Below are 55699 nucleotides of genomic sequence, written 5' to 3'. Positions count from 1 at the left end.
CCGGGGTCGACACCGTCGTGCACATGAACGTGATCGCGACACCCACCTTCGTCGGGGGCCGCACCCCGCAGAAGGAGATCAACGTCATCGGCACGATGCAGCTGCTCGCGGCGTGCCAGAAGTCGACCACCGTGCGCCGGCTCGTCGTGAAGTCCTCCGCAGCGGTCTACGGGTCGACCCCGCGTGACCCGGCGATGTTCACCGAGGACATGGGTGCCAAGCGATCGCCCTCGGGCGGGTTCGGCAAGGACTCCATCGAGGTCGAGGGGTACGTGCGCGGGTTCGCCCGCCGCCGACCGGACACCGAGATCCTCACGCTGCGCTTCGCCAACATCGTCGGGCCGCGCATTCGCACGTCGATCACCGACTACTTCAACCTGCCTGTCGTCCCCGTGCCGCTGGGGTACGACGCCCGCATGCAGTTCGTCCACGAGGACGACGCCATCGACGCACTCGTGCGCGCAACGACGGGCGAGGCCTCCGGCATCGTCAACATCGCGGGCGACGGCGTGCTGACGGTGCTCCAGGCCGCTGCGATCGTCGGACGCCCGGTGGTGCCGATGCCGCTACAGGCTGCCGGCGTCGTCGGCGGTTTCGCCAAACGGCTCGGCCTGGCCGACTTCTCGCCGGACCAGATGTCCTTCCTCGCGTTCGGTCGCGGCATGGACACCCGGCGGATGCGCTCCGTCCTCGGCTTCGCCCCGCGGTACACCTCCCGTGAGGCGTTCGAGGACTTCGCCCGCACCGTCGGCCCCGCGGTGCCCGCCGCCGCGATCGTCGGGGATGCCGTGAGCGGGGTCGCAGGGACGGCGAGCCAGGTCGTTCTCGGCCTTCTCGGCGCAGGAAGGGGACGATGATGGCAGCGCGACAGGGAGCCCTCGCCGCAGGCGCGGCCCGGGCCTCGGGGGAGCGGGCAAGGCGCCGCTCCACCCCGCTGATCGGAGCCGAGCCCGTCGTGGCCGCCGGCGACACCGCGGATGCCGTCGCGTCGGCGACGACGAAGCCAGCCGCCAAGCAGGCGACCCCGAAGAAGGCGACCCCGAAGAAGCCAGCGGCGCCGAAGAAGCCAGCGGCGCCGAAGAAGCCAGCCGCGAAGAAGGTGGCGCGTACCCCGAGTGACCTATTGGTCGATTCGGGGACGGCTGGGCAGAAGGTGGCGCGTACCCCGAGCGACCTATTGGTCGATTCGGGGACCGGCGAGCAGGCCGCTCGCCGCCCGCACCGCCCGGCACCCAAGGTGCGCTCGGCTCCCTCCCGCCGGGCCTCACGCCAGGCCGGCGAGCGGCGCACCACGTCCGCGCCCGTCCCGGTGGCAGAGGCGCCCCGGGCACCCAGGGTTCGCCTGGACCCTCGCGAGAAGGCTCGCCGCGACGCCGCGAGGCCGCACCTGCGCATCGCCGAGCCGCCGCTGGACCCGACGGTGATCGAGGCGCCGGAGCGCACCGGTCTGCCGCTGCCCGACATCGGGGACGCCTTGTCCGCCGCCATCGGCCTGCTGCGCTTCGGGGCGCAGGCCGCAGGCATCTCACCCGAGGACATCGAGCGTCGCGTGGCGCAGGTGCTGGCCTACATCCGCCGCCGGATCGACGGCGCCTACGACGTCGACGACTTCGGCTACGACGCCGATTTCACCGAGAATGTGTTCTACCCGATGCTGCGCCCGATCTACCGGCACTGGTTCCGCGTCGAGGTGCGCGGCATCGAGAACATCCCGGCCACCGGTGGCGCGCTCGTCGTGTCCAACCACTCCGGGACCATCGCCATCGACTCCCTCATGGTGCAGCTCGCCATCCACGACGAGCACCCGCAGCACCGGGCCATGCGCGCCCTCGGGGCCGACCTCGTCTTCCAGACACCGTTCCTCGGCACGGTCGCGCGCCGGTCGGGCTCCACGTTGGCCACCAACTCCGACGCCGACCGTCTCTTCGCCCAGGGCGAGCTCGTCGGGGTCTTCCCCGAGGGCTTCAAGGGGGTCGGCAAGCCGTTCAGCGAGCGCTACAAGCTCCAGCGGTTCGGCCGTGGCGGCTTCGTGGCCGCCGCGCTGGCCGCGCAGGTGCCGATCATCCCGTGCTCGGTCGTGGGCGCCGAGGAGATCGCGCCGATCATCGGCAACATGAGCACGGTCGCCCGCCTGTTCGGGCTGCCCTACGCGCCCATCACGCCGACGTTCCCCCTGTTCGGCCCGCTCGGGCTGATCCCGTTGCCGAGCAAGTGGATCATCGAGTTCGGCGCCCCCATCCCCACCGACAGCCAGGGCCCCGGCGCCGCCGACGACCCGATGCTCGTCTTCGACCTCACCGACCAGGTGCGCGAGACGATCCAGCAGACGCTCTACACCCTGCTCATGCAGCGGCGGTCGGTCTTCTTCTGATGGATGCCGTGCAGCCGCTTCCCGTGCGGGTCACCTTGATCGGCCGGCCGGGGTGCCACCTGTGCGACACCGCCCGCGAGACCATCGAGCGCGTGAGTGCCGAGCTCGGGGTCGGGTGGCAGGAGTGCTCCATCGACGACGACGCGCAGCTGCGTGAGGAGTGGGCCGAGCAGATTCCGGTCACGCTGGTCGACGGCCGCCAGCACGACTACTGGCGGGTTGACGAGACCCGGCTGCGAGCGGCCCTGGCTGCGCCGCCCGCGGTGCGCTGACGGCATCCGGACTGCTGTCGAAGCTTTTAGCACACGCGGGAGTGAGCAGGGTCACGGGGCCCTCGGACGACTTTGTGCAGGCGTTCACAAGACCGTACGCTGACGGTCTCACCCGCTGGCCGGGCCGCTGAACGCGTGCGCCCGCCCGCTCCGATCCGGCCGCGCGGGCCCGCGAAAGGAGTCGGTGAGCGACGGTGTCCGACGCAGCGACCACCCGCCGGGGCATCCCGGAGGCCTCGGTGGCCCGGCTCCCGGGCTACCTGCGGGCACTCACCGCCCTCGCCGGTCACGGCGTGATCTCGGTGAGCTCCGAGGAGCTCGCGAACGCCGCCGGGGTGAGTTCGACGATGCTGCGCAAGGACCTGTCGCACCTCGGTTCCTACGGGGTGCGCGGGGTCGGTTACGACGTCGAGCGCCTGGCCGCCGAGATCACCGCCGCACTGGGCCTGACCCGCGAGTGGCCGGTTGCGATCGTCGGCATGGGCAACCTCGGTCGGGCGCTCGCCGCCTACCGCGGGTTCGAGGAGCGCGGGTTCGAGGTCGTCGCACTGCTCGACGGTGACCCTCGGCTGCTGGGCGAGGACGTCGCCGGGCGGCCGGTGCGCCCCATGTCCGACCTGCCGGGTCTCGTCGCGGAAGAGGGCCTCGCGATCGGCGTCATCGCCACCCCGTCGTCAGGGGCCCAGGACGCGTGTGACCGCCTCGTCGCGGCGGGGGTCCGCTCGGTGCTGAACTTCGCCCCTGCCGTGCTCGCCGTTCCCGACGGGGTGGTCGTGCGCAACGTCGACCTGTCCACGGAACTTCAGATCCTCGCCTTCCACGGTCAGCGGGTCGCCGCGGCCGCGGCCGCCACGACCTCCGAGGTGGTGGCCTGATGAGCCTGGTCGTCCTCGGGCTGTCGCACCACGGTGCACCCCTGTCACTCCTGGAGTCGGTCGCCCTGGACCCCGACGCCCGCACCGCCCTCGAGCAGGCGGTGCTGCGCTCGGAGCACGTCACCGAAGCCGTCGTCGTGTCCACGTGCAACCGCACCGAGGTCTACGCCGAGTGCCTGACCTTCCACGGCGCCCTGACCGACATCACGGCGGCGCTGGCCGACACCTGCTCGGTCGACCGGGCGGACCTGCAGCCGCACCTGTTCGTGCACTACGAGGACCGCGGCATCGCCCACGTGTTCAACGTCGCCTCAGGCCTGGACTCGATGGCCGTCGGCGAGGCCCAGATCCTCGGCCAGGTGCGCCGCTCCCTGGCTCGCGCCCAGCGCCACGGCCACGTCGGCCCCGCCCTGAACACCGTGCTCCAGCAGGCCCTGCGGGTCGCGAAGCGCGTGCACACCGAGACCGGCATCGACCTCGTGAGCGGCTCGCTCGTGCAGGCCGGACTGGCCCGCGCGCAGGCCGCCCTCGGACCGATCGGCGACCTGTCCGTGCTCGTCGTCGGCGCCGGCGGCATGGGCGCCCTCGCCGCGACCACCGTGGCCCGTGCCGGGGCGCGCACCGTCGTCGTCGCGAACCGCAACCACGACCGGGCGCGCACGGTGGCCGATCGGGTGGGCGGCACCTCGCGCCACCTCGCCGACCTCGGCGCCGCCCTCGTCGAGGCCGACGTCGTCATCTCCTCCACCGGCGCTCCGGGGCGGGTCATCACCGCCGCCGACGTCGCTCGTGCGCGCGCGTCGCGCGGTGGACGCCCGCAGGTCTACGTCGACCTCGCGCTGCCCCACGACATCGACCTCGCCGTTGCCGACCTGCCCGGCGCCACCCGTGTCGGCCTCGCCGAGCTCGGCGAGGACCTCTCGAGTGCCGGGTCAGCGCCCCAGGTCGCGCAGGCCGGCGATCTCGTGACTGCCGAGGTCGCGGCCTACCTCATGGCTCGCTCCGCCGAGGCCGTCGCGCCGACCGTGACCGCGCTGCGCAGCCACGCCGGCGCACTCGTCGAGGAGGAGCTGCGCCGCCTCGAGCGACGCACGCCCGGCCTGAGCGACGCCGAGCGGGGCGAGGTCCGCCGGGCCGTCGAGCGCGTCGTCGACAAGCTGCTCCACACCCCGACGGTGCGCGTGAAGGAACTCGCCCAGGACGGCCAGGGCGGCAGCTACGCGCGGGCGCTCAACGAGCTGTTCGACCTCGACCCCCGCGACGTCTCCCTGGTGTCCGCACCCCCGACCCTGCCCGAGGAGGACTGAGCATGCTCCGCCTCGGAACCCGCCGATCCGCCCTCGCGACGACGCAGTCGTCGTGGGTGGCCGACCAGCTGCGTGCGCTCGGCCACGAGGTCGAGCTCGTCGAGGTCAGCACCGAGGGCGACCGCGACCAGACCACCCCGCTGGCCCAGCTCGGCGGCACCGGTGTCTTCGTCTCCGCCCTGCGGGCCGCCCTCGTCGACGGGCGCGTCGACCTGGCTGTGCACTCGCTGAAGGACCTGCCGACCACGCCTGACCCCGACACCGTGGTCGCCGCGATCCCCGTGCGCGAGGACCCCCGCGACGCCCTCGTCGCCCGGGACGGACTCACGCTCGGCGAGCTGCCTGCGCGGTCGAGGGTCGGCACGGGCTCCCCGCGCCGTCGTGCCCAGCTCGAGGCCCTGGGCCTCGGCCTCGTCGTCACCGGGCTGCGCGGCAACGTCGACACCCGGATGCGGCAGGTCACCGAGGGACACCTCGACGCCGTCGTGCTCGCGGCCGCAGGCCTGCGCCGACTCGGACGCCTCGACGCCGTCAGCGAGCTGCTCGACCCGATCCAGATGCTCCCGGCCCCCGGCCAGGGGGCGCTCGCGGTGGAGGTCCGCGCGGACGACGCGCACACGGCATCCCTCGTCGCCGTGCTCGACGACCACGACACCCGCGCGTGCACCACGGCCGAGCGGGCGCTGCTCGCCGAGCTCGAGGCCGGGTGCTCCGCCCCCGTCGGCGCACTCGCCGAGGTCGTCGAAGGCGTCGACGGCCCTGAGCTCTCCCTGCGAGCCGTCGTCACCTCGCACGACGGGACGGCTGACCTGCGCCGCTCGCTCGTCGGGGACCCCGCCACCCCCGCAGACCTCGGCAGGCGCCTCGCGCACCTGCTCCTCGAGGACGGCGCAGCCCAGCTGATGTCCGACAGCCCCACGACCGACCACTCCCCAACGACCGACCACCCCGCCACGGAGCGTGCCTTGTGAGCCCCACGCGTTCGACCTCCCCCTCCACCCCCCGCACGCCGGCCCAGGTGGCCTTCGTCGGCGCCGGGCCCGGCGACACCGGGCTGCTCACCGTGCGCGCCAGCGAGCTGCTCGCCGCTGCGGATGCCGTCGTCATCGACCAGGTGGCGCGGCACGACGTCGTCGAGCGGTGGTGCGCACCCGGCACCCTCGTCGTGGATGCCGGCCACGGCGACCACGGTGAGAACCTCACCCACGCGTCGCGCGCCAAGCTCGTCGTGCGGGCGGCGAAGGCGCACCCGGGCGGTCTCGTCGTGCGCCTCATGGACGGTGACCCCGCAGTCTTCAACGGGCTCGCCGAGGAGGCCACCGCCTGCGTGAAGGCAGGGGTGTCCTTCGAGGTGGTTCCGGGCGTCAGCTCGGTCACGGCCGTTCCCTCGTACGCCGGGGTGCCGCTGACGTCGGCCAGCTCCACCGGGGTGCACGTCCTCGTCGCCGGGGCTCGCGGCGTCGACCTCACGGGCGCGCTCGACCCCAAGGTCACCGTCGTCGTCATCGGGGCACCGGACAAGGCCGCCCAGACCTTCGACGCCCTCATCGCCGCCGGTCGTGACGGGGCAACTCCCGTCGCCGTCACCGAGCGCGGCACGAGCACCGACCAGCGAACCGTGACGACGACGCTGTCCTCTGCCGGCGCGACGATGGCCGACGGCCGCTTCCCCGTGCTGGCCGTCGTGGGGTCCACTGTCACCATGCGCGGGACGTTGTCGTGGTTCGAGAGCAAGCCGCTGTTCGGGTGGGAGGTGCTGGTGCCCCGCACGAAGGAGCAGTCGGCCTCGACGTTGGCCCGCCTCCAGCGCCACGGGGCGCAGGCCAAGGTCGTGCCGACGATCTCGGTGGAGCCCCCGCGCACGCCGCAGCAGCTGGAGCGCGCCGTCAAGGGCATGGTCACCGGGCGCTACGAGTGGGTGGGCTTCACGTCCGTCAACGCCGTGCGGGCGATCCGTGAGAAGTTCGACGAGTTCGGGCTCGACGCGCGTTCGTTCGCGGGTCTGCGCGTCGCCGCGGTCGGGGGCGTCACCGCGCAGGCCCTGCGCGACTGGGGGATCACCCCCGACCTCGTGCCGACCGGTGAGCAGTCGGCGCTCGGCCTGCTCGAGGTCTGGCCCGCCTTCGACCCCGACCTCGACCCGATCGCCCGGGTGTTCCTGCCGCGTGCCGACATCGCGACCGAGACGCTCGTCGCCGGACTCCAGGACATCGGCTGGGAGGTCGACGACGTGACGGCCTATCGCACCGTGCGCGCGGCCCCGCCGCCCGCGTCGGTTCGCGACGCCATCAAGAACGGCTCCTTCGACGCCGTGCTGTTCACGTCGAGCTCGACCGTGCGCAACCTCGTCGGCATCGCGGGCAAGCCGCACCCGACCACGGTCGTCGCGTGCATCGGCCCGGCCACGGCCAAGACCGCGGAGGAGCTCGGCCTGCGGGTCGACGTGCTCCCCCCGGTCGCCAACGCCGAGGCGCTCGTCGACGCACTGGCCGACCACGGCCGCTCGTTGGCCCTGGCGGCCCAGGAGGCCGGCGAGGTCGTCCTGCGCCCGAGCCAGCGTCGTCCGGGTTCGCGCCGCCGCGCCACGTGATGGCTTTCCCACAGAGCCGGCCCCGCCGGCTGCGGCGCACCCCCGCGATCCGGCGTCTGGTGGCGCAGACGAGGCTGCACCCGGCCGACCTGGTGCTCCCCGTCTTCGTGCGCGAGGGCATCGAGGAGCCGGTGCCGATCTCGGCCATGCCCGGCGTCGTGCAGCACACGCTCGACTCCCTCGTCGAGGAGGCCCACCGCTGCGTGCAGGCCGGGCTCGGCGGGATCATGGTGTTCGGGGTCCCGATCACCAAGGACGCGCAAGGGTCCGGCGCGGACGACCCCGACGGCATCCTCAACGTCGCCCTCGCCCGGTTGGTCGAGGCGGTCGGTGACGACCTCGTCGTCATGGCGGACCTGTGCCTGGACGAGTTCACCGACCACGGCCACTGCGGCGTGCTCGGGGACGACGGGTCGGTCGACAACGACGCCACCCTCGAGCGGTACGCCGCGATGGCGCTGGCGCAGGCGGCGACCGGGGCCCACGTCCTCGGGCTCTCGGGGATGATGGACGGCCAGGTGGCGCACGTGCGCGCGGCGCTGGATGCCGCGGGGCACACCGACACCGTGCTCCTGGCCTACGCCGCGAAGTACACCTCCGGGCTCTACGGGCCGTTCCGCGAGGCCGTGCAGTCCTCGCTCGTCGGTGACCGGGGGCCTACCAGCAGGACCCGGCCAACGCGACCGAGGCCGTGCGTGAGCTCGAGCTGGACATCGCCGAAGGCGCCGACATCGTCATGGTCAAGCCGGCCGGCCCGCACCTCGACATCATCGCCGCAGCCGCCGCGCTGTCGCCGGTTCCCGTTGCCGCCTACCAGATCTCGGGGGAGTACTCCCAGATCGAGGCCGCTGCGGAACGGGGTTGGATCGATCGCGACCGCGTCATGCTGGAATCGCTCACGGGTATCCGACGGGCCGGCGCCCAGATCGTGCTCACCTACTACGCCCTCGAGGCTGCTGCCCGCCTGTGACGCAGGCGCCGTGGTCGCGCGCCGTGCGTCGACCGATCGGCGGATTGGGCGAACCCGGGTTCGTGCACCATCATGGTGGTGTGATAGGCGCATTTCGTGCGCCGGCGGGATGCAGATGCGGAGCGAAACGAGCATGACCGGGCGTAAGAAGGTGCTGCTCGGCGGCGTGGCGGGGCTCGCGGTGGTGCTCGGGGGTGCAGGCACGGCGTATGCCGCCCACTTCCAGGACCGCGCCCTCCCGGGCAGCACGGTGGCGGGCCAGTCCGTGGCCGGGCTCTCGCGCGATGAGGTGGCGGCCGCGGTGCGTGAGCGCGCCGACGACGTCGAGGTGACGCTGGAGGCCGGCGAGGCGACCCGCACGGCATCCCTGGCCGACCTGGGCTACGCGGTCGACGTCGACGCGACGGTCGACGCCGTCTTCGCCAACCGCACCTGGTCGACGTACGCCACGTCCCTGATGTCCAGCCGCGAGGTCGACGCCGTCGTGACCACCGACCCCGCTGCGACCGACGTGGTCATCGCCGACCTCGTCAAGGACTCCGGTGGCATCGGCGTCGACGCCACGGTGACGCTCGCCAAGGACAAGAAGTCGTTCGTCGTCGTCCCGGCCGTCGCCGGCAAGACCGTCGTCGAGAGCACCTTCCAGGATGCCGTGGGAGCGGCGGCGCGTGACCTCACCTCGGCGAGCACCGTCGTCGAGTTCACCGAGGCCGTGCCCGACGTGACCACCGATGAGGCGCAGGCCGTGGCGGACAAGGCCAATGCGCTGGCCAAGACCCCCGTGGCGGTCTCCGACGGTGAGGACACGCACAAGGCGTCCGTGGCGCGCAAGGTCTCGTGGATCAGCATCCCGGTCACCGACGGGGCGCTGGGTGAGCCGACGATCAGGGCCGACAAGGTCAAGGCGTGGGCGGCCAAGCTGGCCAAGGAGGCCAAGGTCGAGCCACGCGCGGGTCTGCGCAACGTGACCCAGTCCGGTGACGTCAAGACCGTGGTGACCAAGGCTCGCGACGGCAAGGAGGTCTCCAACGCCGATGCGCTCGCCACGGCTGCGGTGGCCGCCCTGTCCGGGGGCAAGGCCTACGAGGGCACCTTCGACTACAAGACCACCAAGGCCACGTGGAAGGAGCGGACCATCGCGGACGGCGCCGAGCGCCTCGCGTACCCCGCGGCCCCGGGCGAGAAGTGGATCGACGTCAACCTCAGCCGGCACACCATGACGGCCTACATCGGGGCGAAGGCCGTCTACGGCCCGATCGCCATGGTCGATGGGCAGGCCGAGAAGCCGACCGTGCGCGGCACGTTCAAGGTCTACTACAAGCGCGAGCTGATGACGATGCGCGGCAACAACGCGGATGGCACGCGCTACGAGACGCCCAACGTGCCGTGGAGCTCGTTCTTCCACGAGGGCTTCGCCCTGCACGGAGCGCCCTGGCGGTCATCGTTCGGCTACTCCGCGTCACACGGCTGCGTCAACCTGCCGGTCGGGGTCGCGAAGTGGGTCTACGACTTCGCCCCCATCGGCACCCCGGTCGTCTCCCACTGACCCCGGCAGGGCCGGTCAGAGGAACTGGGCCGGGTCGAACTCGTCGATGGCGATGACCCGCACGCGCGGGAGCCGCTCGTTGAAGGCCATGACGTCGTACTCGAGGTCGAAGGTCTCCAGCCCGAGCTCGACGAGCTGGTTGAACGCGTGGTTGCGGAACTCCACGAATCCGACGAGGCCCACGCGGCGCCCGTCGAGCAGCTCGCCGACCTCCTCGACGAAGTCACCGTCGTTGCTGACGAGGACGACGTCGGCCTCGCGCGTGCGCAGCTCGGTCAGCGTGCGCTGGATGGCGATGTCGACGACCTTCTGCCCCGGTGCGCCTGACAGCGGGATGGGGCGGTAGCCGATGGCGAGCAGGGCCTGCACGAACGTCATGGGCAGCTCGGAGTTGGCCGCGAGGAAGAACAGGCCCTGAGCAGGCTGGTCCCACTGATCGCGCGCGAACTGCAGCAGCCGCTCCCACCGGGGACGCTCCTCCGGGCGCGGTCGGCGGCCGAGGATCGAGGTGCCCAGCGTGGCGTCGATGTTCTCGCCGTCGACGAGCAGGTAGGTGGTGCGCGCTGCGTCAGCCATGGGCTCACCCTAGACGCAGCATCACGGGCGACTCATGGCGAACGGCCCACCTCGTCCGAGGTAGGCCGTTCGCCATGAGTCGGGTGTGGCTCAGGCCTGCTTGCCGAGCTCCACGTCGATGACGAGCGTGATCTTCTCGGAGACGAGCACGCCACCCTTCTCGAGGGCCGCGTTCCAGGTCAGGCCCCAGTCGGTGCGGTTGAGCTCGCCCTTGGCCTCGAAGCCGGCCTTGTCGTTGCCCCACGGGTCGGTCGCGACACCGTTGAACTCGACGTCGAGGGTCACGGGCTTGGTGACGCCCTTGATCGTCAGGTCCCCGACGAGGGTGGAACCATCGAACGAGGTGCTGACGAAGGTCATCTCCGGGTAGGTCTCGGAGTCGAAGAAGTCGGCGCTGCGCAGGTGGGCGTCGCGGTCGGCGGTGCCCGTGTCGACGGATGCCGTCTTGATGGTCACGTTCGCGACGCTGTCAGCGAGCTGCTCGGCCACCTCGACGGTGCCGGCGAACTCGGTGAACTTGCCGCGGACCTTGGCCACCATGAGGTGGCGGGCGATGAAACCCACCTCGGCGTGGGTGGGGTCGATGCTCCAGGTGCCGGGGGTGAGGCCGTCCAGGGTGGTGCGCGCGTTGCTCATGAAGTCTCCTTTGTCGTGGCCTAGCACTCGCTAGTTGTCTCTTCAACCAAACCGGCCGCGGCATCCATTCCCGTGTCTCGCCATGTGAGACACTGTGATGGACGTGCATCTCAGGTCGTTCTCAGGAGGGACGTCTGTGCAGATGGCCACATGGATCGGAGCACCCACGGATATCTGCAGTCCCGTGCCACGATGGGCGAGTTCGGTGAACCGGGGAGGCGCGATGAGTGGGTCAGTGATGGCAGGAGTGACGTCAGCCGACGACACGGGTGGTGTTGACGGCGAGCCTGGGGTCCGGTGGCTCAGCCACGAGGAGCAGATCGCCTGGCGCGCCTACCTGCGCGCCTCTCGTGAGCTCACGGTGGCGTTCGAGCGTGACCTCCAGGACGTCGGGATCAGCCTGCCCGAGTACGAGCTGATGTCGATGCTCTCCGAGGCACCCGACGCGCAGATGCGGATGTCGACGCTGGCGTCCCTCATCGTGCAGTCCCGCAGCCGCGTGACCCACACGGCCGCCCGGCTCGAGCGTCGCGGCTGGGTGCGCCGAACGCCGGCCCCCGACGACGGCCGTGGGGTGCTGCTGCGCCTCACCGAGGGCGGGCGGGTCGCGCTCGACTCCTTCGCCGTCGTCCACATCGCGAGCGTCCGGCGCCATCTCATCGACGTGCTGACTGCCGAGCAGTTAGCCACCCTGGGTGCCACGATGCAGATCGTGCGCGACGCCTACGCCGCCGACCCGACCATGCGCGGCGCCGTCACCATCGCCTGACCCGTCGGTCCGAGACCTCGCCCGACCCTGGCCGAGGCCGGGCAACCAGGGGTGTCGGACAATGGTGGGGTGAGCCCTGACCCGACACCCCACGCCAGCCGCACCGCGACCAGCGCGTCCACCGCGAGCGACGCCCCGGCATCCGCCGCCCTCCTCGAGCGCGCCCGCGCCGTCACCCCCGGCGGGGTCAACTCCCCGGTGCGCGCCTTCCGCGCGGTCGGTGGCACCCCCCGGTTCATGGCGAGCGGGCGCGGCCCGTACCTCACCGACGTCGACGGCCGCGAGTACGTGGACCTCGTGTGCAGCTGGGGGCCGATGATCCTCGGTCACGCGCACCCCGCCGTGCTGGATGCCGTCCGCTCGGCCGCCGCTCGCGGGTTCAGCTTCGGCACCCCCTCGGAGAACGAGGTGCTGCTCGCCGAGGAGATCGTCGCCCGCGTCGACCCCGTGCAGCAGGTGCGCCTGGTCTCCAGCGGCACCGAGGCGACCATGAGCGCCATCCGCCTCGCCCGCGGCTTCACGGGCCGCAGCCTGGTCGTGAAGTTCGCCGGGCACTACCACGGCCACGTCGACTCGCTGCTGGTCAGCGCCGGCTCGGGGCTGGCCACGTTCGCGCTGCCGGACTCGGCCGGGGTGCCCGCCGAGATGGCCGCCGAGACCCTCGTCCTGCCCTACAACGACGTCGACGCGCTCGAGGCCGTCTTCGCCGCCCGGGGCAGCGAGATCGCTTGCCTCGTCACCGAGGCCGCGGCCGGCAACATGGGCGTCGTCCCCCCGGACCCGGGGTTCACGCAGGCCCTGCGCCGGGTGACGGCCGAGCACGGCGCGCTGTTGGTGTCGGACGAGGTGATGACCGGGTTCCGCGTCAGTCGCGCCGGCTGGTGGGGTCACGAAGGGCTCGACCTGGCGCCCGACCTCATGACGTTCGGCAAGGTCATGGGTGGGGGCTTTCCCGCTGCAGCGTTCGGCGGCCGGGCCGACGTCATGGCCCTGCTCGCCCCCGACGGGCCGGTCTACCAGGCGGGCACCCTCTCCGGGAACCCCGTCGCCACGGCGGCCGGGCTGGCCACGCTGCGCGCCTGCGACGACGCGCTCTACGCCCGCCTGCGTGAGGTGTCGAGCGCGATCGCCGCCGCGGCATCCGATGCCCTGAGCGCGGCCGGGGTGCCCCACCGCGTCCAGTGGGCGGGCTCGATGTTCTCCGTCTTCTTCCGCGAGGGGGCGGTGCGCACCTACGACGACGCGCGCCAGCAGGACGCCGCGGCCTTCGGCCGCTTCTTCCACGCCATGCTGGATGCCGGGGTGTACCTGCCGCCGAGCGCCTTCGAGTCGTGGTTCGTCTCCGGGGCGCACGACGACGCAGCCGTCGAGCGGGTGCTGGCAGCGCTGCCGGGGGCCGCTGCGGCCGCGGCCGACACCGGGCGCGGCTGACCCTCGTCGAACCCGGCCGGCGGCGCGGCCGACCCGCGTCGCCGGTCGGGTGCAAGGGCACCCAGCCGGGTTTGCGACAATCGGCGGTATGTCGACCTTTCCCCGTGCACCTGGCGGCCCCGGCGGGGCCGGGCCCACCGGTGACGAGCCGCAGCGCACGGTCGTCCACCTCCTGCGGCACGGTGAGGTCCACAACCCCGGCCGGGTGCTCTACGGGCGGTTGCCCGGCTACCACCTGTCCGAGCTGGGGCGGCACATGGCCGAGCTGGCGGCCGAGCACCTCGGCGACCACGACATCACCCACGTCGTGTCCAGCCCGCTCGAGCGGGCGCGGGAGACCGCGGCCCCGATCGCGCAGGGCCACGAGCTGGAGATCACCATCGACGACCGGGTCATCGAGGCGGACAACGCCTTCGAGGGCCTGCCGGTCGCCGGGGGAGCGGGTCTGCTCAAGCACCCGCGCCTGTACCCGAAGTTCCTCAACCCGTTACGGCCCTCATGGGGTGAGCCGTACGTCGAGATCGTCGAGCGGATGCGCCTGGCGATCATCGACGCCCGGGCTGCGGCCCGCGGGCACGAAGCGGTCATCGTCAGCCACCAGGCGCCGATCTGGATGATCCGCCTCGCCACCGAGGGCCGCCCGCTGTGGCACAACCCGGCCAGGCGCGAGTGCTCCCTGGCGTCGCTCACCTCGCTGACGTTCCTCGGCGACGAGCTGCTGTCGCTCTCCTACAGCGAGCCGGCCGCATCGCTGCTCGCTCAGGCCCAGCCCGGGGCGGGCGCATGAGCGGCAGACCCCTCGCCCGGTGGGCCGGGTGGGTGGCTGCGGCCACCCTGCTGCTCGGCACGGCCGCGTGCACGAGCGACCCGAACTCGGTGGCCGAACAGGCCAAGGCCGGCGACCAGAAGGGCTACGTCTCCGGTGACGGTGCCGTCGAGACGATCCCCGCGGCAGACCGGGCCGAACCGGTCCAGCTCTCCGGCCGGCTGCTCGACGGCGCCGACTGGTCGAGCGACTCCGCCCGCGGCGAGGTGCTCGTCCTCAACGTCTGGGGTTCGTGGTGCGCGCCCTGCGTCGCCGAGGCCCCGGAGCTCCAGCAGGTGTGGTCCGAGTTCGACGCCGCCGACGCGCCGGTGCAGTTCATGGGCATCAACTTCCGTGAGGATCCCGCGCGAGGGGCGGCGTTCGAGAAGAAGGCCGGCATCACCTACCCGAGCCTGACCGACGAGTCCGGGGTGTTGATCCTCGAGCTCCAGGGCAAGGCCCCCACGGTGCCGACCACCCTCGTGCTCGACCGCGACGGACGCATCGCCTCGCGCGTCAACGGCCCCGTGTCGGCCAGCACGTTGCGGGCACTGGTCGAGGATGCCGTTGCCGAGTCGAGCCCGACCGCCTCACCATCGTGACCGGCGAGAGCGTGACGTCGGGCGCGCTGCCGCTGGCGATGGCCGTGGCCGTGCTGGCCGGGTTGGTGTCGTTCGCCAGCCCGTGCGTGCTGCCCCTCGTGCCGGGCTTCCTCGGCTACGTCACCGGCCTGACCGGTGAACCGCTCGCGCAGCGCTCACGCAGCCGCCTGGTCACCGGGGCGCTGCTCTTCGTGCTCGGCTTCACCCTCGTCTTCGTGCTCGGCGCGATCTTCGTGACCTCGGCGGGCCGGGCGCTCATCGAGCACCGGGTGCTCCTCATGCGCCTCGGCGGAGTCGTCGTCATCGTCATGGGGCTGGTCTTCCTCGGGGTGGGCGGTCAGCGCGAGGCCAAGATCGCGTGGCGGCCCAAGGCAGGGCTGGCCGGGGCGCCGTTGCTCGGGGCCGTCTTCGCCCTCGGCTGGGCTCCGTGCACGGGCCCGACCCTGGCCGCGGTGCTCGTCATGGCCAGCGCGACCGCCGACCCGCAGGTGGCGCGCAGCGTCACCCTCGCCACGGCATACGGGCTGGGCCTCGGGCTGCCGTTCATCCTCATCGCTGCCGGACTGGACCGCGCCGGGCGCGCCTCGGGGTGGCTGCGGCGGCGCCAGCGCACCATTCAGGTCGTCGGGGGCGTGATGCTCGTGCTCGTCGGGCTGCTCATGGTCACCGGGTTGTGGGGCGACCTCAACACGTGGATCCAGAGCGAGCTCGTGATCGGTTTCGAGGTGGCGGTGTGAGCACCGAGACGAAAGCCAGGACCAGCGCCACCAGTGGCGGCTCGGGGACCGGCGCCGGCATCGCCCAGCCGCGGCTCGGCCCGATCGGCTGGCTGCGCTGGATGTGGCGCCAGCTGACGAGCATGCGCACCGCGCTGTTCCTGCTCCTCCTGCTCGCCATCGGCGCGATCCCGGGGTCGACCTTCCCGCAACGCTCGATCGACCCCGCCCGCACCGCCCAGTACATCACCGACCACCCCGGCATCGGCCCGGTGCTCGACCGGCTCGGGTTCTTCGAGGTCTACTCCTCGCCGTGGTTCGCGGCCATCTACATCCTGCTGTTCATCTCCCTCATCGGCTGTGTCCTGCCGCGCACGAAGATCCTCTGGCACCAGGTGCGTTCGGCCCCGCCGAAGGCTCCTCGCCGCCTCAGCCGCCTCGCCGCCCACGACGAAGTCGAGGTCGACGGCGACCCCGAGGAGGTCCGTGAGGCGCTGCGGGCAGCGCTGCGCCGCCGCCGCTACCGGGTGCACGCCCACGACGACCAGACCCTCTCGGCGGAGAAGGGGTACCTGCGCGAGGCGGGCAACCTGCTCTTCCACATCGCTCTCATCGGTGTGCTCATCGGGGTCGCCTGGGGTCACCTGTTGGGCTGGAAGGGTGACGTGATCCTGCCCGTCGGCAAGACCTTCGCCAACACGTTGTCCCGCTACGACACCTTCAGCCCGGGGCCCTGGGTCGACGTCAACGCCCTCGAGCCGTTCACCCTTCGCCTCGATGCGATGCGGGTGGAGTTCGAGACCGACGCCCAGGGCAGGGGCCAGTTCGGGGCGCCGCGCGACTTCGAGGCGACGACGACGTTCACCGATGCCCAGGGCACGAGCGAGCAGCGGTCGATCCGGGTGAACCACCCCCTGGAGACCGGCAACGGCACGGTGTTCCTCCTCGGCAACGGCTACGCCCCGAAGATCACCGTGCGCGACGGCGAGGGCACGATCATCTACAGCGACGCCACGCCGTTCCTGCCGCAGGACAACTTCTACACCTCCGTCGGTGCCGTCAAGGTGCCCGGGGCGACGCCGAAGCAGCTCGGCTTCGCCGGGTTCTTCCTGCCGACCGGGATCATCGACGACCAGGGCCCGCGCTCGCTCTTCCCCGACGCCCTCGACCCCCAGCTGGCGCTCACGGCCTTCGAGGGCGAGCTCTTCCCGAGCGGGCGGCCGCAGTCGGTCTACTCCCTCGACACCGAGGCCATGGAGGCCATCCCGGCGGCCGACGGCACCGACCAGCTGCGCATCCTGCTGCGGCCGGGGCAGACCTTCGAGCTGCCGGAGGGGCGTGGGTCGATCACCTTCGACGGGGTCGAGCGCTTCGCCGGCCTGTCGATCCGCACCGATCCCGGCAAGAGCCTCACCCTCGTCGCCGCGCTCGCCAGCCTGGCCGGGCTCGTGGCCTCCCTGGTCATCCGCCGTCGAAGGGTGTTCGTGCGGGTTGGGCCGGGGGAGGGGCACAGTCGTACGCTGGTTTCCGTCGGAGGCCTCGCCAAGGACGACGACGACGGGATGCCCGCCGAGATCGAGCATCTCCTGACCGCACTCGAAGGACGCCGATGACCGACCAGGACCTCGCCCAGCTGTCGAACACGGCCATCTACTCCGCGATGGTGGTGCTCACCCTCGCGATGCTGGCCTACGCCGTATACCTCGCGCGCCTCGCCCCCACGCGTGGTGAGCAGGCCGGCACGGATGCCGTCGAGAGCCGTGACGGGGCACGCGAGCTCGTCGGGGCCGACGGTCGCGCCGTCGCCACGGGGTCGGCCGCCGAGGTGTCGGATGCCGTGGCGCGCGATGGTGCGCCGACCGCGGGAGGTGGGCGGACGGCATCCGGCACGACGTCGGACCGTGGGCGCGAGAGCGAGCCGCTGGCGGCCCGCAAGGCGGCCGGAATCGGGTGGATGCTGACCCTGCTCGCCACCGCGCTCGTCGTCGCGGGTGTGGTGCTGCGCGCGCTCGAGGTGCACCGGTGGCCGCTCGGCAACATGTACGAGTTCGCGATCGTCGGGGCGGTGTTCGTGCTGGTGTCGTACTGCGCGTGGGCGCTGCGGCGGGACCTGCGCTGGCTCGGCCTGTTCGTCGTCACCCCCGTGCTGCTCAACCTCGGGCTGGCCATCACCGTCTGGTACACCGACGCGTCCGAGCTCATGCCGTCGCTGCGCTCGGTGTGGCTGGCCATCCACGTCGCGGTCGCGACCCTGTCGGTGGCGGTGTTCACCATCGGGTTCTCGCTCGGCATCCTCTACCTCGTGCAGGACAGGCTGCAGTCCGACCCGAGGGGCACGCGCAGCTTCATGGACCGCCTGCCCGACGCGCGCGCGCTGGAGCGGCTGACCTACGCGGTGCACATCGTGGCCTTCCCGCTGTGGACGTTCACCGTCATCGCCGGAGCGATCTGGGCCCGTCAGGCGTGGGGCTCCTACTGGAACTGGGACCCCAAGGAGGTCTGGAGCTTCGTCATCTGGGTCGTCTACGCCGCGTACCTGCACGCCCGCGCGACGACCGGGTGGAAGCGCCAGAACGCCGTGTGGATCGCGCTGGCCGGGTACGGCGGCATCATCATCAACTTCGCCGTGGTCAACGTGTTCTTCGTCGGCCAGCACTCCTACTCCGGGTTGTGATCTGACGTGCTTCGGTACACCGTCCTGCGCCTGCTCGTCTTCTTCGGCGTGCTGTCCGCGCTCTGGCTGCTCGGGCTGCGCGGCCAGGAGAACATGCTCCTGCTCGTCGCCGGTGCGGCCCTGCTCTCGGCCGTCATCTCGTACTTCGGCCTGCGCCGCTTCCGGGAGGACTACTCGGCGCAGCTCGCCCAGAAGATCGAGCAGCGGATGGAGGCCAAGCAGGCCAAGCAGGCGGCTGCCGGGGCCGGCTCGACCGATGAGGATGCCGAGGACGCCGAGGCCGCGCGCGGGGACGACACCTTCCGCTGAACGGCTGACCCCGCACTTATTGCACTGCAGCCACCTGACCCGGATCCGGGGCAGGTGGCTGCAGTGCAATAAGTCGCTGGTGGGTGGGGATCAGGTGGCGATCGCGACGCCGATGACGACACCGAGGGCGATGAGCACGGCATACGCCACCTCGTAGAGCCCCGTGGCGGCGAGCACCGGGATCAGCTCACGCCCGGTCGTCCCAGCCCGCACGGTCTGCACGGCCTTCCACCCCAGCGGCGCGACGAGCAGACCGAGCAGCGCCCACGGCTCGAACCACGCCATGCCGAGCACCGCGAGAACGGATGCCGTGAGCAGCGCGACGTACAGGGTGCGCGTTCGCGTGTCCCCGAGTCGCACCGCGAGGGTGCGCTTGCCGTGCTCGATGTCGGTCGGGATGTCGCGCAGGTTGTTGGCCACGAGGATCGCCGACGCCAGCGCGCCGACCCCGATGGCGCCGATCACACCGAACCAGGACACGGCATCCGCCTGCGTGTACAGCGTGCCGAGCGTGGCCATCAGACCGAAGAAGACGAAGACGTAGACCTCACCGAGGCCGCGGTAGCCGTAGGGGTTGTCGCCGCCGGTGTAGCGCCAGGCCGCGAGCACCGAGAGGGCACCGAGCGGCAGCATGATCCACGCCTCGCTGAGGCCGACGAGGGCCAGGCCTGCCATGGCCGCGGCGCCGAAGCTCAGCATCGCCGCCGCCTTGACGTTTGCCGGGGCCGCCAGACGCTGGCCCACGAGGCGCACCGGGCCGACCCGGGCCTCGTCGGTGCCGCGGATGCCGTCGGAGTAGTCGTTCGCGTAGTTCACCCCGACCTGCAGCGAGAGGGCGACGAGGAGGGCGAGGATCGCCAGCGCCAGGTCGCCGCGCCCGAGAAGGTGGGCGGCAGCGGTTCCGAGGATGACGGGGGCGATGGCGGCAGGCAGGGTGCGCGGGCGGGCACCAGCCACCCACTGGTTCAGGGATGCCATGAGGGTGTTCAGAGGTCCTTGAGGAAGTCGGGGTCGTCGTCCGGGCCGCGCGGGCGGCGCTGCTGGGGGATGCCGGGAGCGCCCTTGCGAGGCCGGCCGGCGATCAGCCAGGCCACCGGCCCGATGAAGGGAAGAAGCAGGATGACGATCAGCCACGCGATCTTGGGCAGGTTGCGGGCAGCCCCGTCCCGGGTCTGGATCGCGTCCACCACGCAGTAGACCGTGAGCGCGAGGCTGAGGAGGACGGGGAGGTAACGCAGCACCGCTCCATCATCCCATGGTGAACAGGGCCGCCACCGCGCGGCGGTCCGGCTTGCCGGGGCCCCGTGTCGGCAGGTCGGTGACGCGGCGAGCGCGCCGGGGGAGGGCGTGGTCGGGGACGAGATCGCGCAGGTACGCCCGCAGGTCGTCGGCGGTGACGTCGTGCAGGGCACCCGGCTCGAGCACGAACAGCGCGCACACCGCCTCCCCCCACTCGCGGTCGGGGGCGCCGACGACGACGACGTCGCGGATGCCGGGAACGTGCTCCAGGATCGCCTCCTCGACCAGGCGCGGGGCGACCTTGAGCCCTCCGGTGTTGATCAGGTCGTCGAGTCGCCCGTCGACGTGGAGGCGGCCGCGGTCGTCGACGTGCCCGACGTCGTCGGTGCGGAACCACCGGATGCCGTCCTCGTCGGTTCCGAACGTCGCGCGCGTGAGGTCGGGGAGGCCGAGGTAGCCGTGGGCGATCGTCGGGCCGCCGAGCAGGATGCGACCCTCCTCGTCGAGCTCGACCTCGGTGCGGGGCAGGGCCACGCCGTCGTAGACACACCCGCCCGCGGTCTCGCTCATGCCGTAGGTCGCGACGAGGTGCACTCGAGCCCGCTCGGCTCGGGCGCGCAGTCGGGGTGGCATCGCGGCGCCACCGACGAGCACCGCGTCGAACGTGCGCAGTGCGTCGGCGCCACCGGGGTGGTCGAGCAGACGGACCACCTGGGTCGGCACGAGGCTGGTGTACCTGCGGGCGCCGGGTGTGAAGCCTTCGGCGGCCGTGACGAAGGACTGGGGGCGGAAGCCGTCGGTGAGGTCCATCGCGAGGGGCGACGTTCCGGCATCCAGGGATCGCAGCAGCACCTGCAGGCCCGCGATGTGGTGGGCGGGGATGGCGAGCAGCCACTGGCCCGGGCCGCCGAGGGTGTCGTGCGTGGCTCGTGCGCTGGCGCGCAGGGCGGGCGCTGTGAGCATCGCTCGCTTGGGGGTGCCCGTGGAGCCCGACGTGCCGACGACGACCGCGAGCGCGTCGGGAAGGGAGGCTGGGTCGTGGACGGGGACGGGCGGGACCGGCCCGGAGGCGGCGTGCGGCATGACCGGCCGATCCCCGCGCAGGGACTGCTCGAGCAGGGGGAGCAGGGCGAGGGCGGGCACGCCGGTGGGCACGGCCAAGGGCTGGAGCCCGCCTCGGCCCTTGACGCCCTGCTCGATCATGACCGTCATCCCTTCGGGCGTGCGGGTCAGGAGGCGCCCCGGTGGCGCATCGGCAGCCGCACACGCACCAGCGTGCCACCCGGGCCGGACTCGATGGTGATCTCCCCGGAGTGACGTTCGACCACGATGCGTCGCGAGATGTCCAGGCCGAGCCCGGTGCCCTTGCCGACCTCCTTGGTCGTGAAGAAGGGCTCGAAGGCGTGCGCGCGCACCTCGGGTGGCATCCCCGCCCCGGTGTCGGCGACCTCGACGACCACCCGGCCCACGGCATCCGAGCGGGGCGGAGACCCGCAGGGTGCCCTCACCCGACATGGCGTCGATCGCGTTGTCGACGAGGTTGGTCCAGAGCTGGTTCAGCTCACCGGCCATCGCCTCGATGGGGGGCAGCCCCGGCGCGTAGTGCCGCTCCACGCTGATGCCGGTGCCCAGCTTGTGGCCCATCATCACCAGCGTGCTGTCCAACCCCTCCACGAGGTCGGTCTTCTGGAGCGAGGCCCGGTCCATCTGCGAGTAGGACCGAACAGCGGCGACGAGCGTGGAGATCCGGCCGGTCGCCTCCTTGACCTCACCGAGCAGCGCGGCCGTCGAGAGTGACGCGGACACCCACTCCAGGGCGGGGGCGAGGGAGGTGGCAGGCACCCCCCGAGCGAGCTCCTCGCACCATGCGAGGTCGGCGCCTGCTGCCGCGAGGGCGGGAGCGATCTCCCAGTCGCGGTCCACGTCGTGGGCCACGAGCCAGTCGGACAGCTCGTCCTCTCGGTCGGCCAGGTCGAGCGCGGTGAGCGCGGATTCCGTGCCGCTGACCCGTAGCCGCAGCTCGTCCAGGGTGGTGAAGTCCTCGGCCGAGATCCCAGCCCGGGCCAGGTGGACAGAGCCATGAGCAGGGCGGCGGAGGTGCCCTGGAGGCTGTCGACGGCCCGGGTCGCGGCCGACGCCGGGTTGTTCAGCTCGTGGGCGAGGCCTGCCGAGAGGGTGCCTAGCGCCACCAGGGCCTCGCGCTGGCGGGCCGTGGACTCGATCCGGCGCACGGTCTTGACCAGGCCCTCGATGAAGTGCAGCCCGAACGGGAACCACTGCACGGAGAGCCGGTGCAGCTCGGGTGCCTCGAGACGCAGGACCCGTCCGGGGTTCTCTGCCCGGGCCGATGCGACGTAGACCCCGAACTCGTCCCACGCGGCGAAGCCTCCGGCCCACTGGCCGGGGGTCGTCATGTAGCCCAGGACCGACTCCTCGGTGCCCACCTGCTTGATCAGGGCCACCGGGGCCTCGAGCAGGACCCACCAGCAGTCGGCGGGGCGGCCTTCCTGGAACAGCAGCTCGCCGCGGCGCATCACGTGCTCCGTGGACGACGCCAGCAGCGCCGCGAGCTGGTCGTCGTCGAGGCCGTCGAACAGCGTCAGGCCCCGCAGCTCCGCGAGGTCCATCACACGCTCGCGAGGTACTGGTGCACGAGGTGGACCGACATCGCGCCCTCCCCGACAGCCGAGGCGACCCGCTTCATGGAGTCGAGCCGGACGTCACCGGCGGCGAACACCCCGGGCAGGCTCGTCTCGAGGGCGTAGGGGGCCCGGGCCAGCGGCCAGGACGCGGCGTGCACCGCCCGCTGGAGGTCAGGGCCGTGACGAGGAACCCCAAGGCATCGCGCAGCACGGCATCCCCGAGCCAGTCGGTACGGGGAAGTGCGCCGATGAAGACGAACAGCCAGTTGGTGGCCTCGTCGTGCTGGGCTCCGGTGTCGCGGTCGACGAGGGTGACCGACTCGAGGTGCTCGGTGCCGTGGGCGGCGGACACCTCGGTGCGAAAGCGCACCTCGACGTTGTCGGCGGCGGAGATCCGCGCGATGAGGTACTCCGACATCGACGCCTCGAGCGACGTGCCGCGCACGAGCATGACGACCTTGTCCGCGACCTTCGCGAAGTTCAGCACGGCCTGCCCGGCGGAGTTGGCGGCTCCGACGACGTGGACGACCTGCCCTGCCGTCTGGGCGGCCTCGGACGCCGAGGCGCCGTAGTACACACCGCGCGACCCCAGCCCGACGACGTCCTGGGCGAGCACGGTCTCGGCGCCGAACCGCGCGGCCTGGGCAACGGCCCGGTGGGTGAGCTCGGCACCCGAGACCCCCTTGGGGAAGCCGAGGTAGTTCTCGATGGCGGCACTCTGCCCGGCCTGGCCGCCGGGTGCGTCCCGCTCCACGACGACGGTGCGCAGCCCTTCCGACGCGGCGTACACCGCCGCGGCGAGCCCGGCCGGACCGCCACCGACGATGCACAGGTCGTAGAGCGGCTGCTGGGCCCGGGTCCGCAGTCCGAGCGCCTCGGCGAGCTCGACGCTGGTGGGGCTGCGCAGGGACTGGCCCTCGGGGAGCAGCACGAGGGGGAGGTCGGCGGTGTCGACGTCGGCCAGGTCGAGGAGCAGGCGGGCCTCCTCGTCGCGTTCCAGGTCGAGCCACGTGTACGGGATGTGGTTGCGAGCGAGGAACATCTTCACGTCGTAGCTGCGGTCGGACCAGAGGTGCCCGACGACGCGGATGGCACTGCTGGTGTCGGGGTGGTCGGCCCGCCAGGCCGAGAGGAGGTCGTCGACCACGGGGTAGAGCGCGCTGTCGGGCGGTTCCCACCGCTTGACCATGTAGTAGGTGAGGCCGATGTCGTTGATCGCCCTGATGGCGACGTCGGTGTCGGAGTAGGCCGTGAGCAACAGCAGCCTGGTGTCCGGTGAGGTCTCGCGGACCCTGGCCATCAGCTCGATGCCGGTCATGCCCGGCATCCGCTGGTCGGAGACGAGGAGGGCGACCGGTCGGCCGCGCAGGGTGAGCTCTGCGAGGACGCCGAGCGCCTCGTCCCCAGAGGTCGCCCGGACCACCCGGTACTCGGAGCCGTAGCGAGCCTGGAGGTCGCGCACGATCGCGCGAGCCACCTGGGGGTCGTCATCGACCGCGAGGATCGTGGCCCTGGCCATGGCTGCTCCTTCGACGGGGTGGCAGACGTGCGCCCACTGTAGGGCCGCCGCTCGGTGCCGAGGGGGGTATTGAAGGACGCTGCCCTCGCCCTCGCCCTCGCCCTCGCCCTCGCGCTCGCGCTCGCGCTCGCGCTCGCGGCCGGGGCGCGCGATGATGGGTGCCGACGCAGGAGGTGGACCGTGGACGAAGCGTATGCCGCGTACCTGAAGCAGGTGCAGGCGCAGCGGGCCGAGCTCGGCGAGTCGATGGTGGCACTGCAAGGCGCCCTGGACCACCCGGCGGGGCTGGGCTCCACGTGGCGCGGGCGGGTGCGGGCCGCGCTGACCGAGCTCGCCCACGACCTTCGTGACCACGTCGAGCTCACCGAGTCGTCCGGAGGGTTCTACGACGACATCCGCACCAAGGCGCCGCGTCTGAACCACCAGGTCGAGTCACAGCTGGTCGAGCACGCCGAGCTGCTGGCCGAGGTCGAGCGACTGCTCGACGAGCGCGATGAGGGGATGCCGGACCCGGATGCCGTTGCCGCCCACCGCGAGGCCGCCACCCGGCTGCTGGGGCAGCTCGTTCGGCACCGCCAGCGAGGGTCGGACCTGACCTTCGAGGCTTATGCGGTCGACCTCGGCGGGTCGGGCTGAGGGTCGTCGGTCGGACCCGGGCGCCGTCGTCCGAGACCGTGCGCCGGCGTCGAGTGAGCGCAACATGCCGTGTCCGCCGAATCACGCACGGCGTGTTGCGCTCACTCGACTGGGTGCCGGGCGCTGTCGTGGCCCGAACCCGCTCAGGTGACGAGGAGTGCGGTGGTCGCGACCACGACGGTCGCGACGACCTCGCCGATGCCGACGGCCTTCGGCGACAGCCTGTAGGCCGGGAGCGCCGCGGCCCGGATCGTCAGCAGCGCGAACACGAGCACGAGCCACGGGTCCACCCCGGTCATGGCGACGGTGGCCGCCCCGTGTGCCAGCGCCGAGAGCCAGTGGAAGCGCTCGTCGCCGCGCTCACGGATCATCGTCTTGACGTAGAGCACGGTGCCGGCGAAGTACGCCGCGAGGATGCCGGTCAGCAGCCAGGCGCGCTCCCAGTCGGTGCCGCTGCCGGCGTCGTAGGCCACAAGGACCATGAGCGAGGAGCCGATGCTCGTGGCCAGCCCGCTCCACAGGCTGCGCTCGTCGCGCCGGGCGCTCGCGACGAGTCCGATGGCCGTCGGGGCCACGAACAGGGGAGCCCACCGCAACAGACCCGGGTCGAGCGCGAGGGTGAGGGCTCCGAACGCCGCGGACGCCACAGCGTACGTGTGCAGGGGCGGCACGAGCGCGGGTCGGCGACGTGGCGGAGCCTTCAGCCAGAGCCCGGCGGCGAAGAAGGCGAAGTAGCCGAGGAACCAGAACGCGGTGAGCGGCATGTGGACCCACGCGGGGCCGCTGGCGAGGATGCCCACCGCGAGCGGGGTGGCGAGCATCGCCCACGCCCCGTGCTGGTTCGGCACCCACCCGGGTGCCCTCCTGCGGCTCACCCGTCGAGCGTAGGACGACGCCCTTGCTGGCTCGGCGGCGGGTCAGCTGAGGTCGGGCGCAGTCAGCGAGCTCCCAGCGCCCGGGCGCGGTCGGCTCCGGGGCCGGTCAGTTCGGCGTACGGGGTGCGCCGCCCGGTCGAGAGGAGCAGCAGGGAGGTGACCGGGCCGTGCACCTCGTTTCCCGACCCTCGGGCCCAGTCGGCGTCGGTCGCCACGAGCCGCACACCACGCAACCGGCGGGCGGCGAAGAACGGGAAGCCGAAGGTTCGGTCCCAGGCCCAGTCGGCGGCGGTCGCCGCTGCCTCGGGGTGGACGGCCATGGGGGCTCCGAGCGGGCGGGCGATGTCCTGGGAGTGGACGAGGGCGTCGATCAGGGGGTCTCGCCACATCGTCGTCGGCGCCAGCTTCCTGTTCCCCACCAGTGAGCGCAGGTTGTCACACACCTGGGCGTCGGTGAGCTCGCGCGACCAGGCCAAGGTGCCCTCGCGGATTATGGGGTCGAACCGAAACCCCTGTCGGACAGCGGTCCTCATCACGAAGCCCGTGGATGCGAGGGCCGACATCGACAGGTGGGCACCGACGTCACGGACGGTCCAGGCGTCGCACAGCGACCGGTGACGGCGCTGGTCGGGGGTGAGGTCGTCGAGCAGGTCGGCGACCTCGGCGCGGATCGCGTCGATCACCCGCCAGCTCTCGTCCTTGCTGATGGTGGCCATGCGCTCGTCTCCGATATCGTCAGGCTATCGAACCATATTGGTATGATACTCTTACGACAATGTGGATGGCAAGGCACGGCATCCTCGATTGTCGTTCTCCCATCGGCCGTCGAACGCAGCGACCCCGGAGGTGACCGAGGTGCCGGATCCCAACGTCGGGGTGCTCATGTTCGTGGCTCACCGGGCGATGGAGGAGCGGGTGCTCGCGGCTCTGCGCGCTGCCGGTTTCGACGACGTCACGCTGGCTCAGGGGCGGGTGTTCGCGAGGATCGGCGACGGGGGGACCCGGCTGACCGACCTCGCCGAGATGGCCCAGGTCACCAAGCAGACGGCCGGCTTCCTCGTCGACCGGCTCGCGGATGCCGGGTACGTCGAGCGGGTGCCGGACCCCACCGACGCGCGCGCCCGGCTCGTGCGCATCGCCGACCGCGGCCGGGTGGCCCAGGCGTGCGCCGCGCGTGCCGTCGCCGAGGTGGAGGTCGAGTGGGAGGCGCACGTCGGGGTGGAGGAGATGGCTCGGCTGCGCTCGATCATGCGGCAGCTGCGTGAGGTCACCGACCCCTACCGCGAGGTCGGGGAGGGAAGGTGAGCTTCGGGGTGGGCCGCAGCGACGACGCGCACGATGTCGCACGGTTGGAGGCTGCCTCGCAGGACCCGTCGGTGGTCGCGCGGTGGGTCGCCGGGGTGTTCACGCCGGCGAACGTCGTGCTGGCGGTGATGGCGTACGTGGCCGTGCGGCACTCCGACAGTGTGGTCGAGGCGGCGCTCTGGTGGGCCGTGACGCTGCTCCTCGTGGTAGCGCTGCCCTACGCCATCCTGTTCCGCGCGATGCGGGGTGGGCGAGTCGATGACCGGCAGGTGGTGCGGCGCTCGCAGCGGCCGTGGCTGTATGTCATGGCCCTGGCGTGTGTCGCGGCGGCCCTGGCCCTGCTCGTGCTCGCGGGGGCGCCGTTGCAGGTCGTCGCCCTCGTCGTCGCCATGGGTGCGGGGCTCGCGGCGATGCTGCTCGCCACCCTGGTGGCCAAGGCCTCGATGCACCTGGCTGTCGCGGCCGGGGCCGTAGCGGTCGTGGTCGTCGAGCAGCCGCTGGTCGGAGCGGTGTTGTCGCTGGTGCTCGTCCCCATCGCGTGGGCGCGGCACCGGGACGGGCGGCACTCGGTCGGTCAGCTCGTGGCCGGTGCGCTCATCGGCGGCGTCACCGCGTTCGTGGTCTATGCCTTGCTGACCTGACCGCAGAGGCGGAGCACGTCGCGAACCGGCACCTGAGTTGTCCGCCAACGGTCTCGTTGAGTCTGCACGCTGCCCGTGTCGACATGGCCATCGTGGCATCCCTGAAAAGGGCGACCCCAGGCCGGTGGGGTTCCCATCTGACGGTGGTAGGCAGCCCGCCTTTAATTGGTTTTGGTGTTAGTCAAGTGGACACCGATGTACCCGATGTAGGCCTTCTTCGTCTTGGTGACATCGGCAAGGTAGTACATCCGCGGAGCGTTCTGGTCGCGGTGTGTGGGCGCGAAGTGTGCGGCCATGAAGACCTCGCCGGTGTCCGAGACCGTGGATGGCACCGCAAAGGTGCGTTCTCGCCGCATCTTCGCGTTGTTCTGCACGGTGTCGCTCTCATTGGCCCTGTGCCGCTGGGTGGGGCACTTCCGACCATGGACATCTGCCGAGTTGAGATACATGTGGACATTGCCATTGAACTCGTGCTCCACGCACTCGGCCATGTAGTCCCTGAGTACCAGGATGTACTCCCAGAATGACGAGGCGTACGTGCCGTTCGGGTCGGCCGCGTCGATCTCGTCTGCCCGGTCGATGGCTTTGTCAACGTCCGTGAGTTCGACGTACCTGAGGATGTCCCCGAACGCCTCTGGATCTGTCAGTCGCTCGACGAGAGCAATAGTCAAGACCTGTGGATCGGCGTGTCACGCGACTTGCTGATCACCTCCTGATTCGAGGCTCGTGTCTTCGGGTCGTTCGACGAGGATCCCTCGCTCGAAGGTGGCTCCGGCTCGCACGAGCGCGACGAGATGGGGCGCGTTGACCGCCCGCCACCGGGCCTGCGCGGCCTGGATCAGCTTGAACGCCATCGCGACCCCAGCAGCGCGCGAGCCAGGGCCCTTGGTGACCCGCTGACGCAGCCGCACGGTCGCGAACGTCGACTCGATCGGGTTCGTCGTGCGCAGGTGGACCCAGTGCTCGGCGGGGAAGTCGAAGAACGCCAGCAGCACGTCGAGGTCATCGATGATCTTCGCGGCCGCCTTGGGCCACTTGACCCCGTACTGCGCCGCGAACGCCCTCGCCGCCGCGGCGGCATGTTCACGGTCTTCGGCGTTCCAGATCTCCGCGAGGGCGGCCTTCGCGCCCGGCTGCGCCGACTTCGGGAGGCAGTTGAGGACGTTGGCGATCTTGTGGAACCAGCAGCGCTGCTCACGGGTGCCCGGGAACACCTGCCGCACCGCGGCCCAGAACCCCAACGCCCCATCGCCGACCGCGAGCACCGGTGCCCTCATCCCGCGCCGCTGGCACGAGCGCAGCAGGTCCGCCCACGACTCGGTGGACTCGCGGTGCCCGTCGTCCAGGGCGATGAGCTCCTTGGTGCCGTCAGCGCGCACCCCGATCATCACCAGCAGACACACCTTGTCCTGCTCGAGGCGGACCTTGAGGTGGATCCCGTCGACCCACACGTACACGTAGTCGACCTCAGCCAAGGAGCGTTGGTTGAACGCCCTGGCCTCGTCCTGCCAGGCCTTGGTCAACCTCGTGATCGTCGTCGGCGACAGCCCGTGGCCGGTGCCCAGGAACTGCGTCAACGCCGGCGCGAAATCCAAGCTCGACAGCCCGTGTAGGTACAACAGCGGCAACACCTCCGCCACCTGCGGGGACTTGCGCGCCCACGCCGGCAGGATCGCCGAGGAGAACCGGACCCGCTGCCCGCTGACCTCATCGACCCGCCTGTCGTTGACCCGCGGCGCCCGCACCGGCACCGCCCCAGCAGCGGTGGTCACCTCCCGCGGCTCGTGGAACCCGTTACGGACCACCAACCGCCGACCGGCCTCATCACGCTCGTGCGCGTGGGCCTCGATGTACGCGGCAACCTCGGCCTGCAACGCCACCGCGAGCAGCTGCCGGGCACCATCACGCACGACCTGGTCGAGCAACGACCCGCCACACCCGGTGCCCTTCTCGTGCGACTCGTTCTCCTCGTGGACTACCTTGAGCATGGGCGTACCTTCCCGAGCCGGCGCGCCAACGCCGACCCTGATCAGACTTGCATGGGCTTCAGATCTTGCTCGGGAGGTACGCCCTCTTCACGACACCTCGCCGAGGCCCATCCACAGGTTCTGATCATTGCTCGCTCGACGATCTCCGAAACGCTAACAGGGTCCAACTCCCACGGCGGAGTCGGCTCGCCTACGTAGCTGTACCTGTCAGCGCGTTCTGCACGCCACCGCTCCAGCGAGCGTGTTCTCCGCTCCGCTTCGCGGCGCTCGGCTTCCGCGAGCGCCCTGTCGAACTGCTCGGACTCCAGCTGACGGCGGAGCTCACTGACCTGATCCTCCAGTCGCTCGCGCTCGGATTGGAGCTTGTCGGCGTTCTTCGCGGCGACTTGAACAAGGGACTCCTGTTGACTGAACCTGTCAGCGATTGCCTGCAGTGCGGCCTCGTCTACGGCCTCTCGGCCTGCGATCTTGTACACAAGGCTCTTGAGCTTGTCCAACCATGCAGGCTTGGACTCGGGGAAGCTGACCTCGACCGCGACCTCTTCTTGGCTACCGATGCCAGGGTCAGGCAGTGGCACTTCTTCTGGTCTGATCTGCTCGCGCTGAAGAATGCGCACTGTGCGCGTCAGCTCGGCCGGCAAGTTGAGTCCGGCAGAGTGGTGTACGACGACGACGGTGAGCGTGTCCTGCTGAGGTAGGCGCGGTCACCGCGTGATCCTTCGAGTGATCTCTCACAACCGACTCGAATTGGAGCACCACGATGACCGCTGCACCCAGTATCGACCCTGCCCGTTTCCTGCAGGACGAGCTCGCTCAGGCCAGCCCTGACTTGATGCGCGACATGCTCACCACGTTCATCAACGCGCTGCTGTCAGCGCAGGCCGACTCCGTGTGCGGGGCTGAGTACGGCACCCGCAGCCAGGACCGGACCAACAGCCGTAACGGGTACCGGCACCGGGACCTGGACACCCGCGCCGGCACGATCGACGTGGCCATCCCCAAGCTGCGTGAGGGGTCCTTCTTCCCGGACTGGCTGCTCACGCGGCGCCGGCGGGCGGAGGAGGCGCTGGTCACCGTCGTGGCGACCTGCTACCTGCTCGGGGTGTCCACCCGGAGGATGGACAAGCTGGTGCGCACCCTGGGCATCACCGGGCTGAGCAAGTCCACCGTCAGCGAGATGGCCAAGGACCTCGACGAGCAGGTCGCGGCGTTCCGCACCCGCCCGCTGACCGAGGGCCCGTACCTGTTCGTGGCCGCGGACGCGCTCACGATCAAGGTCCGCGAGGGCGGTCGGGTCGTCAAGGTTGCGGTCATGGTCGCCACCGGCGTCAACGCCGACGGGTACCGCGAAGTCCTCGGGATCAACTGCGCCACAGCCGAATCCGGTGCCGGCTGGTTGGGGTTCTTCCGTGACCTCGTCGCGCGGGGCCTGTCCGGGGTCGCGCTGGTCACCTCCGACGCCCACGCCGGCCTGATCGACGCGATCGGGGCGACCCTGCCCGCCGCGTCGTGGCAGCGGTGCCGCACCCACTACGCCGCGAACCTCATGGCGATCACCCCCAAGTCCCAGTGGGGCTGGGTCAAGGCGCTGCTGCACTCCGTGTACGACCAGCCCAACACCGAAGCCGTACACGCCCAGTTCGACCGGGTCCTGGACGGGCTGCACGACAAGCTCCCACAGGTGGCCGAGCACCTCGAGGGCGCCCGCGCCGACATCCTCGCGTTCACCGCGTTCCCCAAGGAGATCTGGCGACAGATCTGGAGCAACAACCCCAACGAGCGCCTGAATCGCGAGATCCGCAGGCGCACCGACGTCGTGGGGATCTTCCCCAACCGCGACGCCATCATCCGCCTCGTCGGCGCCGTCCTGGCCGAACAGCACGACGAATGGGCCGAGCAGCGCCGCTACTTCAGCCTCGACGCCCTCACCCGCACCCGCGAGGCCCTCACCGCAGCAAACTCACGAGAGGAGGTCACCGAGCCCGCCCTCATCGGCCAGCTCACCACCTGAACCACCCCCAACGAGGGATCACCCTCGTACACCACCCCATCGGGCTTGACCGGCCGGCATTTCGGCTTCGAGTAGATACAGGCGAGGGGTAGTTGCGATAGTCCTGATCAGGCGCTCCGAGAACCGTGGTTCTCCTTGGGAGTCCGTACCAAGACCTTGACTCATCGTTCGCGCGGTCAAGACTCGGTGGCGACGAGCGTCCGCCCAATCGCCAACCTCCACGCGCGGCACGTAGGTGCGCACTCCGCCCCTCGGAATCGAATGGGAGTCACCGAGTCGAGCGTTGAGGTTTGCCGCTGCCTCCGCGTCCAGCACGAAGAACGAGGCGCAGCCGATGGCATCGCGGGTCAACGTGCCCACCGCCCTCGCCCACAGCTCCAGCGGGACGCCCGGCACGGGCGCTGCGACAATGATCGACAGATCCCGATGCTCGTCGTTGATGTAGTCGACAAGTTGTTCGACGTCATCAAGTCGCAGCGTTCGCGGTTCGCCGTGGACGGGAACCGACCCGTCGTAAGCGTCGACTGCCTTCAGAGTGTTGCGAACGACCCGCGGGGTCCCTGGCTGGACAGTTGATCCATCCCGTCGCTGGCCTTCGCCCTCGAACCACAGAACCTGCTTGAGACGTCGTGAGGCTGGGGCTGAGGCCGCGTAGAGGCGGGTAGTCCAAGTTCCATCGCCGTTGGTCTCCACGTACTCCAACAGCAGGCGGGCCTGCTGGTCGTCGCCCCGGTGTTCGACGACGGTCAAGACCGAATCTGGCCCCATTCGGAAGGTTCCGGGCCCGTCCCATTCGGCCGATTCGATGGTCTTGCGGGGGTCACGGACCATCTCCACAAGCCAGCTCCGAAACTGCTCCCTGGCGATCCTGACCGCGTCCTCGCGATCGTCCAGGCGGAGAACGGCTCTGTAGCCGACCGTCATCCGTTGCCCCCGATCGGTTCGGTAGGCGTTGGCGCGGAGGGTCGAAACGGTTTCGGCGCCCCGGATGCGTTGCGGGTCCCGACATTCCCGTTCTTCTGCGCGACGCGACAGTCGAGGTTGGGGACGCCAAAGCCGCAACGGATTTCGTTCGCTCCTACGGGATGTGAATGCATGCTTCGAACCTAGCCGCCAGATCTGACATCTTCGAGTTGTGCGCTGGTCGGGCGGTCGAGGCGGTTGAGTGTGGTTCGTCAGATCTCTTTTGTCGTGTGTATCTGGCCGAGGTGGTGCTACCGGCATCAAGCCGAGGGGGCGCGTACGCGCTTTGCCAAGCGCAAGACGGGAGTTCCTCTACATTGGCCACATGACGAGGGGGCCTTTGGAGCAGGAGACGTGCGACGACGTCATCCTCCCGGCGCTTGAGGGAGTCGGCTGGTCCCCAGATCAGATTCGTCCGCAGGTGTCCGTAAAGGCACGGAGAGTGGTGTCGGCAGGTGGCGCGGCCCGCACGATCGCCAACGGGGTGGTCGACTACGTCCTCGAGATCGTGCCGGGGCTGCCCTTGGCGGTCGTCGAGGCCAAGCGAGCCCATCGCTCAGCCGCGGACGGCGTGCAGCAGGCGATTCGCTACGCAGAGCAGCTTGACGTTCCGTTGGCGTATGCCAGCAACGGCTCTGAGGTGATCGAGCGTGACATGGTCTTGGGTGTCGAGCGCGTCATCAGCACGTTTCCCACGCCGCCGGAGATGTGGGCTCGGTACGCCGAGCAGCACGGGCTGGACGACGAGACCGGCGCGTTGCTGCGTCAGGGTTTCAATCGCAACAAGCGGATGGCCTCTGGTGAGGTGATGCAGCCGAGGTGGTACCAGAGCACTGCCGTGCACGGGGCGCTTGCGGCCATGGCGCGCGGCGAGCGGCGGCTGCTCTTGCTGATGGCGACTGGCACGGGCAAGACGTTCACCGCCATGCAGATCGTGCACAAGCTGCGTGCGCACGCGAAGGTCGTGACACCCGAGCGCAACTACCGCGTGCTGTATCTCGCTGATCGCGACGCCTTGCTAAAGCAGCCGATGGGCAAGGACTTCTCTCCGGCTTTCGGCGGCGACCCGCTCATGCGGGTCTCCGGTGCGGCGAACCGCTCCCGCGAGATCTACTTCGCCACGTATCAGTCCCTGACCGGTGTCGGCGACGAGGACGAGCTCTTCCGCGAGTACCCGCCCGACTTCTTCGACCTCGTCATCGTCGATGAGTGTCACCGGGGGAGCGCCTCGGAGAACTCCTCCTGGCGTCGGGTGCTCGATCACTTCGCCTCCGCGGTGCAGCTGGGGTTGACGGCCACGCCCAAGCAGGACGACACGGTCGACACGTACCGCTATTTCGGCGAGCCGCTGTTCACCTACTCGCTGCGGCAGGGGCATCGAGGACGGGTACCTGGCGCCCTACCGAGTTCGACGTGTGGTCCTGAGCCCGGACTCGGACGGCTGGGAGCCGGACCCGGGGCAGCTCGACCGCTTCGGCCGGGAGATCCCCGAGGGCCGCTACACCACCCGCGACTTCGAGCGGGTAGTTCGCCTGCTGATGCGGACCGACGTCGCTGCGCAGTACCTGTCACGGATTCTGCGACGTGATCCGACCGCCAGGACGATGGTGTTCTGCGTCGACCAGACACATGCCGACGACATGCGCCGGGCGCTCGTCAACGCCAACCCCGACCTCGTGGCTGCGGACCCCGAGTGGGTCGTGCGGATCGTCGGTGCCGAGGAGGAGAAGGCCCGGTTGCTCGAGGCGTTCTCCGATCCCGAGTCGGCGTCCCCTGTCGTCGCGACGACGTCGAGGCTGCTGTCGACCGGTGTGGACGTGCAGGACCTCAAGTACGTCGTGCTGTTTCGCCCCGTGGGCTCTCCGGTGGAGTTCAAGCAGATCATCGGCCGCGGAACGCGGTTGTACCCCGACAAGGGCAAGACGTCGTTCGAGATCATCGACTTCGTCGGGGCGACAGCGCATTTCGCCGACCCCGACTTCGACGGGTACCCAGTCCGGATCATCGATGATGGGGACGGCTCTGCTGAACTTGTAGATGGTGAAGAGGACGCAGCGGGCGCCGGCGACCAGGAGCGGCCCCTTCCCGACTGCGCGGACGACGGGATGCCGGGTGAGGTCGCCGAGCCGGAACCGCCGTTCGAGCCGGGAAACCCCGATGAGCCCGAGGGTGACTCCGGCGACCAGGAACCTCGCGCTCGGTACGTCGTCGACGAAGGCTCGTTCTACGTGGTCGCTGAAGCGGTACAGGTGCCCGACACCCCGACCGGGAAGCTGGTGTTGACCGAGTACGGCGAGTTCGTTTCCGGTCAGGTCAAGCGGCTCGCTCCCAGCCCCGCTGCCCTGGCCGAGCGTTGGTCCCAAGCACCCGGACGGGCCGACGTGCTGGCTGTCCTGGAGTCGGCAGGCGTCGACGTCGCAGAGTTGCTACCTCCCGGCGAGGTGGAGGTCGATGTGCTGGACATCTTGCTCCAGGTCGCGTGGAACCTGCCCGCACGCACGCGGGCCGAGCGCGCCCGTCGTGCTGTCGAGGAGCATCGCAGCGATCTTGAGGCACGGTCTGATACGGCGCGTGCTGTTCTGGCTGCCCTGCTCGAGAGGTATGTCGAAGAGGGAATCGACGAGGTCACCTCACCCGAGGTGAGTTTGGTTCCCCCGCTGTCGGAGTTGGGGACGCCTCGACAGCTGGCCCGGGAGTTGGGCGAGGGTGGGCTGCATGGAGCAGTCGACGACGTCCAGCGCTGGGTCTACTCCACCGATGTTGTAGCATGACGCGCTGTTCTAGCGTGAAACTAAAGATTTGATTGAGGACTTTCTGAGGTAGAGTCGGCGCATGCCCGGCCCGACGCAAGATCTACGACGTCAGCTCCATGAGCGGGCGTTCGCCCAAGCGGGCTACTTCACGGCAGCCCAGGCATTGCGGATCGGCTACAGCTACCAGGCGCAGAAGTACCACGCCGACCACGGCAACTGGCTGCGGGTGGACCGTGGGCTCTATCGGCTGCCCGGGTGGCCGAGCACCGCGGACGACACGTACGCCCGCTGGACCCAGTGGAGCGGTGGCCGGGCCGTCGTCAGCCACGAGACCGCGCTCGCGGTGCACGGCCTGTCCGATGCCAATCCCGCGCGCGTCCACCTCACCGTGCCCCCGGGCTTTCGCGCCGCGGATGACGCGGTCGTCACCCACGTGGATGTCCTCGGTGACGACGATGTCGACGACCGGGGGGCCTGGCGGGTCACCTCCGTCGAGCGCACCCTGGCCGACGTCGCAGGCGGCGATGCCTCCCCTGAACTGGTGAACGCCGCCGTTGCCGATGCGCTGGAGCAGCGGCTGATAACGCGAAAGCGACTGCTGCGTCGTGCCGCTGACCTTCCAGACCGCGCGGCTTTGCGACTCGAGCGGGCGCTTGCAGCCATCGCGAGTGGCTCATGAGCACCACCAGCAACCGCCAGCGGTCGGTCGCCGACCGCATTCGGGTGGCGGCCCATGCGGCCGGCATCGACGCCAACAGGCTGCGCCGATCGGTCGTGTTTCAGCGCTTGCTCGTGCGCCTGGCCCCGCACGGGCTGGTGCTCAAGGGTGGCTACAGCCTTGAGGCCAGGCTTCCGGGTGCGGCGCGGGCGACCAAGGACGTCGACCTCGTCGGCCGGCTCGCGACGGCCTCGGATGCCGAGACCCTCCTCGATGCGCTCGAGCCCATGCTCGAGGCCGTGGCCGGGGATGACTTCAGCTTCCGCGTCGTCGCCGCGCGCCCCATGCGCGAGGGCGCGCCGGGTCAGCAGGCCTGGCGCCTCACCGTCGAGGCATTGGTGGATCGAGCTCGCTTCGAGACCGTCACGGTCGACCTCGTCGGCCAGGTGAACGAGGTGATCGGCGCGACCGAGCGGTTGCGGATCGCCTGTCCGGTCGCGTTGCCCGGCTGCGATGAGGTGCTGATCGACGCGGTCGATGTCTACCAGCACGCCGCCGAGAAGTACCACGCCTATGCGCGGATCTACGCCCAGGAGCGCCCGTCATCACGCGTGAAGGACCTCGTCGACCTCGTCCTGCTCATCGAGGCCGGGCTGCTCGTCGACGACGCCCGCCTGCGGGAACGCCTCGATCGCGTCCACACCGTCCGCGACGGCATGCCGCCGCCCGCGCAGTTGGGCCCCCCGCCGCAGTTCTGGGATGAGCCGTTCTCGGTCATGGCCGAAGACCTCGGCCTCATGGCCCGGCTGCTGCCCGATGCTCACCTCCTCGTCGCGGACCGGTATGCCGCGGCACTCTCCGAAGGGACGACACCATGACCCCGCCCCGGGTTCGTCAGGCCGCTCAGCCGCAGACCACCCGCGCCCGACTCCAGAGCATCATCAAGGAGTCGCGGAACATCATGCGCAAGGATGCCGGGCTCAACGGTGAGTTGGATCGGCTCCCGCAGTTGGCCTGGCTGCTGTTCCTCCATGCCTTTGACGAGGTGGAGCAGGATCGTGAAGCTGCTGATCGCGACTACCGCCCGGCCATCGTCGGGAAGTATCGGTGGTCGCAGTGGGCCCACAGTGACGTGACTGGGGAGCCGTTTCTCGCCTTTGTCAACGACCAGCTGTTGCCCCACCTGCGTGAGCTCCGCGGGTCCGGGAGGCCTGGCGACCCGCGAGATACCATCGCCTCGATCTTCAGCAATGTCTCGAACCGGATGCTGAGCGGTCACCTTCTGCGCGACCTCGTTGACCAGCTCGACAAGGTCAACTTCGCCAACGCCGACGACCTGCACACCATGGCTCACCTGTACGAGTCGATGCTCAAGGAGATGCGGGATGCCGCGGGCGACTCGGGCGAGTTCTACACCCCGCGCCCTCTGGTCAGGTTCATCACCGACATGGTGGACCCCCAGGTCGGGGACGTGGTCATGGACCCGGCCATGGGGACAGGCGGCTTCGTTGTCGAGGCGTTCGAGCACATGATGGCTGGGGCCAGGACGCCCACCCAGCGGGAGACGGTCAAGCGGTCGATCCGTGGCGTGGAGAAGAAGTCGATGCCGTTCCTCCTGGCTGAGATGAACTTCCTGCTCCACGACATCAGCAGTGCGGCCGTCATTCAGGGCAACGCCTTGGCCAACCCTGTCGCTGACATGCGCCGCGACCCGGTGAACGTGATCCTCACCAACCCGCCCTTCGGCGGCGAGGAGGAGCGGGGGATCCAGGACAACTTCCCGGCGGGACTGAAGACGGCCGAGACAGCGTGGCTGTTCCTCCAGTCGGTCATGGCCAGGCTGGAGCGGAAGAGGGGGCGCTGCGGCATCGTCGTGCCGAACTCCGTGCTGTTCGACCAGAACATCGGCGGTCGCGTCAAGAAGGAGTTGATGACCAAGTTCAACCTCCACACCGTGCTGCGTCTCCCGAACGGTGTATTCGCGCCGTACACCCTCATCCCGAGCAACGTGCTGTTCTTCGAGTGGGGCCCACAGGATGAGCACGTCTGGTTCTACGAACACCCGATGCCGGAAGGCCGGAAGAACTACACCAAGACCAAACCGATGGCGTACGAGGAGTTCGCTGCCTGCGAGGCCTGGTGGGGCGGACGCAACCGAGAAGGGCGGGTCGAGACCGCGCAGGCGTGGCCGGTGCGGGCCGACGAGATCGCAGAGTCGGGGTACGACTTGGACCGCCGCAACCCCAACCGTCCGGATGACCTCACCCACCGGCCACCTGCGGAGCTCATTGCCGAACTCATCGAGACCGAGCACGAACTCATGGCCCTGCTCGAAAACCTCCAGCGCGAGATCAAGGACTTCTCTGCATGAACGTGCATCGCTTGCGTCTGGGCGAGGCGGTTCAACTGCAGCGTCGGGCGGTCGACGTTCGCGTCGAGCAGCGCTATCGGGAGATTGGTGTTCGCTCCTTCGGGCGCGGCCTCTTCTTGAAGGAGCCTGTGTCCGGCGGCGAAATCGGAAACAAGCGCATCTTCCACGTGCATCCCGGCGATCTGGTGGTGAGCAACGTCTTCGGCTGGGAGGGGGCTGTCGCGCTTGCTGACGCGAGGCACGCGGGGACGGTCGGCTCGCATCGCTTCATGACGTGGACTGCGCGTCGAGAAGACGTGCACCTTGAGTTCGTGCGGAACTACTTGCTGTCTGACTCGGGGCTGGAGCAGCTTCGGCAAGCGTCGCCGGGGTCGGCTGGGAGGAACCGCACACTGTCCATCGCGAACTTCGAGGCGATCGAGGTCCCGCTGCCTGACCTCCCAGAGCAACGCCGCATCGCCGCCCACCTCGATCGTTACGAGCGGATGGCAACGCTACTCAAGCCCTCGCCGCCTGCACTTGCGCTGCCAGTGTCTGTTCGCGACACCTTGGTCCGAGTGGCGGATGGGCCTCGGGTGCCGCTTCGGCAGATTCTGAAGCCACGTTCAGGCGAGTTGGTGAAGCCTGATGGGAAGTACCCCATCGCAGGCGTCTACAGCTTCGGCCGAGGGTTGCTCCGCAGGGCCGAGATCTCTGGCTCGGAGACGAAGTACGTAACCCTGACCCGTCTAGAACGGGGCAATGTGGTGTTCAGCAAGCTGGGTGCCTTCGAAAACGCTGTCGCGGTAGTCGGTCCTGAGTACGGGGGCACCTATGTGAGCCCCGAGTTCCCCGTGTTCGAGGTCGGCCCCAAAGCCAACCCCGACTACTTGATGGCCGCATTGACGACCACCGAGTTTGCTGAGCGGCTCGCGTCGGCGGCCACTGGTGTAGGGGCTCGGCAACGTCGCGTCAGCGTGGCCGCCTTCCTTGCGCTGGATGTGCCACTCCCGGAATCCCCTCGCCAGAAGCACGTGGCCGACGCACTTCGCTTGGTATCCCGGATGCAGTCGATGATCGAGAAGCGTCGACTCCTCTCGAGCGCAGTTCTGCCCGCTGCGCGTAACGAGATATTCAGCGCGATGCGGTGATGCTGCTCCACTGATCGCCGGCCACGATCACGTGGTCGAGGAATCGCAGGCCCACCTCACGCGCCGCGGCACGGACCTGCTTCGTGACCGCGACGTCCTCGGGGCTCGGGGTCGTCGACCCGCTGGGATGGTTGTGAGCCAGAGCGAACGCGACGGCATCGTGACGGAGGGCCAGCGACAACACGTCACGAACCGGCACCAGGCTCCGCGTCGCCGACCCGCTCGTGACGGTCATCATGCGCCGTACCCGGTGGTTGCCGTCGAGGAGCACGAGCAGCACCTCCTCACGGCGCGATCGACCAATCCGGGGAATGGCCACAGTCGCAACGTCTGCTGACGTCCGCACCAGCACGCCCTCGGGCACGGTCACCCGGTCCGCGAGCGCGAACGCCGCGACCAGGCGACATGCTTTCGCAACGCCGACCCCCGGCATCCGACTCAACTCGTCGACGTCGGCGCGAGCGAGCCCGGCGACGCCACCCCACTCTGCAAGCAGTGCCCGCGCCAGTGCATGGACCCCTTCGCCCTGTCGACCGGTGCCGAGGTGCACGGCGACGAGTTCCGTATCGGATAGGGCCTCGGCGCCCATGGACATCATCCGTTCGCGCGGCTGGTCATGTCCACTCGCTCGTCCCATAGGACGACGCTAGGCGGTGCACGGGCCCAAGGCGCGGTTGTCCACAGGCGGATGTCGGAGCTCAGCTCTAGGGAAGCGCTGATCAAGGGGGCAGTTGGTTGGTGCGGGGGCCCGGCGGGGTCGGGGGCACTCCCCGGGGGCTCGTTTCGCCCGGTGGGTTGGGCTCTTGACCCCCGGGTCTCGGGGTGTTTCTAGCGGTTGCGGGCAGGCTGAAGCCTGGCCGTCACCCCATGAGGGCGGCGGCCCTGGCGCGCATCAACCAGTTCGCGGAGGCGAACAACACGTTGAGGTGGTTGAGGTTCTTCGCGATCCCGCGGTAGCGGGTCTTGGTGAAGGCGAAGTCACGCTTGACGATGAGGAACGGGTGTTCGACCTTGGCCCGCACCGACGCCTGGCGTGATGCCACGGCGCGGTCATGCTCGGGCATCGTCTTGAGCACCCCTTTACGTGGGGCGACTTGCCACGTGATTTGTGACAGGTCTTCGTTCTCGGCGATCTCGGGCCGCTTCGCAGCTCCTTGGTACCCGGCGTCGGCGTACACAACCTCGTCATCGGCGCGCACCAGGTGCACCGCCTCGTCCAGGTCATGCACGTTCGCCGCGGTCGCGGTCACCGTGTGGACGTACCCGGTCCCGGCATCAGCGCCGATGTGGGCCTTCATCCCGAAGTGCCACTGGTTGCCCTTCTTCGTCTGGTGCATCGCCGGGTCGCGGGTGCCGGTGGCGTTCTTCGTTGATGACGGCGCCGCGATGATCGTGGCGTCGATGATGGACCCGCCCCGCATGATCCAGCCCTGCTGCGCGAACACCTCGTTCTGCGCCGCCAACAGCTTCTCCCCGAGGTGGTGCTCCTCCAACAAGTGCCGGAAGTGCAGCAGCGTCGTGGCGTCCGGGACCTGCTCGACCGCGAAGTCCAACCCCATGAACCGGCGCATCGCGTACGAGTCGTACACCGCGTCCTCCACGCCCTCATCGGACAGGGAGAACCACACCTGCAGCAGGTACATCCGCAGCATCGTCTCCACCGGCTTGGCCTTACGGCCCCGCTTACCCGCACGATCCGCGTAGTAGAACGGCTCGATCACCCCCACCCACGACGCCCACGGGATCGTGGCGTCCATCGCTTCCAAGAACTTCTCCCGACGCGACACACGCCGCCGGTTGCCGTACTCAATGTCGGTGAAACTGGGCTGATCGATATCCACACCCCATTCTCCCGGGACCCCACCCACCAAGGCCGAAGACGCCCCGGCCAGCCGAGAAAATCAGTGATTCCCTAGGCTGCGGTGTGGAGGTGGTTCTCATGCAGAGTTCTTTTCCGGAGGTCGTGCTCACCTTTGTCGTGGCCCACGTCTGGGACATTGTGTACGCATTCGGTTTTCTGGTCGTTGGAGCCTGTCTCCAGATCGCCGGGGATCACGTTGCAGGAGGTGGGGACTAGCTCAATGCAGGATTTTGGTGAAGCCTCAATCGTCAACTGGGCTCTCAATGCCCCCGCACTTGTGGTAGGCCTCCTGCTAGGGCCTGCATTCGGTCGCGTGTCGCGTGGTCACGCGTTCGGGGAATCGATGAGCAATATTCGAGAAATCGCCGATGAGTTGAGTGGCGGTTCATTTGTCTTGCCGAAGGGGGCGCGGCGAGAGAAGCGCTCGTCGGCCGAAGACCCAGATCTCTGGGTCCTGGGTTTCGTTTTGATCGTGGTCGTGAGTCTTTATCTCAGATACCGGACCACCATCTTGGTCGGAATACTGATATTGGCTCTGGCTATCTCGGTCGTCGCAATTTCGGTCATTGTTGTGGCATCGAGGCGTGGTGTTGTCGCCCCAGGGTTCTGGCATTCGACGGCCTTCCTCGTGCCACTGTTGTTCACCGCGGTCGGCACTACAGTCGTGGCGTTCCTCTGGGACCCGCCGGCGGGCGGTAAGGAGTTTCGAGAGTTCGTCGAATATTATGGGGAGACGGGGCAGTTCGAGTCGCTCGATGGGTTGGCCTTCGTCCTATATCAAGTTTTCGGCGCGATTGCTTTCGTGGCATTAGCGGTGCTCAGCATCTTGTTCAGTACTGCGAACCTTGTCGCCATCTACGTGGCCATCGGCTCTTGGGGCGCTCCTGTTTGGCAGATTCTTCACCGAGTTCTGGGCAGGATGGGAAGCCCGCTAGTCCTTCTGATTTGCGTGCCCTTGGCCGCCTTGGCCCTATTGTTGGCAGGAGGATGGTTGTTCGAATGGGCTGCCTCATCAGCCCGCGATTTGCCTATTTCAGTGACGCCGTCCGGATGAACCAGCTCGCTCAGAAGTACCAGGGGAAGGGCGACCAGTCGGGGTCGCGCTTCTCGAGGAACTGGTCGCGACCCTCGACGGCCTCGTCGGTCATGTAGGCCAGACGGGTCGCCTCGCCGGCGAAGACCTGCTGACCCATGAGCCCGTCGTCGAGCAGGTTGAAGGCGAACTTGAGCATCCGCTGGGCCTGGGGGCTCTTGCCCATGATCTCGCGGGCGGCCTGCAGCGCCTCGGCCTCGAGCTCGGCGTGGTCCGCGACGATGTTGACCGCGCCCATGCGGTGCATGTCGTCGGCCGAGTACGTGCGTCCGAGGAAGAAGATCTCGCGGGCGAACTTCTGCCCCACCATCTTGGCGAGGTACGCGCTGCCGTAGCCGCCATCAAAACTGCCGACGTCGGCATCCGTCTGCTTGAAGCGGGCCTGTTCGCGCGAGGCGAGGGTGAGGTCGCAGACGACGTGCAGGCTGTGGCCCCCGCCGGCCGCCCATCCGCCCACGAGGGCGATGACGACCTTGGGCATGGTGCGGATCAGGCGCTGCACCTCGAGGATGTGCAGGCGCCCGCCCTCGGCCTTGACCCGGCGCTCGTCGACGGTGTCGGCGGTGGTGCCGTCGGCGTACTGGTAGCCCGAGCGGCCGCGGATGCGCTGGTCGCCGCCGGTGCAGAACGACCACTTGCCCGCGCTGCCGGTGCCATCGGGGCCCGGCCCGTTGCCGGTCAGCAGGACGACGCCGACGTCAGCCGTGCGGCGTGCGTGGTCGAGAACCCGGTAGAGCTCGTCGACGGTGTGGGGGCGGAACGCGTTCATCACCTCCGGGCGGTCGAAGGCGACACGCACGCAGCCGAGCCCGACGGCCCGGTGGTACGTGACGTCGGTGAGGTCCTCGAAGCCGTGCACCTCCTGCCACGCGTCGGGGTCGAAGGTCTCACTGACGGCGGGGATGGCGCTCACGGCGACAGGTTATCCGCGGGGTCCGGTGTCATCGCCGAGGAGGTGAAGACTGAGGCCAGGGAAACGGCGGAAACCGCGGTCAAACGTCACGAGGGTGGCGTTTGCGGAGGTCGCCACGGCTGCGAGCCAGGCGTCCGGTACGTCGTTGGCGCGAAGGTCGACGTCGATGACGGATGCCGTGAAGGTTGTCCACGCGCTCTCTGGCGGAAGAAGCCTCAGCGCCGCAGGCCCAGACCGCACGCGGTCACAGAAACTCACCGCATCAGCCATGCTCTGGACGGTGCCAAGTCGCGGATTGGTGAGAATGCGAATTGTCGCGGCCAAGGTCTCGTCGAGCAGCCCGACGGGCTCCTTGCCGGTCAGGATGTCGACCATCGTTCTGCGGGCGAGGTCGTGGTCAGGCGCGCCCGCACGAGCGGCGTTGATGAGGACATTGACGTCAGGGACGATCACACGCGCTCCATGGCATCACGCATGGCCGAGTTGTTGTTTGGGTCCACGGTAAAGGACCCCTCGAACACGGGGAGGTCGAACGCTGAGCGCCGCTCGGCGTCGGCTGCCTGGGCGCGCTCGAGCAGCGCGCGCAGCGCTTCCTCCAGGACACTGCTCATGCTGCGGTCCTCCTTCGCTGCGAGCACCTTGGCGGCACGCAGCAGATCGTCATCGATGGTCACCGTCGTGCGCATGGCATCAGTGCATCACCTTGGGCATCATGATGCAAGACCGTCCGCGGTGCTCGTGGTAGGCCTGTGGAAAACTGCGCGGCACTGTCAGCAGGTCGTGCCACGATCGGGGCAGAGCGAGCCAGGGGGGCACGCTGGACGGAGGGGCGACGATGGACGACGACAACGTGCTGAGGTTCGACGCGCGACGGTACGAGGAGCCTTGGAAGGAACCCTTCGGGGAGCCCGTGCAGGAGCGCTGGGAGGAACCACCCCCGCGCAGCCTCGGTGAGCTGACCCAGGTGGTCATGGTCGGCGGGAACGTCATCGACGTGGTCCAGCGATCGGTGTCCGGCAGCGGCTACGAGTGCGCCGTGCTCGATCTCGAGGAGCGAGGGCTCTATCGACGGCCGGGGCCGCCCCCACCGCCGGTACAGCCGCCATTGCCGCCGGCGCACGAGCAGACCTTGGCCTGGCTCGCCGCGATCGTCGGAGGCGACGAGGCGTTGGCGAACCTCGATGCCACCCCGCTTGCCCCGGAGGCGCTCGACCTCGATGCCGTGCCCGGGCACCTGCGTGACCGGGTTGCTGCCATCGCGGCCCGCTTCGAGCCATGGGTCCCGCTCGTGCTGGGGGACGAGGGGCTGACGGCGGCCCGGCGGCTGCTGACCCGAGCCGTGGACACTGAACCGGGGCTGCTCCGCAGCGATCGCGACGACATCGCCACCGGCGCCGTGGTGTGGGCCGTCGCCAAGGGCAACGACCTCGTGGGGCAGAACCGCCCGGTCCGGGCGAGCCTCATCCAGGAACTGGCCGGCCTGCGGTCCTCCCCGGGCCAGCGTGGGTCAGGATTTGCCTACGCGGTCGGCGGGGTCTCGGCATGGTCGGGCCGCGCGCAGTGGATGTACCACGCCCAGCCGGACGTCATCCCGCTCGGCAGCCCAGACCTGTTGCTCGGGCGGTTCCGGCACCGACTGATGGCCAGCCGGGACATCGCCCTCCAGCTTCGGGCACGCACTCCGGTCGCGGGCTGAGCGGTTGTGCCCGGACGGCATACGGTGGGCTCGTGAACGTGCCACCGGTCGGTGACCTCCTTGCGGCGTTGCGCGTCGTCGCGATCCCCATGCGCGTCCCATTTCGAGGCGTGACCACCAGAGAGGTCGCGCTCATCAGCGGCCCGAACGGGTGGGGCGAGTTCGGCGCCTTCCTCGAGTACGGGCCGCAGGAGGCATCGCGCTGGCTCGCCAGCGCGATCGAGACCGCATGTCACCCCTGGCCGGATGCCGTGCGGCACGAGATCGCCGTCAACGCCACCATTCCAGCCGTGCCCGCTGCCCAGGTGGCGGGTGTCCTCGCCCGGTTTCCGGGGTGCACGACGGCCAAGGTCAAGGTCGCCGAGCGAGGGCAGAGGCTCGACGACGACGTCGCGAGGGTAGCCGAGGTGCGCGCCGTCATGGGTCCCTCGGCCCGGCTGCGCGTCGACGCCAATGGGGCGTGGTCCGTGGACGAGGCGGTAGAGGCACTCGGCCGTCTGGCCGCGTACGACCTCGAGTACGCCGAGCAGCCGTGCGCGCACGTCGAGCAGTTGCGGGACCTGCGCGTGGCACTGGTTCGCGCGGGAGTCGACGTGCCGGTCGCCGCCGACGAGTCCATCCGCAAGGCCGAGGACCCCCTGCGGGTCCGAGACCTCGAGGCCGCCGACCTCATCGTCGTCAAGGTCGCCCCGCTCGGGGGGGTGCGCTCGGCGTTGGCCATCGTGCAGGAGTGCGGCCTTCCCGCGGTGGTGTCGTCGGCGCTGGACACCAGCGTCGGCATCTCCTCCGGGGTGGCGCTCGCGGCAGCCCTGCCCACGCTCGAGCACGCCTGCGGGTTGGGCACGGTGGCCCTGCTCGCCGGAGACGTCACCCCCTGCCCACTCCTGCCGGACCACGGGGCGCTCAGGGCTGGGCGGGTGGCCGTCGACGAGGCACTGCTCGACCGGTGGGCCGCGCCACCGGAGCGTGCGACGTGGTGGGCCGACCGGGTCGCCAACTGCCATGCCGTGCTGGCCGCCGCTCCGCAGGAAGGGGGGATGCCGTGATCGACGTCCGCTGGATGTGGGCCTTCCTCGACACGCCCCTGAACGACCGGGCAGCGTCATGGGACTACTGGTCGACGGTCACCGGCTGGGCGCTGTCGGAGCCTCGGGGTGATCACGCCGAGTTCGCCACGCTCCTGCCCGATGACGGCGACCCGTGGGTGAAGGTGCAGGCGGTCGCGCAGGGCGCGGGCGGCATCCACGTCGACCTCGACGTCGAGGACGTGCGAGTGGCCGCCGACCGCGCCACGGCCCTCGGCGCCATCGAGGTGGGCACGCTGGGCGCGCCACCCGCCGTCGTCGTCCTGCGATCACCCGCAGGGCTGCCGTTCTGCCTCACGACCTGGCAGGGCGAGCACACCCAGGTACGCGAGGGGGTGTCCGAGCTCATCGACCAGGTCTGCATCGACCTTCCAGCCGAGGTCCACGACCTCGAGACGTCCTTCTGGGAGGCCCTGACAGGGTGGTCGTGGCGACCGACCGACGTCCCGGAGTTCTCGTGCCTGACCCGACCCGACGGCATCCCGATCAGGTTCCTGTTCCAGCGACTCGGTGAGGAGCACGGGCCGGCACGGGCACACCTCGACCTTGCCTGTGTCGACCGTGCGGCGACGCGAGCCCGACACGTGGCGGCCGGGGCGCACGTCGTCGACGACCGTGACTTCTGGACGGTTCTGCGTGACCCCGTCGGCCGGCTCTACTGCCTCACGGACCGCACCCCGGTGCAGGCCTGGGTTCAGCGCGACTGACCCGGCAACCCGAGCAGCGCGTTCTCCACGACCTCGGCGAGAGCCGGGTGGATCCAGTACTGCCCCCGGGCGACCTCGTGGGCGGGCTGTCCGAAGGTGGCCGCCTGCACGAGGGGCTGGATCAGGGTCGACGCGTGCGGGCCGAGGCAGTGTGCCGCGAGGATCTGCCCGGCCGGGTCGGCGTGGATGACCAGCAGGCCGGTGGTGTCCTCGAGCGCCCACCCGTAGGCGGTGTCGCCGACGCGCTGGGTCGCGGTGACGTAAGGGGTGCCCGCCGCGTCGAGCTCCGCCGACGTCGCGCCGAACGACGCGACCTGCGGGTGGCCGAACACGGCGTGCGGGACCGGCCGGTCGTCCGTGCGCCGCGACGGCCCGGCCGTGCGGCCGAGGTCGACGGCGAGGTTGTGGGCGACGATGCGGGCCTCGTGGTTCGCGACGTGCTTGAGCTGGTGCTCGGCACTGACATCGCCCAGGGCCCAGACCCCGGGCGCGGTGGTGCGCAGCTCGGCATCCACGACGACGCGCCCATCGGGGTGCAGGTCCAGACCCCCGGATGCCGCGTCGAGACGGTCGCCGTTCGGTCGCCGCCCGACGGCGAGCAGCACCACCTCGGCCTCGACGTGGGTGGGGCCGTCGTCGCCGTCCAGGTGGACGCGCCAGACCCCGTCCTCGTGCACGGCCGACGTCGGGGAGGTCCGCAGCCGCACGTCGTGGTGGTTTGCGGCGACCTGGGTGTAGCGCTGCGCGATCACCTCCTCGTGATGCCGGAGCAGGCTCGGGCCGCGCTGGATCTGGGTGACGGCGACGCCCAACGCCGAGAACACGTGCGCGAGCTCGCAGGCGACGAAGCCGCCGCCGATGACGACCATTCGTGGGGGAAGGGAGCCCAGCCGCATCACGGTGTCACTCGTGTGCAGGCCGCGGGCGGGGTCGGGCTCACGCAGGCCCTCGACGTCGAGCCCGAGCGCCCGCGACCCGGCCGCGACGACGATGCGGTCGGCGGTGAGCTGCTCGCCCGTCGACAGGGACAATCGGCTCGGGCCCACGAATCTCGCGTGGGCTTCGTAGAGGGTCGTCGACTGCTGGTGCTGCCGATAGGCGCGGCCGCCCTCGGAGATGGCGTCGAGGCGCCCGAAGACCCGGTCCCGAATGGCCGGCCAGTCAACGCGAGGCGGGTCGAACGCCACTCCCAGCCGGGCGGCATCCGCGGCGGCCACCACCCGGTCGGCGGGCAGGACGAGCATCTTGGTCGGGATGCAGCCCACGTTCAGGCACGTGCCACCAAACGTGCCGGCCTCGACGATCGCGACGTCGAGGCCGGCAAGTTCGGGTGTCAGCAGCGAGTTGCCCGAGCCGCTGCCGATGATGACGAGGTCGTGGTGCGGCATGGCGTCAGCGTAGGCGTGGTCGTCCACAGGCCTGCGCGCGGAGGCCGCTCATCCACAGGTGGGCGCTCGCGATTCGTCTGCTCTGACGGCGCGGGTGAGGGTGGCAGCAGTGGGCGCGACCGAACGGCGGTGGCGCTCGGGGATGGCAAGGGGGTGCGCGTGGGCAAGGACCCGGTGGAGGAGTTGCTGCGCCTGTCGACGGAGGCCGGCGCAGCGGCCGATCGGTTGCGTGAGCGTCGGGTGGCCGTGTCGCGGTTCGCCCTCGTCTGGTGGCAGGGCGGGGCAGCGCAGGTCTTTCGGGATGCTTTCGAGCGCCGGGTGGCTGGGCTGGCCGCGACCGAGGCCGAGTTGCGGTTCCTCGCTCAGGCGTGTCACGAGCTGGCAGGGCTCGTTGCGGCAGAGTCCGTGGCGTCGGATGTCGGGTCGGGGTTGGCCTCGTGAGGGTCGATGTTCGCTCCGAGACGCTTACCGCGGCAGCCCAGCGGGTGGCGGCCATCGCCGAGGAGCTTCGTGAGGATGCCGGGCGGCTCGCCGCCGTCCTGGCCGGGATCGGGCTCCCGCGGGTGCGATCACCGGGTGAGGTGGTGCTCATCGCCCGGTGGCTTTCGGTGGAGGGCCGGGCGCTGGCACTCGTTGGGCCGGGTGGGTTGTGGGGTCATTCCCTCGAGTTCGATGGGCTGGCCACTGCGCTGCGGTCGGCGGCTCGGACCTATGTCGAGGTCGAGCGGGGCGTCGCCGGGATCCTCGCGGCCGTTGCCGCGGGCGCTGACGTGGCTGGCCGGGCCGGTTGGCTGGTTGACGGCCCGGTCAACGGCAGCAGCCCGATCGTACGGGCCGTGCCGTCGACGCTCACCGGCCCCTTGGTCGGTCATGGCGGGGTGCACGGTCGGGTGCCCGGCGTCGCCGATCTCGTGGCCGCGGGCGAGGGCCTCGACGGGGGGCGGGTGCGGGTGGTGGAGACGACCCGAGGCGACGGAGGGTCGGCGTGGGTCGTCATCATCCCGGGCACCCAGGAGTGGTCGCCGCGGCCAGGGAGCAACCCGTTCGACCTCAGCACCGACGTGCGAGCGCTCACCGGGGACGCGACGATCGCGGCGGCCGGAGTGTCCGCGGCGCTGGCCCGCGCGCGAGCCGAATCGGGGAGGTCCTCACCCCAGGACCCCGTGATGCTCGTCGGGCACTCGCAAGGCGGCATCCTCGCTGCCGCGCTGGTCAGCGACCCGGCGTTTCGGGCCGGCAACCGGGTGACCCACGTCGTGACCTCCGGGGCACCCGTGGGGCTGTTCCCCGTGCCGGCGTCGACCCGTGTGTTGTCGATCGAGCACGCGGACGACCCGGTGTCCAGGCTCGACCTCACCCCCAACCCGAGCGGTCAGTCGTGGACGACTCTTGTGGCGCCGAGGGGCGGTCAGGGTGCGCCGATGGACCTTGGTCGGCACCGCCTGTCCAGCTACGTGCAGACCGTGCGGGCTGCCGAAGGTGCACCCCGGGGTGCCGTCCCGGGGCTTGATGCATGGCAGGTAAGCGCTGGTGAGGTGCTCGGCCGCGAAGTGCGCTCGGTTCGCGACCACGTCATCGAGCGAGGTGGTGCCACGACGTGATCATGTCGGTTCACCACGTGGCCCGCGTCGCGTGACCCTGCCCAGTGGCAGACTCACGCGCGTGAACCCGTCCCAGGCCCTGTCGACCGTGCTCGTCGACGAACTGGTGCGCGGCGGAGTGCGCGACGTCGTGCTCAGCCCGGGCTCGCGGTCGGCTCCGCTCGCGTACGCCGTGCTCGCGGCGGAACGCGCAGGGCTCCTGCGGCTGCACGTGCGAGTCGACGAGCGCAGCGCCGGCTTCCTCGCGCTGGGTCTGGCCCGCGGCTCGGGTCTGCCGGTGGCCGTCATCACCACCTCGGGCACCGCGGTCGCCAACATCCATCCGGCCGTTCTCGAGGCCCACCACGCCGGCGTGCCCGTGCTGGTGCTGTCGGCCGACCGGCCGCACGAGCTGCGGGGGACCGGCGCGAACCAGACGACGACCCAACCCGGCATCTTCGGCGGCTCGACCCGCTGGTTCGCCGACCTGCCGGCTCCGGTGGAGCGCCCCGGGCTCGGGCCGTTCTGGCGAAGCACCGTCTGCCGGGCACTCGCGGCCGCCACGGGCGCCACGGGTGGGGCGCCCGGCCCGGTGCACCTGAACGTCGCGCTGCGCGAACCCCTCGTACCCGCTGCCTCCGACAACAGCTGGGTCGACGACCTCGACGGCAGGGCCGACGGCGCCCCGTGGGTACAGGCCCCCGTACCCCCATCGACCAATAGGTCACTCGGGGTACGGCCGCCGACGAACGACCTGGCGCTGTCGGAGGTGGCCCGCACTCTGGTCGTCGTCGGCGACACCCGCGACCCGGCTCTCGGTGAACGAGCCGCCGCCTGGGCGTCCGAGCGCGGTCATCCCCTTGTCGCCGAGCCCTTCGGCAGTGCAGCGCTCAGAGCCGAAGCGCTGCCGCACGGTTCGCTGCTCCTCACCGCCACCGACTGGCTCGACGCCCACGCCCCGGAGCGCGTCGTCGTCGTCGGGCGCCCGACCCTGTCCCGGGCCGTCGGGGCACTGCTGCGCCGACCGGGGCTCGTGGTCGAGGTGGTGGCCGAGGACAGCCAGTGGCCCGACCCGTCGCACGTCGCCTGCGCCGTGCACCCCCCGCTGGCGTTGCGCCTCGGCGGGCCGACCGTTCCCGAGGATGACCGCGGCTGGGGGGCCAGGTGGCGAGCGGCGGCCCAACAGCTGGCGGATGGCGTTGCCGCACAGCCGTTCCCGTGGCCGAGCGGTCTCGCCGCGGCCAAGGCCGTGGTCGACGGCCTCCCCGATGACGCCGTTCTCGTCCTCGGCCCGAGCAACCCGGTCCGCGACCTCGACCTCGCCGTGGCGGGCCCGATCGCCGACGACGTGCTGGCCAACCGCGGCTTGGCCGGGATCGACGGTGTCGTCTCCACGGCGGTCGGCATCTCCCTGACCCGAGCGCCCGCCCCGGCCTTCGCGCTCCTCGGCGACCTGACCTTCCTCCACGACACCAACGGGCTGCTGATCGGCCCCGACGAGGTGACCCCCCACCTCACCCTTGTCGTCATCAACGACGACGGCGGCGGCATCTTCGCCACCCTCGAGCCCGGGGCACCCGAGCGGGAGGCAGACTTCGAGCGGGTGTTCGGTACCCCCACCGCAACCGACCTGGCAGCGCTCTGCCGAGCACACGGCATCCGGTACGACCTCGTGGAATCGAGCGAAGCCCTGACGGACGCGGTCGCCGAGCCACAACACGGCATCCGCGTCGTCGAGGTGCGTGTTGGCCGCAGCACGCACCGGCAGGCCCTTGCCGACCTGCGAGCCCTCGCCGCCGCCACCCTCGCCTCCCTGTAGCCCACCACTTCGTGCGACTTCCGTGCGGCCCGGAGGCTGGCTCGGGCGTTTCGCCGCACCTAAGTCGCACGAAGTCGGGGAGGGGGGCGGTGGCGGGAGTGCAATGAGTCGCTGTGGTCTAGGGATGCCGGGGGGCGATTTCGGGCGCGCGCCCTCACCTTGCGACAATGGCGGGGTGTCACAGACCCCGCAGCGCACGGATGTCCTCGTCGTCGGCGCCGGGCCGGCCGGATCGTCCGCGGCAGCGTGGGCTGCGCGTGCCGGCCGCGACGTCGTCCTGGCCGACGCGGCCGTCTTTCCCCGCGACAAGACCTGCGGCGACGGGCTGACCCCTCGCGCCATCGCCGAGCTCGACCGCCTCGGCCTGGGGCAGTGGGTTCGTGAGCACGCCGTCAACCAGGGCCTGCGCGCGCACGGCTTCGGGCAGACCCTGCACCTGCGTTGGCCCGGCGGTTCACTGCCCGACCACGGGTCGGCCGTGCCGCGCACCGAACTCGACGACCGCATCCGCACTGAGGCGATCACCTCGGGGGCCACCGGCGTCGAGGGGGCCAAGGCCGTCGACGCCCGCGTCGAGGGTGGGCGGGTCAAGTCCGTCACCTTCACGCGCGGCGACGAGACCTTCGACATCGAGTGCGAGCGGCTCGTCGTCGCGGATGGGGTGCGCTCGGGCCTCGGCAAGGTGCTCGGCCGTGAGTGGCACAAGGACACCGTGTACGCCGTGGCGGGTCGCTGCTACGTCGACTCGGCCCGCGCAGACGACCCGTGGATCAGCAGCCACCTCGAACTGCGGTCCGAGTCCGGTGAGACCCTGCCCGGGTACGGCTGGATCTTCCCGCTCGGTGGCGGCCAGGTGAATGTCGGCGTCGGCACCCTCGCGACGACCAAGCGCCCGGCGGACGTCGCGATCAAGCCGCTGATGAAGCACTACACCGACCTTCGCCGCGACGACTTCGAGCTCACCGGCGAGCAGCGCATGCCCACGAGCGCCCTGCTGCCCATGGGCGGTGCCGTCAGCAACGTTGCAGGCGCCAACTGGGCCCTCATCGGCGACGCCGCCGCGTGCATCAACCCGCTCAACGGCGAAGGCATCGACTACGGCCTCGAGACCGGACGGCTGCTCGTCGACCACCTCGACGACGACCTGTCGGTGGTCTGGCCCGCACTGCTCCAGGAGAACTACGGCGAGGCGTTCTCGATCGCCCGCCGCCTCGCTGGGGTGTTCACCACCCCGAAGATCCTCAGCGCGCTCGGCCCGGTCGGGATGCGCAGCGACTGGCTCATGACGCTCGCGCTGCGCTGGATGGGCAATCTCATCACCGAGGAGGACCGCGACCGCTCCGCGCGGGTGTGGCGCTGGGCCGGTCGTCGGTCCGTGGCGGTCGACGCCCGCCCGCCGTTCAGCTGACCCGGCCCGGCGCTTCACCTCGCGAGCCATCCCGCGAACGTGGGTGAAGATCGTCGTCCAGCCGACGATCTTCACCCACGTTCGGGGAAGGGCAGGCGGGCCCGGATGCCGTGAGCGCGTCGCGCATCGGTACGAGCTTGGCCGACGACTCCGCGACCTCGTCATCAGGCACCGACCCGGCGACGATGCCGCACCCGGCGAACAGCCGCATCCGGGAAGGATCGGTCGTCGAGACCTCCCCGCACCGAAGGGCGATCCCGAACTCGCCGTCGCCGGACGCGTCGATCCACCCCACGGGCCCGGCGTAGCGGCCGCGGTCCATGTGCTCGAGTTCGGCGATGACGGCATCCGCGACGGGGGTGGGGGTGCCGCACACGGCGGCCGAGGGGTGCAGTGAGGCTGCGAGCGCCAGCGCCGATGCGTCGTCGACGAGGACCCCGGCGACGTCGGTGGCCAGGTGCATGACATTGGACAGGTGCAGCACGAACGGCACCTCGGGCACGTTCATCGACGAACAGTGCGGTGCGAGGGCGTCGGCCACCGAGCGCACGGCGTACTCGTGCTCCTCGAGGTCCTTGCTGGAGCGGGCCAGGGATGCCGCGAGCGCCAGGTCGTGGTCGTCGTCACCGGTGCGTCGGATCGTGCCCGCGAGCACTCGGGAGGTGACCAGGCCCTTCTCGCGGCGCACGAGCAGTTCAGGGGTGGCCCCGACGAGGCCGTCGACGGCGAACACCCACGTGGTGTCGTAGCGCTCGGCGAGGCGGTGCAGCAGCCAGCGCACGTCGAGCTCTCCGGTGGTGGACACCTCGAGGTCGCGGGCGAGCACCACCTTGTCGAGGTCACCGTCGGTGATGCGCTGCACGGCATCCGCGACGGCGCCGGCCCAGTCGGCGGGGGAGAGCGAGCCGTCGGCGAAGGCGACGTCGGTCGGGCTTTGAGGGGCCGGTTGACGGATCACCTCGACAGCACCCGGGACGGCAGGGGTGGCATCCAGCGCGACGGTCGTCAGCCAGGCGACTCCGCCGCGGACGCCGACGACGACCTCGGGGACGACGAGCGTCGCTCCGATGGGCGAGGACGCGGCATACGAGATGGAGCCGAACGCGATCGGACCCGTGCCCGGGCGCCGCACCTCGTCGCGGACGACGGCGTGCGCCATGAGGGCGGACCACCAGTGGTCGAGTTCGGCCATCCGGTCCGGGCCGGATGCCGTGTGGCTGGCCGCGCGACCCCACCCGATCACACCCTCGCCGCGTCGCACCCACGAGCACAGGTCGCGAGCGCCGCGGACGGGCAGCAGTGCGAGCAGCGCCGTGCCGAGCTCGAGGGGCAGGGGCACGGTGCGCGAGACGAGGGGCGCGGCGGAGGCGACGGGGTCGCTCGGTCGGTCACCCGCGGGCAGCGAGGTCATCGCGCAGCAGGATACGTCCCCGGTGCGGGTGCACGCCGCGGGTGGGGTGTACCCGCGGTGACCTATTGGTCGATGTGGGGACGCGGGGGCGTGGGTGGGGTGTACCTGCGGTGACCTATTGGTCGATGTGGGGACGCGGGGGCGTGGGTGGGGTGTACCTGCGGTGACCTATTGGTCGATGTGGGGACGCGGGTGCACGGGTGGGAGGATGGCGCGCATGAGCCGCGCCTCCCTCGACAAGGACCCCCGCGACGTCGCCGCGATGTTCGACGACGTCGCGAGCAAGTACGACGTGACCAACGACGTGCTCTCGCTGGGCCAGGACCGGCTCTGGCGCCGTGCGGTGGTCGCGGCCTGCGAGGCCGTTCCCGGGCAGGTCGTGCTCGACATCGCCGCCGGGACGGGCACGAGCAGCGAGCCGTTCGCCGACTCCGGGGTCGACGTCGTGCCCGCCGACTTCTCGCTGGGGATGCTGCGCGTGGGCCACCAGCGCCGCTCGGACCTCGGGTTCACCGCTGCCGACGCGATGAACCTGCCCTTCGCCGACGAGTCCTTCGACGTCGTGACGATGAGCTTCGGGCTGCGCAACGTCGCCGACCCGGATGCCGCGCTGCGCGAGTTCCTGCGCGTCACCAAGCCGGGTGGTCGGCTCGTCATCTGCGAGTTCAGCCAGCCGACGCACAAGGCCTTCCGCACGGTGTACTCGAACTACCTCATGCGGTCGCTGCCCGCGGTGGCACGCAAGGTCAGCAGCAACCCCGAGTCCTACGTGTACCTCGCGGAGTCCATCCAGGCCTGGCCGGCGCAGCGCGGCCTGGCGCAGCGGGTGTCCGGGGCAGGCTGGGGCGAGGTCCAGTGGCGCAACCTCTCCGGCGGCATCGTCGCCCTCCACCGGGCGACGAAGCCGACCGCCTGAGCGGCAGGTTAGGGCTGCCTTAGTGCAACCCCGCCGGCGGCCCGTCCTAGACTGCGGCCGATCGTGAAGAGATTCACAAGCACCCTCACGGCGTTCGCCCGCCGGTCCGGAAAGTGCATGCACAGCATGCGTCCGGGCCGACTGTCGAGCGTCGTCGGGTGAGGCGTAGGTCACTCCCCCTAGGATGGCCGGGACGCTGACTGTTGTTCGGCCGTGCCAGCCCGATGTACCTGAGCACCGAAAGGGGAGTTGTCACCTCGATGAGCAACCCCTACGCACCGATTTTCATCCTGCTCGCGCTGGGCTTCGGCTTCGCCGCGCTCTCCGTGGGCACCAGCCTCGTCGTCGGCCCCAAGCGCTACAACCGCGCCAAGCTGGAGGCCTACGAGTGCGGCATCCAGCCCACGCCGCGCGCCGCCGGTGGTGGCCGCGTGCCGGTCAAGTACTTCCTCACGGCGATGCTCTTCATCATCTTCGACATCGAGTCGATCTTCCTGTACCCGTTCGCGGTCGCCTTCGACTCCCTCGGCCTGTTCGCGCTGGTCGAGATGGTGCTGTTCATCCTCACCGTCTTCGTCGCCTACGCGTACGTGTGGAAGCGCGGCGGGTTGGAGTGGGACTGATGACCACCGCCCGGATGCC

57 protein-coding genes and 1 pseudogene (1 of these 58 cut by a window edge) are annotated in these 55699 nt (G+C 70.3%); 37 read left to right on the top strand and 21 right to left on the bottom strand.

Going from position 1 to position 55699, the window contains the following annotated elements; genetic code table 11:
* The 9 genes and pseudogenes from C8E84_RS08935 to C8E84_RS08895 all read left to right on the top strand — a co-directional run.
* A protein-coding gene (locus C8E84_RS08935; RefSeq protein WP_159901386.1) for an SDR family oxidoreductase crosses the window boundary here: on the top strand, nt 1–857 show its 3' portion. 193 nt of this gene lie to the left of the window's left edge; 857 of the gene's 1050 nt are visible here — the last part of the coding sequence; its start codon lies beyond the left edge, outside the window; the stop codon is at nt 855–857.
* A complete protein-coding gene (locus C8E84_RS08930) occupies nt 857–2371 on the top strand; it encodes a lysophospholipid acyltransferase family protein (protein ID WP_159901384.1) in 1515 nt (504 codons plus the stop codon). Before C8E84_RS08935 ends, C8E84_RS08930 begins: the two co-directional genes overlap by 1 nt.
* Entirely contained in the window at nt 2371–2643 is a 273-nt protein-coding gene (locus tag C8E84_RS08925) for a glutaredoxin family protein (RefSeq protein WP_159901382.1), read from the top strand. The genes C8E84_RS08930 and C8E84_RS08925 overlap by 1 nt, the downstream gene beginning before the upstream one ends.
* A gap of 194 nt (nt 2644–2837) precedes the next feature.
* Nucleotides 2838–3518 carry a redox-sensing transcriptional repressor Rex gene (locus C8E84_RS08920; RefSeq protein ID WP_159901380.1) on the top strand — a complete coding sequence of 227 codons (681 nt, stop codon included), beginning with the start codon at nt 2838–2840 and terminating at the stop codon, nt 3516–3518.
* Nucleotides 3518–4825, top strand: a complete 1308-nt coding sequence (locus tag C8E84_RS08915; protein WP_159901378.1) for a glutamyl-tRNA reductase — start codon at nt 3518–3520, stop codon at nt 4823–4825. The genes C8E84_RS08920 and C8E84_RS08915 overlap by 1 nt, the downstream gene beginning before the upstream one ends.
* Nucleotides 4822–5796 (top strand): hydroxymethylbilane synthase, encoded by a 975-nt coding sequence (gene hemC / locus C8E84_RS08910; protein ID WP_246197060.1) that lies wholly within the window; start codon nt 4822–4824, stop codon nt 5794–5796. Before C8E84_RS08915 ends, hemC begins: the two co-directional genes overlap by 4 nt.
* Nucleotides 5793–7415 carry a bifunctional uroporphyrinogen-III C-methyltransferase/uroporphyrinogen-III synthase gene (locus C8E84_RS08905; RefSeq protein WP_159901374.1) on the top strand — a complete coding sequence of 541 codons (1623 nt, stop codon included), beginning with the start codon at nt 5793–5795 and terminating at the stop codon, nt 7413–7415. Before hemC ends, C8E84_RS08905 begins: the two co-directional genes overlap by 4 nt.
* Nucleotides 7415–8385 (top strand): annotated as a pseudogene (hemB, locus tag C8E84_RS08900) (porphobilinogen synthase). The gene C8E84_RS08905 and the pseudogene hemB overlap by 1 nt, the downstream one beginning before the upstream one ends.
* A gap of 133 nt (nt 8386–8518) precedes the next feature.
* Nucleotides 8519–9931: a L,D-transpeptidase gene (locus C8E84_RS08895; RefSeq protein WP_159901372.1), complete on the top strand. Its 1413-nt coding sequence runs from the start codon at nt 8519–8521 to the stop codon at nt 9929–9931.
* 15 nt (nt 9932–9946) lie between these two features.
* Here C8E84_RS08895 and C8E84_RS08890 read toward each other — a convergent pair whose 3' ends face one another.
* Entirely contained in the window at nt 9947–10507 is a 561-nt protein-coding gene (locus C8E84_RS08890) for an NYN domain-containing protein (RefSeq protein WP_159901370.1), read from the bottom strand.
* A gap of 90 nt (nt 10508–10597) precedes the next feature.
* Nucleotides 10598–11143, bottom strand: coding sequence for a YceI family protein (locus C8E84_RS08885; RefSeq protein ID WP_159901368.1), 546 nt, complete (start codon nt 11141–11143; stop codon nt 10598–10600).
* Nucleotides 11144–11381: 238 nt separating this feature from the next.
* On the opposite strand from C8E84_RS08885, the gene C8E84_RS08880 reads away from it, so the two are divergent.
* The 8 genes from C8E84_RS08880 (at nt 11382) to C8E84_RS08845 (ending at nt 18449) form a co-directional block, all read left to right on the top strand.
* Nucleotides 11382–11912, top strand: coding sequence for a MarR family winged helix-turn-helix transcriptional regulator (locus tag C8E84_RS08880; RefSeq protein WP_159901366.1), 531 nt, complete (start codon nt 11382–11384; stop codon nt 11910–11912).
* Nucleotides 11913–11981: 69 nt separating this feature from the next.
* Nucleotides 11982–13343, top strand: coding sequence for a glutamate-1-semialdehyde 2,1-aminomutase (gene hemL / locus C8E84_RS08875; protein ID WP_159901364.1), 1362 nt, complete (start codon nt 11982–11984; stop codon nt 13341–13343).
* 88 nt (nt 13344–13431) lie between these two features.
* Nucleotides 13432–14130, top strand: coding sequence for a histidine phosphatase family protein (locus C8E84_RS08870; RefSeq protein WP_159901362.1), 699 nt, complete (start codon nt 13432–13434; stop codon nt 14128–14130).
* Entirely contained in the window at nt 14127–14750 is a 624-nt protein-coding gene (locus C8E84_RS08865) for a TlpA family protein disulfide reductase (RefSeq protein WP_159901360.1), read from the top strand. The genes C8E84_RS08870 and C8E84_RS08865 overlap by 4 nt, the downstream gene beginning before the upstream one ends.
* A gap of 38 nt (nt 14751–14788) precedes the next feature.
* Nucleotides 14789–15487: a cytochrome c biogenesis CcdA family protein gene (locus C8E84_RS08860; RefSeq protein WP_159904657.1), complete on the top strand. Its 699-nt coding sequence runs from the start codon at nt 14789–14791 to the stop codon at nt 15485–15487.
* Nucleotides 15484–17079 carry a cytochrome c biogenesis protein ResB gene (resB, locus tag C8E84_RS08855; protein WP_246196860.1) on the top strand — a complete coding sequence of 532 codons (1596 nt, stop codon included), beginning with the start codon at nt 15484–15486 and terminating at the stop codon, nt 17077–17079. Before C8E84_RS08860 ends, resB begins: the two co-directional genes overlap by 4 nt.
* A complete protein-coding gene (ccsB, locus tag C8E84_RS08850) occupies nt 17076–18140 on the top strand; it encodes a c-type cytochrome biogenesis protein CcsB (protein WP_159901358.1) in 1065 nt (354 codons plus the stop codon). Before resB ends, ccsB begins: the two co-directional genes overlap by 4 nt.
* Before the next feature lie 6 nt (nt 18141–18146).
* Nucleotides 18147–18449, top strand: a complete 303-nt coding sequence (locus tag C8E84_RS08845) for a DUF4229 domain-containing protein (RefSeq protein WP_159901356.1) — start codon at nt 18147–18149, stop codon at nt 18447–18449.
* 90 nt (nt 18450–18539) lie between these two features.
* Here C8E84_RS08845 and C8E84_RS08840 read toward each other — a convergent pair whose 3' ends face one another.
* The 6 genes from C8E84_RS08840 to C8E84_RS08815 form a co-directional block, all read right to left on the bottom strand.
* Nucleotides 18540–19427: a 1,4-dihydroxy-2-naphthoate polyprenyltransferase gene (locus C8E84_RS08840; protein WP_159901354.1), complete on the bottom strand. Its 888-nt coding sequence runs from the start codon at nt 19425–19427 to the stop codon at nt 18540–18542.
* Between the two features lie 8 nt (nt 19428–19435).
* Complete coding sequence (locus C8E84_RS08835; RefSeq protein ID WP_159901352.1) at nt 19436–19690, bottom strand: PLD nuclease N-terminal domain-containing protein; 255 nt, start codon at nt 19688–19690, stop codon at nt 19436–19438.
* 7 nt (nt 19691–19697) lie between these two features.
* Entirely contained in the window at nt 19698–20891 is a 1194-nt protein-coding gene (gene menE, locus C8E84_RS08830) for an o-succinylbenzoate--CoA ligase (protein ID WP_159901350.1), read from the bottom strand.
* 26 nt (nt 20892–20917) lie between these two features.
* The gene (locus C8E84_RS08825; RefSeq protein WP_159901348.1) at nt 20918–21196 is read right to left on the bottom strand and encodes a sensor histidine kinase; all 279 of its coding nucleotides are present in this window, start codon (nt 21194–21196) and stop codon (nt 20918–20920) included.
* A gap of 138 nt (nt 21197–21334) precedes the next feature.
* Nucleotides 21335–22315, bottom strand: a complete 981-nt coding sequence (locus C8E84_RS08820; protein ID WP_159901346.1) for a Crp/Fnr family transcriptional regulator — start codon at nt 22313–22315, stop codon at nt 21335–21337.
* Nucleotides 22316–22388: 73 nt separating this feature from the next.
* Nucleotides 22389–23849, bottom strand: coding sequence for a response regulator (locus C8E84_RS08815; protein WP_246196859.1), 1461 nt, complete (start codon nt 23847–23849; stop codon nt 22389–22391).
* Nucleotides 23850–23918: 69 nt separating this feature from the next.
* On the opposite strand from C8E84_RS08815, the gene C8E84_RS08810 reads away from it, so the two are divergent.
* Entirely contained in the window at nt 23919–24485 is a 567-nt protein-coding gene (locus C8E84_RS08810) for a hypothetical protein (RefSeq protein WP_246196858.1), read from the top strand.
* 143 nt (nt 24486–24628) lie between these two features.
* On the opposite strand, the gene C8E84_RS08805 is transcribed toward C8E84_RS08810, so the two are convergent.
* Nucleotides 24629–25360 (bottom strand): YwiC-like family protein, encoded by a 732-nt coding sequence (locus C8E84_RS08805; RefSeq protein WP_159901344.1) that lies wholly within the window; start codon nt 25358–25360, stop codon nt 24629–24631.
* Between the two features lie 62 nt (nt 25361–25422).
* Nucleotides 25423–26076 (bottom strand): maleylpyruvate isomerase family mycothiol-dependent enzyme, encoded by a 654-nt coding sequence (locus C8E84_RS08800; protein WP_159901343.1) that lies wholly within the window; start codon nt 26074–26076, stop codon nt 25423–25425.
* A 139-nt stretch (nt 26077–26215) separates the two neighbouring features.
* Between C8E84_RS08800 and C8E84_RS08795 the strand changes: the two genes are divergently transcribed.
* Nucleotides 26216–26665, top strand: a complete 450-nt coding sequence (locus C8E84_RS08795) for a MarR family winged helix-turn-helix transcriptional regulator (protein ID WP_281348928.1) — start codon at nt 26216–26218, stop codon at nt 26663–26665.
* Complete coding sequence (locus C8E84_RS08790; protein WP_159901341.1) at nt 26662–27306, top strand: hypothetical protein; 645 nt, start codon at nt 26662–26664, stop codon at nt 27304–27306. Before C8E84_RS08795 ends, C8E84_RS08790 begins: the two co-directional genes overlap by 4 nt.
* Before the next feature lie 161 nt (nt 27307–27467).
* Here the strand turns inward: C8E84_RS08790 and C8E84_RS08785 are convergent, their stop codons facing one another.
* Genes C8E84_RS08785 through C8E84_RS08775 form a run of 3 tightly spaced genes read right to left on the bottom strand, consistent with a single transcriptional unit; the run spans nt 27468 to nt 29791 of the window.
* On the bottom strand, nt 27468–27977 hold the full coding sequence (locus C8E84_RS08785; protein ID WP_159901339.1) for a hypothetical protein: 510 nt from the start codon (nt 27975–27977) through the stop codon (nt 27468–27470).
* An 18-nt stretch (nt 27978–27995) separates the two neighbouring features.
* Nucleotides 27996–29294 carry an IS256 family transposase gene (locus tag C8E84_RS08780; RefSeq protein ID WP_159901161.1) on the bottom strand — a complete coding sequence of 433 codons (1299 nt, stop codon included), beginning with the start codon at nt 29292–29294 and terminating at the stop codon, nt 27996–27998.
* 41 nt (nt 29295–29335) lie between these two features.
* Nucleotides 29336–29791, bottom strand: a complete 456-nt coding sequence (locus C8E84_RS08775; RefSeq protein ID WP_159901337.1) for a hypothetical protein — start codon at nt 29789–29791, stop codon at nt 29336–29338.
* Between the two features lie 263 nt (nt 29792–30054).
* Between C8E84_RS08775 and C8E84_RS08770 the strand changes: the two genes are divergently transcribed.
* Complete coding sequence (locus C8E84_RS08770) at nt 30055–31305, top strand: IS256 family transposase (protein ID WP_159901335.1); 1251 nt, start codon at nt 30055–30057, stop codon at nt 31303–31305.
* Nucleotides 31306–31323: 18 nt separating this feature from the next.
* Here C8E84_RS08770 and C8E84_RS08765 read toward each other — a convergent pair whose 3' ends face one another.
* Nucleotides 31324–32229 carry a hypothetical protein gene (locus C8E84_RS08765; RefSeq protein ID WP_159901333.1) on the bottom strand — a complete coding sequence of 302 codons (906 nt, stop codon included), beginning with the start codon at nt 32227–32229 and terminating at the stop codon, nt 31324–31326.
* A gap of 562 nt (nt 32230–32791) precedes the next feature.
* Between C8E84_RS08765 and C8E84_RS18070 the strand changes: the two genes are divergently transcribed.
* From C8E84_RS18070 to C8E84_RS08735, 6 genes are all read left to right on the top strand, one after another.
* Entirely contained in the window at nt 32792–33856 is a 1065-nt protein-coding gene (locus tag C8E84_RS18070) for a DEAD/DEAH box helicase family protein (protein WP_159901331.1), read from the top strand.
* A complete protein-coding gene (locus C8E84_RS08755) occupies nt 33807–35039 on the top strand; it encodes a type I restriction-modification enzyme R subunit C-terminal domain-containing protein (protein ID WP_343041555.1) in 1233 nt (410 codons plus the stop codon). The genes C8E84_RS18070 and C8E84_RS08755 overlap by 50 nt, the downstream gene beginning before the upstream one ends.
* 61 nt (nt 35040–35100) lie before the next feature.
* A complete protein-coding gene (locus C8E84_RS08750) occupies nt 35101–35700 on the top strand; it encodes a type IV toxin-antitoxin system AbiEi family antitoxin domain-containing protein (RefSeq protein ID WP_159901327.1) in 600 nt (199 codons plus the stop codon).
* Nucleotides 35697–36557, top strand: coding sequence for a nucleotidyl transferase AbiEii/AbiGii toxin family protein (locus tag C8E84_RS08745; protein WP_159901325.1), 861 nt, complete (start codon nt 35697–35699; stop codon nt 36555–36557). The genes C8E84_RS08750 and C8E84_RS08745 overlap by 4 nt, the downstream gene beginning before the upstream one ends.
* A complete protein-coding gene (locus C8E84_RS08740; RefSeq protein WP_159901323.1) occupies nt 36554–38050 on the top strand; it encodes a class I SAM-dependent DNA methyltransferase in 1497 nt (498 codons plus the stop codon). Before C8E84_RS08745 ends, C8E84_RS08740 begins: the two co-directional genes overlap by 4 nt.
* Nucleotides 38047–39180, top strand: a complete 1134-nt coding sequence (locus C8E84_RS08735) for a restriction endonuclease subunit S (RefSeq protein WP_159901321.1) — start codon at nt 38047–38049, stop codon at nt 39178–39180. Before C8E84_RS08740 ends, C8E84_RS08735 begins: the two co-directional genes overlap by 4 nt.
* Here C8E84_RS08735 and radC read toward each other — a convergent pair.
* Nucleotides 39164–39817, bottom strand: a complete 654-nt coding sequence (gene radC, locus C8E84_RS08730) for a RadC family protein (protein WP_159901319.1) — start codon at nt 39815–39817, stop codon at nt 39164–39166. The two genes, C8E84_RS08735 and radC, sit on opposite strands and share 17 nt — an antisense overlap.
* A 223-nt stretch (nt 39818–40040) precedes the next feature.
* Nucleotides 40041–41015, bottom strand: a complete 975-nt coding sequence (locus C8E84_RS08725) for an IS5 family transposase (protein ID WP_159904451.1) — start codon at nt 41013–41015, stop codon at nt 40041–40043.
* Between the two features lie 369 nt (nt 41016–41384).
* Between C8E84_RS08725 and C8E84_RS08720 the strand changes: the two genes are divergently transcribed.
* Complete coding sequence (locus C8E84_RS08720) at nt 41385–42095, top strand: hypothetical protein (protein WP_159901317.1); 711 nt, start codon at nt 41385–41387, stop codon at nt 42093–42095.
* A gap of 10 nt (nt 42096–42105) precedes the next feature.
* On the opposite strand, the gene C8E84_RS08715 is transcribed toward C8E84_RS08720, so the two are convergent.
* Genes C8E84_RS08715 through C8E84_RS08705 form a run of 3 tightly spaced genes read right to left on the bottom strand, consistent with a single transcriptional unit; the run spans nt 42106 to nt 43733 of the window.
* On the bottom strand, nt 42106–43047 hold the full coding sequence (locus tag C8E84_RS08715; RefSeq protein ID WP_159901315.1) for a 1,4-dihydroxy-2-naphthoyl-CoA synthase: 942 nt from the start codon (nt 43045–43047) through the stop codon (nt 42106–42108).
* 9 nt (nt 43048–43056) lie between these two features.
* Nucleotides 43057–43500 carry a TA system VapC family ribonuclease toxin gene (locus C8E84_RS08710; RefSeq protein WP_159901313.1) on the bottom strand — a complete coding sequence of 148 codons (444 nt, stop codon included), beginning with the start codon at nt 43498–43500 and terminating at the stop codon, nt 43057–43059.
* Nucleotides 43497–43733, bottom strand: coding sequence for a ribbon-helix-helix domain-containing protein (locus tag C8E84_RS08705; protein WP_159901311.1), 237 nt, complete (start codon nt 43731–43733; stop codon nt 43497–43499). The genes C8E84_RS08710 and C8E84_RS08705 overlap by 4 nt, the downstream gene beginning before the upstream one ends.
* A gap of 149 nt (nt 43734–43882) precedes the next feature.
* Here C8E84_RS08705 and C8E84_RS18065 point away from each other — a divergent pair, with 149 nt between their 5' ends.
* The 3 genes from C8E84_RS18065 to C8E84_RS08695 are packed head-to-tail and all read left to right on the top strand — an operon-like array spanning nt 43883 to nt 46535.
* Entirely contained in the window at nt 43883–44743 is an 861-nt protein-coding gene (locus tag C8E84_RS18065) for a hypothetical protein (RefSeq protein ID WP_246196857.1), read from the top strand.
* Between the two features lie 32 nt (nt 44744–44775).
* On the top strand, nt 44776–45789 hold the full coding sequence (locus C8E84_RS08700; protein WP_246196856.1) for an o-succinylbenzoate synthase: 1014 nt from the start codon (nt 44776–44778) through the stop codon (nt 45787–45789).
* Complete coding sequence (locus C8E84_RS08695; protein ID WP_211675454.1) at nt 45786–46535, top strand: VOC family protein; 750 nt, start codon at nt 45786–45788, stop codon at nt 46533–46535. The genes C8E84_RS08700 and C8E84_RS08695 overlap by 4 nt, the downstream gene beginning before the upstream one ends.
* Here C8E84_RS08695 and C8E84_RS08690 read toward each other — a convergent pair.
* The gene (locus C8E84_RS08690) at nt 46523–47923 is read right to left on the bottom strand and encodes a mycothione reductase (protein WP_159901307.1); all 1401 of its coding nucleotides are present in this window, start codon (nt 47921–47923) and stop codon (nt 46523–46525) included. The two genes, C8E84_RS08695 and C8E84_RS08690, sit on opposite strands and share 13 nt — an antisense overlap.
* 159 nt (nt 47924–48082) lie before the next feature.
* Between C8E84_RS08690 and C8E84_RS08685 the strand changes: the two genes are divergently transcribed.
* The 4 genes from C8E84_RS08685 (at nt 48083) to C8E84_RS08670 (ending at nt 52730) form a co-directional block, all read left to right on the top strand.
* Entirely contained in the window at nt 48083–48364 is a 282-nt protein-coding gene (locus C8E84_RS08685) for a hypothetical protein (protein ID WP_159901305.1), read from the top strand.
* The gene (locus C8E84_RS08680) at nt 48361–49524 is read left to right on the top strand and encodes a PGAP1-like alpha/beta domain-containing protein (protein WP_159901303.1); all 1164 of its coding nucleotides are present in this window, start codon (nt 48361–48363) and stop codon (nt 49522–49524) included. The genes C8E84_RS08685 and C8E84_RS08680 overlap by 4 nt, the downstream gene beginning before the upstream one ends.
* Before the next feature lie 61 nt (nt 49525–49585).
* Nucleotides 49586–51322 (top strand): 2-succinyl-5-enolpyruvyl-6-hydroxy-3-cyclohexene-1-carboxylic-acid synthase, encoded by a 1737-nt coding sequence (gene menD / locus C8E84_RS08675; RefSeq protein WP_159901301.1) that lies wholly within the window; start codon nt 49586–49588, stop codon nt 51320–51322.
* Nucleotides 51323–51497: 175 nt separating this feature from the next.
* Nucleotides 51498–52730: a geranylgeranyl reductase family protein gene (locus C8E84_RS08670; protein ID WP_246196855.1), complete on the top strand. Its 1233-nt coding sequence runs from the start codon at nt 51498–51500 to the stop codon at nt 52728–52730.
* Here the strand turns inward: C8E84_RS08670 and C8E84_RS08665 are convergent.
* Entirely contained in the window at nt 52723–54141 is a 1419-nt protein-coding gene (locus C8E84_RS08665) for an isochorismate synthase (protein WP_159901297.1), read from the bottom strand. The two genes, C8E84_RS08670 and C8E84_RS08665, sit on opposite strands and share 8 nt — an antisense overlap.
* Before the next feature lie 217 nt (nt 54142–54358).
* Here C8E84_RS08665 and C8E84_RS08660 point away from each other — a divergent pair, with 217 nt between their 5' ends.
* Both C8E84_RS08660 and C8E84_RS08655 read left to right on the top strand, forming a co-directional pair.
* Entirely contained in the window at nt 54359–55057 is a 699-nt protein-coding gene (locus C8E84_RS08660; protein WP_159901295.1) for a demethylmenaquinone methyltransferase, read from the top strand.
* A gap of 260 nt (nt 55058–55317) precedes the next feature.
* Nucleotides 55318–55680, top strand: coding sequence for an NADH-quinone oxidoreductase subunit A (locus C8E84_RS08655; RefSeq protein WP_159901293.1), 363 nt, complete (start codon nt 55318–55320; stop codon nt 55678–55680).
* The last annotated feature ends 19 nt before the right edge of the window (nt 55681–55699 follow it).

It is taken from the genome of Ornithinibacter aureus (genome assembly GCF_009858245.1).
In the GTDB taxonomy this organism is placed as follows: domain Bacteria; phylum Actinomycetota; class Actinomycetes; order Actinomycetales; family Dermatophilaceae; genus Fodinibacter; species Fodinibacter aureus.
Note: the sequence above shows the minus strand (reverse complement) of the source record. Positions and strands in the feature narration are given on the sequence as shown.

Excerpts from the sequence above, each read along its gene's own strand:
- C8E84_RS08745 (WP_159901325.1), top strand. The coding sequence starts at position 35,697 with ATGAGCACCACCAGCAACCGCCAGCGGTCGGTCGCCGACCGCATTCGG.
- C8E84_RS08840 (WP_159901354.1), bottom strand. The coding sequence starts at position 19,427 with ATGGCATCCCTGAACCAGTGGGTGGCTGGTGCCCGCCCGCGCACCCTG.
- C8E84_RS08930 (WP_159901384.1), top strand. The coding sequence starts at position 857 with ATGGCAGCGCGACAGGGAGCCCTCGCCGCAGGCGCGGCCCGGGCCTCG.
- C8E84_RS08735 (WP_159901321.1), top strand. The coding sequence starts at position 38,047 with ATGAACGTGCATCGCTTGCGTCTGGGCGAGGCGGTTCAACTGCAGCGT.
- C8E84_RS08815 (WP_246196859.1), bottom strand. The coding sequence starts at position 23,849 with ATGGCCAGGGCCACGATCCTCGCGGTCGATGACGACCCCCAGGTGGCT.
- C8E84_RS08720 (WP_159901317.1), top strand. The coding sequence starts at position 41,385 with ATGAGCAATATTCGAGAAATCGCCGATGAGTTGAGTGGCGGTTCATTT.
- C8E84_RS08880 (WP_159901366.1), top strand. The coding sequence starts at position 11,382 with ATGGCAGGAGTGACGTCAGCCGACGACACGGGTGGTGTTGACGGCGAG.
- C8E84_RS08870 (WP_159901362.1), top strand. The coding sequence starts at position 13,432 with ATGTCGACCTTTCCCCGTGCACCTGGCGGCCCCGGCGGGGCCGGGCCC.
- C8E84_RS08895 (WP_159901372.1), top strand. The coding sequence starts at position 8,519 with ATGACCGGGCGTAAGAAGGTGCTGCTCGGCGGCGTGGCGGGGCTCGCG.
- C8E84_RS08765 (WP_159901333.1), bottom strand. The coding sequence starts at position 32,229 with ATGACGGTCGGCTACAGAGCCGTTCTCCGCCTGGACGATCGCGAGGAC.
- C8E84_RS08705 (WP_159901311.1), bottom strand. The coding sequence starts at position 43,733 with ATGCGCACGACGGTGACCATCGATGACGATCTGCTGCGTGCCGCCAAG.
- C8E84_RS08865 (WP_159901360.1), top strand. The coding sequence starts at position 14,127 with ATGAGCGGCAGACCCCTCGCCCGGTGGGCCGGGTGGGTGGCTGCGGCC.
- C8E84_RS08820 (WP_159901346.1), bottom strand. The coding sequence starts at position 22,315 with ATGGACCTCGCGGAGCTGCGGGGCCTGACGCTGTTCGACGGCCTCGAC.
- C8E84_RS08665 (WP_159901297.1), bottom strand. The coding sequence starts at position 54,141 with ATGACCTCGCTGCCCGCGGGTGACCGACCGAGCGACCCCGTCGCCTCC.
- C8E84_RS08860 (WP_159904657.1), top strand. The coding sequence starts at position 14,789 with ATGGCCGTGGCCGTGCTGGCCGGGTTGGTGTCGTTCGCCAGCCCGTGC.
- C8E84_RS18065 (WP_246196857.1), top strand. The coding sequence starts at position 43,883 with ATGGACGACGACAACGTGCTGAGGTTCGACGCGCGACGGTACGAGGAG.
- C8E84_RS08770 (WP_159901335.1), top strand. The coding sequence starts at position 30,055 with ATGACCGCTGCACCCAGTATCGACCCTGCCCGTTTCCTGCAGGACGAG.
- C8E84_RS08925 (WP_159901382.1), top strand. The coding sequence starts at position 2,371 with ATGGATGCCGTGCAGCCGCTTCCCGTGCGGGTCACCTTGATCGGCCGG.
- C8E84_RS08755 (WP_343041555.1), top strand. The coding sequence starts at position 33,807 with ATGCGGACCGACGTCGCTGCGCAGTACCTGTCACGGATTCTGCGACGT.
- C8E84_RS08690 (WP_159901307.1), bottom strand. The coding sequence starts at position 47,923 with ATGCCGCACCACGACCTCGTCATCATCGGCAGCGGCTCGGGCAACTCG.
- C8E84_RS08750 (WP_159901327.1), top strand. The coding sequence starts at position 35,101 with ATGCCCGGCCCGACGCAAGATCTACGACGTCAGCTCCATGAGCGGGCG.
- radC (WP_159901319.1), bottom strand. The coding sequence starts at position 39,817 with ATGGGACGAGCGAGTGGACATGACCAGCCGCGCGAACGGATGATGTCC.
- C8E84_RS08780 (WP_159901161.1), bottom strand. The coding sequence starts at position 29,294 with ATGCTCAAGGTAGTCCACGAGGAGAACGAGTCGCACGAGAAGGGCACC.
- C8E84_RS08885 (WP_159901368.1), bottom strand. The coding sequence starts at position 11,143 with ATGAGCAACGCGCGCACCACCCTGGACGGCCTCACCCCCGGCACCTGG.
- C8E84_RS08800 (WP_159901343.1), bottom strand. The coding sequence starts at position 26,076 with ATGGCCACCATCAGCAAGGACGAGAGCTGGCGGGTGATCGACGCGATC.
- C8E84_RS08740 (WP_159901323.1), top strand. The coding sequence starts at position 36,554 with ATGACCCCGCCCCGGGTTCGTCAGGCCGCTCAGCCGCAGACCACCCGC.
- C8E84_RS08655 (WP_159901293.1), top strand. The coding sequence starts at position 55,318 with ATGAGCAACCCCTACGCACCGATTTTCATCCTGCTCGCGCTGGGCTTC.
- C8E84_RS08660 (WP_159901295.1), top strand. The coding sequence starts at position 54,359 with ATGAGCCGCGCCTCCCTCGACAAGGACCCCCGCGACGTCGCCGCGATG.
- C8E84_RS08890 (WP_159901370.1), bottom strand. The coding sequence starts at position 10,507 with ATGGCTGACGCAGCGCGCACCACCTACCTGCTCGTCGACGGCGAGAAC.
- ccsB (WP_159901358.1), top strand. The coding sequence starts at position 17,076 with ATGACCGACCAGGACCTCGCCCAGCTGTCGAACACGGCCATCTACTCC.
- menE (WP_159901350.1), bottom strand. The coding sequence starts at position 20,891 with ATGATCGAGCAGGGCGTCAAGGGCCGAGGCGGGCTCCAGCCCTTGGCC.
- C8E84_RS08915 (WP_159901378.1), top strand. The coding sequence starts at position 3,518 with ATGAGCCTGGTCGTCCTCGGGCTGTCGCACCACGGTGCACCCCTGTCA.